General features: G+C 72.5%; 53 protein-coding genes (1 of these 53 cut by a window edge). 23 read left to right on the top strand and 30 right to left on the bottom strand.

Annotated features, from left to right (window positions below; genetic code table 11):
* The 5 genes from rfbD to IEY93_RS11210 all read left to right on the top strand — a co-directional run.
* Positions 1-746, top strand: the 3' portion of a protein-coding gene (rfbD, locus tag IEY93_RS11230; protein ID WP_229691042.1) for a dTDP-4-dehydrorhamnose reductase. 130 nt of this gene lie to the left of the window's left edge; 746 of the gene's 876 nt are visible here — the last part of the coding sequence; its start codon lies off the left edge, out of view; it ends in the stop codon at positions 744-746.
* Positions 746-2290, top strand: coding sequence for an MFS transporter (locus tag IEY93_RS11225; RefSeq protein ID WP_203968228.1), 1545 nt, complete (start codon positions 746-748; stop codon positions 2288-2290). Before rfbD ends, IEY93_RS11225 begins: the two co-directional genes overlap by 1 nt.
* Positions 2287-3231: a glycosyltransferase family 2 protein gene (locus IEY93_RS11220; protein WP_189162929.1), complete on the top strand. Its 945-nt coding sequence runs from the start codon at positions 2287-2289 to the stop codon at positions 3229-3231. Before IEY93_RS11225 ends, IEY93_RS11220 begins: the two co-directional genes overlap by 4 nt.
* Positions 3232-3379: 148 nt before the next feature.
* Positions 3380-4558, top strand: a complete 1179-nt coding sequence (locus IEY93_RS11215) for a hypothetical protein (protein WP_189162928.1) — start codon at positions 3380-3382, stop codon at positions 4556-4558.
* Positions 4555-5313, top strand: a complete 759-nt coding sequence (locus IEY93_RS11210; protein WP_203968230.1) for a WecB/TagA/CpsF family glycosyltransferase — start codon at positions 4555-4557, stop codon at positions 5311-5313. Before IEY93_RS11215 ends, IEY93_RS11210 begins: the two co-directional genes overlap by 4 nt.
* 22 nt (positions 5314-5335) lie before the next feature.
* On the opposite strand, the gene IEY93_RS38030 is transcribed toward IEY93_RS11210, so the two are convergent.
* The gene (locus tag IEY93_RS38030) at positions 5336-6343 is read right to left on the bottom strand and encodes a glycosyltransferase family 2 protein (protein WP_203968232.1); all 1008 of its coding nucleotides are present in this window, start codon (positions 6341-6343) and stop codon (positions 5336-5338) included.
* Positions 6344-6378: 35 nt separating this feature from the next.
* On the opposite strand from IEY93_RS38030, the gene IEY93_RS11200 reads away from it, so the two are divergent.
* Positions 6379-6981, top strand: coding sequence for an acyltransferase (locus tag IEY93_RS11200; protein ID WP_189162927.1), 603 nt, complete (start codon positions 6379-6381; stop codon positions 6979-6981).
* Positions 6978-8018, top strand: a complete 1041-nt coding sequence (locus tag IEY93_RS11195; protein WP_189162926.1) for a TolB-like translocation protein — start codon at positions 6978-6980, stop codon at positions 8016-8018. Before IEY93_RS11200 ends, IEY93_RS11195 begins: the two co-directional genes overlap by 4 nt.
* A gap of 221 nt (positions 8019-8239) precedes the next feature.
* Here the strand turns inward: IEY93_RS11195 and IEY93_RS11190 are convergent, their stop codons facing one another.
* Positions 8240-9190 (bottom strand): right-handed parallel beta-helix repeat-containing protein, encoded by a 951-nt coding sequence (locus IEY93_RS11190; RefSeq protein ID WP_189162925.1) that lies wholly within the window; start codon positions 9188-9190, stop codon positions 8240-8242.
* Between the two features lie 90 nt (positions 9191-9280).
* Entirely contained in the window at positions 9281-9967 is a 687-nt protein-coding gene (locus IEY93_RS11185) for a hypothetical protein (protein ID WP_189162924.1), read from the bottom strand.
* A 176-nt stretch (positions 9968-10143) separates the two neighbouring features.
* Between IEY93_RS11185 and IEY93_RS11180 the strand changes: the two genes are divergently transcribed.
* Both IEY93_RS11180 and IEY93_RS11175 read left to right on the top strand, forming a co-directional pair.
* Complete coding sequence (locus IEY93_RS11180) at positions 10144-11277, top strand: YveK family protein (RefSeq protein WP_189162923.1); 1134 nt, start codon at positions 10144-10146, stop codon at positions 11275-11277.
* Complete coding sequence (locus IEY93_RS11175; RefSeq protein WP_189162922.1) at positions 11274-12614, top strand: O-antigen ligase family protein; 1341 nt, start codon at positions 11274-11276, stop codon at positions 12612-12614. Before IEY93_RS11180 ends, IEY93_RS11175 begins: the two co-directional genes overlap by 4 nt.
* A gap of 16 nt (positions 12615-12630) precedes the next feature.
* On the opposite strand, the gene IEY93_RS11170 is transcribed toward IEY93_RS11175, so the two are convergent.
* From IEY93_RS11170 to IEY93_RS11150, 5 genes are all read right to left on the bottom strand, one after another.
* The gene (locus IEY93_RS11170) at positions 12631-13386 is read right to left on the bottom strand and encodes a ferritin-like domain-containing protein (RefSeq protein ID WP_189162921.1); all 756 of its coding nucleotides are present in this window, start codon (positions 13384-13386) and stop codon (positions 12631-12633) included.
* A 159-nt stretch (positions 13387-13545) separates the two neighbouring features.
* Positions 13546-14379 carry a phosphonate ABC transporter, permease protein PhnE gene (gene phnE / locus IEY93_RS11165; RefSeq protein ID WP_189162920.1) on the bottom strand — a complete coding sequence of 278 codons (834 nt, stop codon included), beginning with the start codon at positions 14377-14379 and terminating at the stop codon, positions 13546-13548.
* The gene (locus IEY93_RS11160) at positions 14376-14576 is read right to left on the bottom strand and encodes a P-loop NTPase family protein (protein ID WP_189162919.1); all 201 of its coding nucleotides are present in this window, start codon (positions 14574-14576) and stop codon (positions 14376-14378) included. Before IEY93_RS11160 ends, phnE begins: the two co-directional genes overlap by 4 nt.
* A gap of 307 nt (positions 14577-14883) precedes the next feature.
* A complete protein-coding gene (locus IEY93_RS11155) occupies positions 14884-16398 on the bottom strand; it encodes a M1 family metallopeptidase (protein WP_189162918.1) in 1515 nt (504 codons plus the stop codon).
* Between the two features lie 163 nt (positions 16399-16561).
* Positions 16562-17533: a helix-turn-helix transcriptional regulator gene (locus IEY93_RS11150; RefSeq protein ID WP_189162917.1), complete on the bottom strand. Its 972-nt coding sequence runs from the start codon at positions 17531-17533 to the stop codon at positions 16562-16564.
* Between the two features lie 45 nt (positions 17534-17578).
* Here IEY93_RS11150 and IEY93_RS11145 point away from each other — a divergent pair, with 45 nt between their 5' ends.
* Both IEY93_RS11145 and IEY93_RS11140 read left to right on the top strand, forming a co-directional pair.
* Positions 17579-18052 carry a hypothetical protein gene (locus tag IEY93_RS11145; RefSeq protein ID WP_189162916.1) on the top strand — a complete coding sequence of 158 codons (474 nt, stop codon included), beginning with the start codon at positions 17579-17581 and terminating at the stop codon, positions 18050-18052.
* Positions 18049-18510 (top strand): hypothetical protein, encoded by a 462-nt coding sequence (locus IEY93_RS11140; RefSeq protein ID WP_189162915.1) that lies wholly within the window; start codon positions 18049-18051, stop codon positions 18508-18510. The genes IEY93_RS11145 and IEY93_RS11140 overlap by 4 nt, the downstream gene beginning before the upstream one ends.
* A gap of 137 nt (positions 18511-18647) precedes the next feature.
* Here the strand turns inward: IEY93_RS11140 and IEY93_RS11135 are convergent, their stop codons facing one another.
* Positions 18648-19055 (bottom strand): DUF6223 family protein, encoded by a 408-nt coding sequence (locus IEY93_RS11135; protein ID WP_229691041.1) that lies wholly within the window; start codon positions 19053-19055, stop codon positions 18648-18650.
* 214 nt (positions 19056-19269) lie between these two features.
* Between IEY93_RS11135 and IEY93_RS11130 the strand changes: the two genes are divergently transcribed.
* Together IEY93_RS11130 and IEY93_RS11125 are read left to right on the top strand one after the other, a co-directional pair.
* Complete coding sequence (locus tag IEY93_RS11130; protein WP_189162914.1) at positions 19270-20388, top strand: sensor histidine kinase; 1119 nt, start codon at positions 19270-19272, stop codon at positions 20386-20388.
* Positions 20385-21047, top strand: a complete 663-nt coding sequence (locus IEY93_RS11125; protein WP_189162913.1) for a response regulator — start codon at positions 20385-20387, stop codon at positions 21045-21047. The genes IEY93_RS11130 and IEY93_RS11125 overlap by 4 nt, the downstream gene beginning before the upstream one ends.
* Positions 21048-21077: 30 nt before the next feature.
* On the opposite strand, the gene IEY93_RS11120 is transcribed toward IEY93_RS11125, so the two are convergent.
* Positions 21078-21641, bottom strand: a complete 564-nt coding sequence (locus IEY93_RS11120; RefSeq protein WP_189162912.1) for a hypothetical protein — start codon at positions 21639-21641, stop codon at positions 21078-21080.
* A 269-nt stretch (positions 21642-21910) separates the two neighbouring features.
* Here IEY93_RS11120 and IEY93_RS11115 point away from each other — a divergent pair, with 269 nt between their 5' ends.
* Together IEY93_RS11115 and IEY93_RS11110 are read left to right on the top strand one after the other, a co-directional pair.
* A complete protein-coding gene (locus IEY93_RS11115; RefSeq protein ID WP_189162911.1) occupies positions 21911-22654 on the top strand; it encodes a dienelactone hydrolase family protein in 744 nt (247 codons plus the stop codon).
* Between the two features lie 13 nt (positions 22655-22667).
* The gene (locus IEY93_RS11110; protein WP_189162910.1) at positions 22668-22940 is read left to right on the top strand and encodes a DUF6295 family protein; all 273 of its coding nucleotides are present in this window, start codon (positions 22668-22670) and stop codon (positions 22938-22940) included.
* On the opposite strand, the gene IEY93_RS11105 is transcribed toward IEY93_RS11110, so the two are convergent.
* From IEY93_RS11105 to IEY93_RS11095, 3 genes are all read right to left on the bottom strand, one after another.
* Positions 22930-23127 (bottom strand): hypothetical protein, encoded by a 198-nt coding sequence (locus IEY93_RS11105; RefSeq protein WP_189162909.1) that lies wholly within the window; start codon positions 23125-23127, stop codon positions 22930-22932. The genes IEY93_RS11110 and IEY93_RS11105 overlap by 11 nt on opposite strands.
* Before the next feature lie 96 nt (positions 23128-23223).
* Positions 23224-23766 (bottom strand): PIN domain-containing protein, encoded by a 543-nt coding sequence (locus tag IEY93_RS11100; RefSeq protein WP_504739355.1) that lies wholly within the window; start codon positions 23764-23766, stop codon positions 23224-23226.
* Between the two features lie 2 nt (positions 23767-23768).
* Positions 23769-24863, bottom strand: coding sequence for a helix-turn-helix domain-containing protein (locus IEY93_RS11095; protein WP_189162907.1), 1095 nt, complete (start codon positions 24861-24863; stop codon positions 23769-23771).
* Between the two features lie 194 nt (positions 24864-25057).
* Here IEY93_RS11095 and IEY93_RS11090 point away from each other — a divergent pair, with 194 nt between their 5' ends.
* A complete protein-coding gene (locus tag IEY93_RS11090) occupies positions 25058-26425 on the top strand; it encodes a dihydrolipoyl dehydrogenase family protein (protein ID WP_189162906.1) in 1368 nt (455 codons plus the stop codon).
* A 228-nt stretch (positions 26426-26653) separates the two neighbouring features.
* On the opposite strand, the gene IEY93_RS11085 is transcribed toward IEY93_RS11090, so the two are convergent.
* The 10 genes from IEY93_RS11085 to IEY93_RS11040 all read right to left on the bottom strand — a co-directional run bounded on the left by IEY93_RS11085 (position 26654) and on the right by IEY93_RS11040 (position 40552).
* The gene (locus IEY93_RS11085; RefSeq protein WP_189162905.1) at positions 26654-27751 is read right to left on the bottom strand and encodes a DegT/DnrJ/EryC1/StrS family aminotransferase; all 1098 of its coding nucleotides are present in this window, start codon (positions 27749-27751) and stop codon (positions 26654-26656) included.
* Positions 27748-28455, bottom strand: coding sequence for an acetyltransferase (locus tag IEY93_RS11080; protein ID WP_189162904.1), 708 nt, complete (start codon positions 28453-28455; stop codon positions 27748-27750). The genes IEY93_RS11085 and IEY93_RS11080 overlap by 4 nt, the downstream gene beginning before the upstream one ends.
* A complete protein-coding gene (locus IEY93_RS11075) occupies positions 28452-29897 on the bottom strand; it encodes a lipopolysaccharide biosynthesis protein (protein ID WP_189162903.1) in 1446 nt (481 codons plus the stop codon). Before IEY93_RS11075 ends, IEY93_RS11080 begins: the two co-directional genes overlap by 4 nt.
* Positions 29894-31105, bottom strand: a complete 1212-nt coding sequence (locus tag IEY93_RS11070) for a glycosyltransferase family 4 protein (RefSeq protein ID WP_189162902.1) — start codon at positions 31103-31105, stop codon at positions 29894-29896. Before IEY93_RS11070 ends, IEY93_RS11075 begins: the two co-directional genes overlap by 4 nt.
* Positions 31106-31205: 100 nt before the next feature.
* Positions 31206-32327, bottom strand: a complete 1122-nt coding sequence (locus tag IEY93_RS11065) for a DegT/DnrJ/EryC1/StrS family aminotransferase (protein ID WP_203968234.1) — start codon at positions 32325-32327, stop codon at positions 31206-31208.
* Positions 32324-33484: a glycosyltransferase gene (locus IEY93_RS11060; protein WP_189162901.1), complete on the bottom strand. Its 1161-nt coding sequence runs from the start codon at positions 33482-33484 to the stop codon at positions 32324-32326. Before IEY93_RS11060 ends, IEY93_RS11065 begins: the two co-directional genes overlap by 4 nt.
* A complete protein-coding gene (locus tag IEY93_RS11055) occupies positions 33481-34464 on the bottom strand; it encodes an NAD-dependent epimerase/dehydratase family protein (RefSeq protein WP_189162900.1) in 984 nt (327 codons plus the stop codon). The genes IEY93_RS11060 and IEY93_RS11055 overlap by 4 nt, the downstream gene beginning before the upstream one ends.
* Positions 34464-35498 carry a Gfo/Idh/MocA family protein gene (locus tag IEY93_RS11050; protein WP_189162899.1) on the bottom strand — a complete coding sequence of 345 codons (1035 nt, stop codon included), beginning with the start codon at positions 35496-35498 and terminating at the stop codon, positions 34464-34466. The genes IEY93_RS11055 and IEY93_RS11050 overlap by 1 nt, the downstream gene beginning before the upstream one ends.
* A gap of 134 nt (positions 35499-35632) precedes the next feature.
* Complete coding sequence (locus IEY93_RS39335; protein ID WP_189162898.1) at positions 35633-39577, bottom strand: DUF4082 domain-containing protein; 3945 nt, start codon at positions 39575-39577, stop codon at positions 35633-35635.
* 315 nt (positions 39578-39892) lie between these two features.
* Positions 39893-40552 (bottom strand): class I SAM-dependent methyltransferase, encoded by a 660-nt coding sequence (locus tag IEY93_RS11040; RefSeq protein ID WP_189162897.1) that lies wholly within the window; start codon positions 40550-40552, stop codon positions 39893-39895.
* A 172-nt stretch (positions 40553-40724) separates the two neighbouring features.
* Here IEY93_RS11040 and rfbC point away from each other — a divergent pair, with 172 nt between their 5' ends.
* Both rfbC and IEY93_RS11030 read left to right on the top strand, forming a co-directional pair.
* Positions 40725-41339, top strand: coding sequence for a dTDP-4-dehydrorhamnose 3,5-epimerase (rfbC, locus tag IEY93_RS11035; protein WP_203968236.1), 615 nt, complete (start codon positions 40725-40727; stop codon positions 41337-41339).
* Between the two features lie 194 nt (positions 41340-41533).
* Complete coding sequence (locus IEY93_RS11030) at positions 41534-43345, top strand: DUF4082 domain-containing protein (RefSeq protein WP_189162895.1); 1812 nt, start codon at positions 41534-41536, stop codon at positions 43343-43345.
* Positions 43346-43426: 81 nt separating this feature from the next.
* Here IEY93_RS11030 and IEY93_RS11025 read toward each other — a convergent pair whose 3' ends face one another.
* From IEY93_RS11025 to IEY93_RS11015, 4 genes are all read right to left on the bottom strand, one after another.
* Entirely contained in the window at positions 43427-44503 is a 1077-nt protein-coding gene (locus IEY93_RS11025; RefSeq protein WP_372444453.1) for a 2-oxoacid:ferredoxin oxidoreductase subunit beta, read from the bottom strand.
* Positions 44500-46350, bottom strand: coding sequence for a 2-oxoacid:acceptor oxidoreductase subunit alpha (locus tag IEY93_RS11020; protein ID WP_189162894.1), 1851 nt, complete (start codon positions 46348-46350; stop codon positions 44500-44502). The genes IEY93_RS11025 and IEY93_RS11020 overlap by 4 nt, the downstream gene beginning before the upstream one ends.
* Before the next feature lie 257 nt (positions 46351-46607).
* On the bottom strand, positions 46608-46685 hold the full coding sequence (locus IEY93_RS39735) for a putative leader peptide (RefSeq protein ID WP_373291473.1): 78 nt from the start codon (positions 46683-46685) through the stop codon (positions 46608-46610).
* Between the two features lie 21 nt (positions 46686-46706).
* Positions 46707-48323 (bottom strand): polysaccharide deacetylase family protein, encoded by a 1617-nt coding sequence (locus IEY93_RS11015; RefSeq protein ID WP_189162893.1) that lies wholly within the window; start codon positions 48321-48323, stop codon positions 46707-46709.
* 193 nt (positions 48324-48516) lie between these two features.
* On the opposite strand from IEY93_RS11015, the gene IEY93_RS11010 reads away from it, so the two are divergent.
* Genes IEY93_RS11010 through nuoH form a run of 4 tightly spaced genes read left to right on the top strand, consistent with a single transcriptional unit; the run spans position 48517 to position 51020 of the window.
* Positions 48517-48888, top strand: coding sequence for an NADH-quinone oxidoreductase subunit A (locus tag IEY93_RS11010; RefSeq protein WP_203968238.1), 372 nt, complete (start codon positions 48517-48519; stop codon positions 48886-48888).
* 59 nt (positions 48889-48947) lie between these two features.
* Positions 48948-49478, top strand: a complete 531-nt coding sequence (locus IEY93_RS11005) for an NADH-quinone oxidoreductase subunit B (RefSeq protein WP_189162891.1) — start codon at positions 48948-48950, stop codon at positions 49476-49478.
* Positions 49475-50071: an NADH-quinone oxidoreductase subunit C gene (locus IEY93_RS11000; protein WP_203968240.1), complete on the top strand. Its 597-nt coding sequence runs from the start codon at positions 49475-49477 to the stop codon at positions 50069-50071. The genes IEY93_RS11005 and IEY93_RS11000 overlap by 4 nt, the downstream gene beginning before the upstream one ends.
* The gene (nuoH, locus tag IEY93_RS10995; RefSeq protein ID WP_189162890.1) at positions 50064-51020 is read left to right on the top strand and encodes an NADH-quinone oxidoreductase subunit NuoH; all 957 of its coding nucleotides are present in this window, start codon (positions 50064-50066) and stop codon (positions 51018-51020) included. The genes IEY93_RS11000 and nuoH overlap by 8 nt, the downstream gene beginning before the upstream one ends.
* Before the next feature lie 58 nt (positions 51021-51078).
* Here nuoH and IEY93_RS10990 read toward each other — a convergent pair whose 3' ends face one another.
* The 3 genes from IEY93_RS10990 to IEY93_RS10980 all read right to left on the bottom strand — a co-directional run bounded on the left by IEY93_RS10990 (position 51079) and on the right by IEY93_RS10980 (position 55093).
* Positions 51079-52035 carry an MBL fold metallo-hydrolase gene (locus IEY93_RS10990; protein WP_229691040.1) on the bottom strand — a complete coding sequence of 319 codons (957 nt, stop codon included), beginning with the start codon at positions 52033-52035 and terminating at the stop codon, positions 51079-51081.
* 185 nt (positions 52036-52220) lie between these two features.
* A complete protein-coding gene (locus IEY93_RS10985; protein WP_189162889.1) occupies positions 52221-54035 on the bottom strand; it encodes a serine/threonine-protein kinase in 1815 nt (604 codons plus the stop codon).
* A 404-nt stretch (positions 54036-54439) separates the two neighbouring features.
* Positions 54440-55093 (bottom strand): ComEA family DNA-binding protein, encoded by a 654-nt coding sequence (locus tag IEY93_RS10980; RefSeq protein WP_189162888.1) that lies wholly within the window; start codon positions 55091-55093, stop codon positions 54440-54442.
* A 739-nt stretch (positions 55094-55832) separates the two neighbouring features.
* On the opposite strand from IEY93_RS10980, the gene IEY93_RS10975 reads away from it, so the two are divergent.
* The coding region (locus tag IEY93_RS10975) for a NuoI/complex I 23 kDa subunit family protein (RefSeq protein ID WP_229691039.1) at positions 55833-56265 on the top strand (433 nt) is incomplete at its 3' end.

Here is a 56265-nt window from a genome sequence, read left to right as displayed (position 1 = left end):
ACGGGGTGCTGCGGTTGCTGCGCGAGGAGCGGCCCGACGTCGTGGTCAACTGCGCCGGCTGGACGGCCGTCGACGACGCCGAGACCCACGAGGTCGAGGCGCTCGCCGTCAACGGCCACGGCGTGCGCGCCCTCGCGCTGGGCTGCGCCGAGATCGGCGCGCGGCTGGTCCACGTCTCCACCGACTACGTCTTCGACGGGACGGCCCGCGCGCCGTACGCCGAGGACGCGCCGACCCGGCCGCTCAACGCCTACGGGCGGAGCAAGGTGGCCGGCGAGCGCGCCGTCCTCGGCCTGCTGCCCGAGACGGGATACGTCGTGCGGACGGCCTGGCTGTACGGCGCGGGCGGGCGCAACTTCGTGCAGACCATGATCAACCTTGAGGGCACGCGGGACGTCCTCAACGTGGTCGACGACCAGTACGGGCCGCCCACCTGGACCGGCGACCTGGCCCCGGGGCTGCTGGAGCTGGCGCGTGCCTACCACGCCCCGCCCGGTGTCTACCACTGCACCGGCGGCGGGCGGACGACCTGGCACGGGCTGGCCCAGGAGGTCTTCACGCTGCTCGGCGCGGACCCCGGGCGGGTCCGGCCCATCCCGGCCACGGCCTACCCGCTGCCCGCGGCGCGCCCGGCCTACAGCGTCCTCGGGCACGCCCGCTGGGCCGCCGCCGGGCTGGCGCCGATGCGCCACTGGCGGGACGCGCTGCACGCCGCCTGGCCCTCACTGGCCGGAAGCCGGGTCTGATGTACCTCTCCGAGACCCGCCGGTCCGACGCCGCGCGTTCCCCGGCGAGCGTGCCTCCCGCGCGCGGCGCCGGCACCGCGCCTGACGCGACGAGCGGCGCGGACTCCGGCGTGACCGGCGCGGACGCGAATCCCGGGGTGCGCGGCGCGAACCATGGCGTGCAGGGCGCGGCGACCGGCGTGAGTTCCGGTACCAGCGGCGCGGGCGCGGAGCCGGGTGGCTCCGGTGCCGGGGGCGGCGGCGTTCCGGGCGCGGGCACCACCGGCAGTGGCGCCACCCGCAGGGCGCTGGCGGGCAATGTCGTCGCGCTCGGGCTGGTGAGCCTGTTCACCGACGTCTCCTCCGAGATGGTGACCGCCGTCCTGCCGCTCTACCTCGTCTACCAGCTCGCGCTCAGCCCTATGCAGTTCGGCCTGCTGGACGGGGTCTACACCGGGGCGACGGCCGTGCTGCGGCTCGCGGGCGGGCACGTCGCCGACCGCTTCCGCCGCCGCAAGCTGGTCGCGGGCGCCGGGTACGCCATCTCGGCGGTGTGCAAGATCGGTTACCTGCTCGCCGGGCGGTCGGTGCCGCTGATCGGCCTGCTCATCGGCCTCGACCGCGCGGGCAAGGGCCTGCGCACCGCGCCGCGCGACGCGATGATCTCGCTCAGCGCCCCGGCCGAGGCGCAGGGGCGCGCCTTCGGGCTGCACCGCGCGATGGACACCGCCGGCGCGCTCATGGGCCCGCTCGCGGCGTTCGGCGTGGTCGCCGCCGTCGGCGCGGCCTCGGGGTACGACGCGGTCTTCGTGGTCAGCGGCTGCGTCGCCGCGATCGGCGTGCTCATCCTCGCCCTGTTCGTCCGCGAACCCGGCACCGAGCGCGAGCCCCGCGCCGGAGCCGCGTCCGCCTCGGGTGCCGTCACCGCGCCGGCTCCCGGCGCCTCCGGTGATTCCGGCGCTGCGGGTGCCGGGCGGCGGGCCGTGCCGCTGCGCGGTGCGGTGGAGCTGCTGCGCCGGCGGCCGTTCCGGCGGGTGCTCGTCGCCGTGCTGCCCCTGTCGCTGACCACGATCAGTGACTCCTTCCTCTACCTCGTGCTCCAGCGCACGCTGGACATCGACGCCGGATGGCTGCCGCTGCTGCCGGTCGGGGTCGCCTGCACGTACCTGCTGGCCGCGGTGCCGTTCGGGCGGCTCGCCGACCGCGTCGGCCGGGCCGCCGTCGTGACGGGCGGTTACCTCGCCCTCCTCGCGTGCTACGCGCTGCTGCTGCTCCCGCCCGGGCCGGCGGTGCTGGTCGCCGTGCTCGCCCTGCGCGGGCTGTCGTACGCGGCCACCGACGGCGTGGTGAGCGCGCTGGCCGGGCCGCTGCTGCCGGAGGAGCGGCGGGCCACCGGGCTCGCCGTCGTGCAGACCGGCCAGGCGCTCGGCGCGATGGCCGCCTCGTGGGCCTTCGGCGTGCTGTGGGCCGCCCAGGGGCCGCGCACGGCGGTCGTGACGATGACGGCGGGCCTCGGCCTGGCCCTGGCCTTCGCCGTCCCGCAGCTCAGGAAGGCCCGCGGATGAACCTTTCAGTGATCATCGTGACCTACCGCAGCGCCGGGTACATCGGCCGCTGCCTCGCGGCCGTCGAGCGCGCGGTGAAGGCGCTGGACGCCGAGGTCATCGTCGTGGACAACAACTCGCCCGACGACACCGTCGAGGTGGTCAGGGCCGCCGCGCCGTGGGCCACCGTCGTGGCCAGGACGGTCAACGGCGGCTTCGCCGAGGGGTGCGTCGCCGGGGCCGAGGTCGCCCGCGGCGGCCACCTGGTGTTCGTCAACCCCGACGCCGAGGTCCAGCCGGACGCGTTCACCGCCCTGCTCGACTGCGCCGCCCGCAATCCGGGGGCCGGCATCGTCGGGGGCCGCTGCGTGACCGAGACCGGGGAGAACGACCCCCGCTCCTGGTGGGGCCGCCCGACGCCGTGGTCGGTGTTCTGCTTCGCGACCGGGCTGTCCACGGCGTTCCCCGGCCGCCCGCTGTTCGACCCCGAGTCCCCGTCGGTGTGGACCGGGGAGCGGCGGGTGCCGATCGTCACCGGAGCCATGATGCTGGTCGACCGGCGCGTCTGGGACGAGGTGGGCGGGTTCGACACGCGCATCTTCATGTACGGCGAGGACGCCGACCTGTGCCTGCGCGCCCGGGCCGCCGGCCACCGGCCGATGGTCACCGACCGCGCGGTGTTCGTCCACCCGGGCGGCAAGTCGTCCTCCAGCCTGAACAAGCTGGTGCTGCTGTTCACCGGCAAGGCCACCGTGGTCCGCCGCCACTTCCCGCGCGGGCTGCGTCCCGCGGGGGTCGCGATGCTGCTGTTCGGCGTCTGGCTGCGGGCGGCGCTCAGCCGCCGCGTGGCGCCCCCGGACGCCGCCCGGCAGGGCCGGCCGACGGCCGAGCGCGGCGACTGGGCCGAGCTGTGGGCGGTCCGGGACCGCTGGCGCGGCGGCTGGGACGCCGCCGGGTCCTGATCGGGCCGTCAGATGCCGAGAACACTGAGAAACGTTGAGAGATGCTGAAAAATCGCTGTCACTGGCGGACGGACCGGTCCGCTGGTCTCCTGGGGGGTCCCAAGGTGTTGTCCGGTACGAGTTCCGAATCCGAGATCAGGGGTGAGCGATGACCCGCCACGAGGGCCGCCTCGGCGCGCTCGCCGCGGTCGACGCGTCCGCGGCCGAGCTGGCCGACCGCATGGTGGACCTGTCGGTCCGCGGGCTTCCCCCCGGCTACGCCGGCGGCATGTTCGTCTTCACCAGGCGCGGCAGGCGCGGCGACGACGGGAGCTGGACGGCCGTGCCCGAGGGGCGCAGCGTCCGCTACAGCGCGATCGTGGCCCTGGGCGCGGCCGCCCTGCCCGCCGACGGCCAGCGGGCCGCGCTCGCCGGGGACACCGTGCACGACCTGGTCGGCAACCTGGTCAAGGAGCTGCCCGCCGTCACCAACCTCGGCGACGCCGCCCTCATCGCCTGGGCCGCCGCCGAGACCGGCCACTCCGGGCTGGAGGACGCGCTGCGCCGCCTCGCCGAGCTGGAGGGCGGGCTGAGCTCGGGTGACCCCGTCCACACGGTCGAGGCGGCCTGGGCGCTGGCCGCGCTGGTCGCGGCGCGCCGGGGGAGCGGTGACGCCGCGCTGGACGGGCCGCTCGCCACCGCCCGGGAGCGGCTGCTCACCGGGCTGCGGGGCGACCGGCTCTACCGGCACGTCATCGGCCCCGCCTCCTGGTACCGGGCGCACGTCGGCTGTTTCGCCGACCAGGTGTACCCCCTGCAGGCCCTGGCTCGCCTGCACGCCTACACCGGGGACGCCGAGGCCCTGGCCGCCGCCGAGCAGATCGCGGCCGGCATCTGCGAGGCGCAGGGGCCGCAGGGCCAGTGGTGGTGGCACTACGACGCCCGCACCGGCGGCGTCGTCGAGGGCTACCCGGTCTACAGCGTCCACCAGCTCTCCATGGCCCCGATGGCGCTGCTCGACCTCGCCGACGCCGGCGGCACCTCCTACCTCAAGGAGATCGCCCTCGGCCTGCACTGGATGACCTCCCGCCCGGAGGTGGACGACGAGCTGATCGTCGAGGAGCTCGACCTGACCTGGCGCAAGGCCGCGCGGGACGACCCCAAGAAGATCGTGCGCGGCGTGCGCGCGGTGGCCAGCGCCATCAACCAGGGGTCGCGCATCGGCGTGCTCGACCGCATCTACCCGCCGCTCGCCGTCGACCGCGAGTGCCGCCCGTACGAGCTGGGCTGGCTGCTCTACGCGTGGCTGTTCACCCTGCCCCGCGACACCTCAGGGACACGGGGGTGAGCACCACGGCGCCGCGCCGGGACATCCTCGGGGTGTCCCTGGACGCCTTCACCATGGAGCAGGCCGTCGCCCGGTGCGTGGCGGCCGTCGAGAACCGCGAGAACCTCACCATCGGCGTGGTGAACGCCGCCAAGGCCGTGCACATGCGCGAGGACGCCCTGCTGCGCGACTCGGTGACCTCCTGCGACCTGGTCCTCGCCGACGGGCAGGCCGTCGTGTGGGCCTCCCGGCTGCTCGGCCACCCGCTGCCCGAGCGGGTGGCCGGCATCGACCTGTTCACCGAGCTGATGGCCGAGGGCGCGCGCCGCTCCTACCGGGCGTACTTCCTCGGGGCCCGGCCGGAGGTGCTGGAACGCGTGGTCGCCGAGGTGCGCCACCGCTATCCGGGGCTGGAGGTGGCCGGGGCCCGCGACGGCTACTTCACCGACGAGCAGGCGGCCGAGGTCGCCGCGCGCATCGGCGAGGCCAAGCCCGACCTGCTGTTCCTCGGCATGACCTCCCCGAAGAAGGAGATCTTCCTCGCGCGGTTCGCCGAGGAGATCAACGCCGGGGTGATCCACGGCGTCGGCGGCTCGTTCGACGTGCTGGCGGGCAAGGTGCGCCGGGCCCCCACGCTGTGGCAGCGGCTCGGCGCCGAGTGGCTGTACCGCTTCCTGCAGGAGCCGCTGCGGCTCGGGCCGCGCTATCTGTCGACCAACACGCGGTTCGCCTGGATGGTGGTGAAAGAGTACGTCCAGGCCCGCACGAGGGCGTGAGACCCCCCGCTCGGCGTCCGCGTCAGTCGCGGCTGCTCTCGTCGCGCAGCCACGTCGTGTAGTCCCCGGCCCGTACGGCGCGGCGCGCGCGTGCCCGGGCCACCAGCGTGATGGTCAGGAACACCGCCAGGTGCGGCAGCAGCCACGGCGCGCGCCTGGCGATGGCCAGCAGGTCCCGCGGGCCCGTACGGGCCTCCTGGCCGCTCATCGGGCCCTGCTCGATCTCGGCCACCACGGTCACGGCGCGCACCCGGCGGCGCAGCAGGTCGCCGAGCGTGCGCGGCGGGTGGATCACCGCACGCGCCTCGCGCACCACGCGCCGCTCGCCCGGCGCGAACGCCAGCGAGGCCGCGAGGTCGTCGCCCATGACCGGGGGCAGGTCCATGAGGCGGCGGTTGCCCTGCTCGGACACCGCGATCACGCCCCGGCCGAACAGCCCCTCCCGGACGGCCGGCAGCCGGCTCCAGACGGCGTAGTAGGCGCGCACCGGCCAGGGACGGTCGCGCAGCACCAGCGCCCGCTCCGGGGCCGCCGCGAGCGGCGTGGCCACGCGGGCGGGAACGTTCCCGGAGGCGTCCTGCGCGGTCACCGAAGCCTCCGGGGCGGCCTCTGGGGCGTTCTGAGCGAGCCCTGGAGCGTTCGGGGCGACCGCCGGGGTGTTCGCCGGAGCGGCCGTTGGAGCGGTCGTTGGAGCGGTCCCATGCGCGGCCACGCCGTCGTCCGCCAGCGCGTCGCGCAGGGCCCGCAGATCGGCCGTGCCCAGCTCGACGTCGGCGTCCACGTACACCCGCGGGTGGCTGCTCGCCGCCTGGTCGCCGAGGCGCAGCGCCTCGCGCTTGGACGGCACCGGCGTCTCGACCACCCGCACGCCGAACCCGCGTGCCACGCCGGCGGTGTCGTCATCGCAACCGTTGGCCACCACCACCACGTCGAACTCGCCCGGGGCCGCCTCGGCCAGCAGGCGAGTGAGAAGCCGGCCGATGACCCGCGCCTCGTTGTGGGCCGGGATGATGACACTCGCGCTTGGCATAGTTCCGAAGTATCCACCCGCAATGGGAGTCTCCGATGACCGAACCGCGAATCGCGCCCACCGCCGACGTCGATCCGACCGCCAAGATCGGTGCGGGCACCGTGGTCTGGCACCTCGCCCAGGTACGCGAGGACGCCCTGCTGGGCGAGCAGTGCATCCTCGGGCGCGGCGCGTACGTCGGGCCGGGCGTGCGGATCGGCGACCGGGTGAAGCTGCAGAACTACGCGCTGGTGTACGAGCCGGCGGTGCTGGAGGACGGCGTCTTCATCGGCCCGGCCGCCGTGCTGACCAACGACGTCTACCCCCGCTCCACCGACGTCGGCGGCGCGCTCAAGCGCGACGGCGACTGGAGCGCCGAGGGCGTCGTCGTGCGGGAGAACGCGTCGGTCGGCGCCCGCGCGGTGATCCTCGCCGGGCGCACGATCGGCCGGTACGCGCTGGTCGCCGCCGGGGCCGTGGTGACCAGGGACGTGCCCGACTTCGCGCTCGTCGCCGGCAATCCGGCGCGGCGCGCCGGCTGGGTGGGCCGGGCGGGTGTCACCCTCCGCGAGGAGGCCCCCGGCCGATGGCGCTGCCCACGCACCGAGGAGCTCTACACCGAGCGGGACGGCCTGCTGGCTCCCGGTGAGCCGTCATGAGCCTGTCCACCCTGCCGGTGCGGGCCAGGGTCGCGATCCTCGCGGTCGCGGTCGTGCTGGCCGGCACGGTCGGCACCGTGTACGTGCTGCGCGCCCGGGCACAGGCGGCGCCGCCCGCCCCGCCGCAGGCCACGGGCGCGCCGCCCGCCGCCGGAGCGTCGCAGGCCGGCGCCCCGCCCCTGACGGCCCTGCCCACCGGCGAGCTGATGGTCGTACGGGCCGGGCCCGGCTCCGAAAGCGGCCAGGTGATCGTGGTCGAGCCGGGCGACGGCGGCGTGCCGCGGTCCACGGGCCTGCACTGCAAGCGGTTCGCCGCCGCGGCCGGCACCGGGCTGTGCCTGCGCGTCGACACCGGCCTCACCACCAGCTCCGAGGCCATCGTGCTCGACCGGCGCCTGCGCGAGGTGCGGAGGATCCCGCTGTCCGGCATCCCGAGCCGGGCGCGGGTCTCGGCGAGCGGGCGCATGGCCGCCTGGACGTTCTTCGTGGCCGGCGACTCCTACCTGAGCGTCGGCTTCTCCACCCGGGCCGGCATCCTGGACACCCGCACCGGCACGCTGGTCAAGAGCCTGGAGGAGTTCACCCTGGAGAAGGACGGGCGCCCCTACCGGGCGGTCGACCTGAACTACTGGGGTGTCACCTTCGCCGCCGACGACGACCGCTTCTACGCCACGGCCGCGAGCGCCGGCAAGACGTACCTGGTGCAGGGCGACTTCACCACGCGGCGGATGCGCGTGCTGCGGGAGAACGCCGAGTGCCCCTCGCTGTCCCCGGACGGCGCCCGCGTCGTCTACAAGAAGCGGATGGGCGACTCCTCCGACCCGTGGCGGCTGTACGTGCTCGACCTGCGCTCCGGGCGCGAGACCGCGCTGGCCGAGCCCGCGAACGTGGACGACCAGGCGGCCTGGCTCGACGACCGCACGGTCATGTACAGCAGGCTGCGTGACGACAGCTCGGACGTGTGGCAGGTGCCCGCCGACGGGTCGGGCGAGCCGCGCCTGCTGCTCAAGGACGCCTACTCCCCGATCGCGACATGACCGCCCGCCGCCCGTCCGCGTACTCCGGGGCGTCTTCTCCCGAGACCGGGAGCCTGGCGGGGCTCCTCACGCGCCGGGTGGGCGTGCCCATCGGGGAGCGGATGCCGGGACCACCGACCCCGGCCGGGCGGCTGGAGGTTCCGGAGCGGTCAGGGCGCCGGGGACGGTCATCGCGCGCCGTATCCGTCCCGGACACCACGACGGGCCGGCGGGAGCCGGGGTCAGGGCAGGACCGGCTTCTTGGAGTCCTCCCAGACGTTGTCCTCGAACCGGTTGCCCTTGCCCTTGTCGTCGAAGTACGTCAGTGGCCCCCAGAAGCCGCCCTTGGGGAACAGCCGGCGGGTGAAGACGTTGCGGACGATCCGGATGCCGGTCGCCGTGCCGAACTTCCCCGCCCCGCCGTAGATCGTGTAGCCGCCGCCGCCCAGCAGGTTGCCCTCGATGAGCACGTCGTGCGCGCGGCTGAAGTCCTGGTAGATCGAGATCGCCGACGTCTGCGAGATCTGGTTGAAGATCGTGTTGTGCCGGATGGTCAGCGACAGGCCCTTGCGCGGCGACCCGTTGACCTGCGGGCCGGTCACGTGGTCGCCGGGGTACTCCTTGAAGTCGTGCATGTAGGAGTCCTCGATGAGCCCGTGGTCGGTGCCCACGGAGTTGGACACCGTGTGGATGTTCGCCCGGCGCACCGTGATGTCCCCGCCCTGGTTCAGCACCCCCCACTGTGCCTTGACCACCCCGTTCCCGGAGATCTCGCAGTCCTCGATCACCGCGCCGGACGCGCCGTCGGCCTGGATGACCGACCAGTCGCCCTCGCCGATCACCCGGACGTTGCGCACGGTCACGTTGTTCGCCTTGATGTTGAGCTTGCCGTGGACCTCGAGGTTCTCCACCACCGCGCCCGGCTTGAGCACGGTCACCTCGCCCACCTTGCGCAACGGCGTGCCCGGCCGCACCCCCGTGGTGGCGGCCGAGGGGAAGCCGTCGCCGGGCTCCGGGGAGGGACGCGTCTCCGGCCCGGAGGAGGGCCGCGGGTCCGGCTGGCGGGTCTGGGCCGGCACCGGCTCGCGCCCGTCACCGCCCGAGCCGGTGCCGGAGCAGCCCGCGCCGGCCGCGCCGGCGAGCGCGAGGGACACGGCGAGCAGGACGTACCGGCGCGACGGCGTAGCGGACACGCAACACTCCAGGTCGTAGGTCTCGCGGAACGCTCCACAACGGGCTCGCCGGGAGCGTGGTGCTGTGCCGGATCTCGCCGGTGCGGAGGGTCAGATGGTGGTTCCCGCCCCGACCCGGGGCGGGCGCGACCGCCGGGGCGGCCCGGCCGTCGCCCTCGTGGGACGTCCCGGCTGCGGCCTGTGCTGGTCGGCGCCGCGGTCTCGTGTCGCGAAGGCGACGGCCACCGACGCCAGCAGCACCATGAGCGCGATGCCGGCCATCGACCGGCCCCGCTGGAGCGACTGCCGCACGGGCCCGATGACGTCGCCGAGCGGCTCCCACTTGATCATCACGCGGCCGTTCGCGCCCGCCGAGGTCTGGAGGTTCTCGAGCTTCTTGTCCAGCAGCTTGAGCGCGAGGTCCAGCGTGACCTTGGCCTCGTCGGGGTCGTCAGAAAGCGCCTGCAGGTTCGCGTACGGCTGGCCGTACACCGGCAGCTCCTCGTTGCCCCAGTGCGCCACCTGGAACTGGAACAGCGCCGTGCCCCCCATGGCGCGGAGCCGCTGCTTGGTGCCCGGATTGTCGAAATAGCGTGCCGTGGCCAGCGCCATGTAGATGTGGTTGTCGGTGAAGTGGTCGTACACCTCGCCCTGGAAGTGGTTGGTCTTGGTGACGAACGCCACCGTCACCGAACTCTGGTAAAGAGGTGACCTATATCGCACCCAGAACACCGCGCAGGCGGCGACCAGCAAGATCAGCGCCAGGCAGCAGTACCGCGCAACCACTCGCCTTCGCACCGACACATCGTGGCACAGGCGTACGGAGTTTTGGGGCGGGCCTGGTAAAGAAGGCACTCAGAGGAAACACTTGAGAGCGGATGACAACGTGCCGAGGTGCTCGCGCGTCCTATCTGGGCGACTCGGCGGGGTGGGAATGGTCGACATGGCCGGCCGGGCAGGGGTGAAGGGACACTATGGACCTGCTTGATTCGCTGCGCGCGCTGCTGCGGCGATGGCCAGTGACGGTCGCGTTGCTGGCGGTGACCATCATCGCGACCGTCGGGGCGTTCTTCGCCATCCCCTGGCAGTACGAGTCCAAGGCGACGGTGGTCTTCCTGTCGTCCAGGAAGGGCTCGCAGCCGGTCGGCGGCAATCCCTGGCTGGCCTTCGACGCCTCTCTGACGATCACCGCCGAGGTGATCTCGCGGGGCATGAGCGACGAGCGCACGCTGCAGATGCTCAAGGACAAGGGCAATACCGCGGAGTACACCGTCGGCCTCGCGCAGGACTCACGCGGCCCGCTGCTCGACATCACCGCCACCGGGCCCGATCCCAAGATCGCCCAGGCGACGATGGAGACGCTCGCCACCCTCAGCCAGCAGCGGCTGACCGAGATGCAGCGCAAGTCGTCGATCCTGCCGGACGCCACCATCCGGGCCGAGCTGGTGACCTCCACCGAGGAGGCCGAGCTCACCCCCGAGAAGAAGATCCGCATGCTGGTGATCATCTTCGCGGGCGGCATGCTGGTGACGCTGGGCGTCCCGCTGTTTCTGGAGTCGCTCGCGCAGAAGCGGCGGCGGCTCGCCCAGCCCGCCGACCACGGCGCACCCCGCCCTGGTGGGCAGGCGCCGGCTGCGCACCAGCAGCAGCGCCTCCCGCGCTCCGGCGGCGGCGCCACGGTGCGTCCCAGCGGTGGCCTGCCGCGCAGCCGCCCGCCCGCCCGATCCCCGCGGCCGTTCGACCCGCCCGAGTCCAAGGGGTACGACCGGCGGCCCGGCTCCGGGCCGTCCCCGGCCAAGAACCCGTCTCAGGGCGAGCCGCGCGACCCGTGGGCGGACAAGGGCGACGGCGACGGCGGGTACACCGCTCCCTTATCGGCGCCCCAGGAAGACCTGTACGTGTGGACCGACGAGAGCGATCGTCCGCGCGGCGCCTCCGCCGCACGCGGCACGGCCTCCGGCCCGCGATCCCGCGGTTCGTCCCGCCGCGCCGCCGACCCCTCGTCGGACGTGACCGCACCCCACCAGCGTCCGCGTCCCTCGTCCGCCCCCGGTGACGCCGACGACGAGCCGTACGTCGTGTTCGACCCGACCAGGCCGGGGCGGTGACGAGCACCTCGGAGGCCGCCGCACCCGCCCACCGTCCCGCGGGCCGGCCGGTACGCACCCCGAGGCTGCCGAAAGCCCGCGTCGACCCGGTAACGATCATCACGTTCTTCCTGATCGTCCTGTTCGTCATGCCGGCCAGGTACGTCGTCGGCCCCCTGGGCGGCGCCGGCTCGCCCTCGTCCATGGTCGCCGTGCTGCTACTGGTGTGGTACCTGCTGTCCACCCTGTCGCCGCGCTGGACGCCGATCAGAGGCAAGCAGCCGGTACGCCTCGTCATCGTCTTCCTCGGCCTGTCGGTGCTGGCGAGCTACATCGCGGCCACGACCCGGCCGCTGTCGGCCGACGAGGTGAACGCCGCCGACCTCGGCCTGGTGCTGGTCGCCGGCTGGGCGGGCATCGCCCTGGTCACCGCCGACGGCGTGAACACCATGGACCGCCTGGAGACCCTGCGCCACCGCATCGTGCTGGGCGCGTCCTTCCCGGCGTTCATCGCGATGGTCCAGTTCTTCACCGGCATCGAGGTCACCCAGTACATGGCGCTGCCCGGTCTGGTGGAGAAGGGCTCAGCGGTCCTGTTCGAGCGCGAGGGCTTCTTCCGGCCGTCCGGCACCGCCACCCACCCCATCGAGCTCGGCGTCGTGCTGGCCGCCGTCCTGCCGCTGGCCCTGCATGGAGCGATCTACTGCCGCATCCCCGAACAGCGGCGCAAGCGCTGGTGGATGGTGGCGCTCATCGCCGGCACGCTGCCCATGAGCGTCTCCCGCTCGGCCATCCTCGGCCTGTTCGTCGTCCTGGTCGTGCTGCTGCCCACCTGGCCCTCGGAGTGGCGGCTGCGCGCGCTGCTCATCGGCGGCGCCGCCTCCATCCTGATGCGGCTGATGATCCCCGGCCTCATCGGCACCGTGCTCAACCTGATCTCGGTCATCGGATCGGACGAGAACTCCACCACCCGCACCGGCGACTACGACGCCGTCGTCGCGGCGGTCTCCCAACGCCCGCTGTTCGGCCAGGGCTTCGCGACCTACCTGCCGCGCATGTACCGCGTCATCGACAACCAGTACCTGATGTCGGCGCTGGAGACCGGCCTGATCGGCGTGGGCGCGCTCCTTGTCTTCCTGGCCACCGGCTGGCTGCTGGCCCGGGGCGCCCGCCGCGCGGCCGCCGACGAGGAGACCCGCCACCTGGCGCAGTGCTTCGCGGCCTCGGTGGCCGTCGCCATCTTCGGCTTCGGCACCTTCGACGCCTTCAGCTTCCCGATGATCACCAACGTGATGTTCCTCATCCTCGGCTGCTGCGGCGCCCTCTGGCGGCTGCAGACCCAGCGCCCGTCCCTCTGACCTTCCGTCAGATCGATCACCGTCCGCTCCGGGCCTCCGACGCCGAGCCGGCCGGTTGCCCGGCCGACCACATCACATCGGCGACGACGGCGCGGAAGGTCACCTTGACCTCGCGGGCGAAGCCGGCCGGGGATACGCCGAGACCCCGCAGGGCCTGCCCATGGTCGAGCAGCACCACGGTCACCGCGCCGGTCAGCAGCACCCACCACAGAGCCGAGGCGACCGCCCGGAACGGCCGGGAGGCGCCGGCGAACGACCGCCGCAGCCGCGCGCAGTGGAAGGGCACGTGGCGCAGCTCGTCCGACAGGATCCGGCCCGCCACGTCGGCGGCGAGCGGATCGCGGACGCCGTCGCGTACCGCCCGGTAGTACGCGAGCGCGACCACCTCGGCGAGCATCAGGACCATCAGCTCGGTCCGCAGGCCGAGGAGCCGTCGCAGCCGGACGAACACCGCGTCGCTCCAGTGCCCGGTGATGGTCGGCGCCCCCGCGGCCTCCAGCAGGCGGGCCAGCAGACGGGCATGCCCGCGTTCCTCCGCGACGAACAGGCGGATCGCCTCCGCGTACACCGGGTCGCCCGCCGCGTCGGCCTTGGCGATCAGGCCGCGGCCGTCGCCGCTCTCCCCGACCTGGAACCGTTGCAGGCTCCGCACCAGGACGGGCGCCAGCCGTGCGTCCTGGCTCCAGTCCGGGTCGCCCCAGGTCCCCCGGAGCAGCGCGGCCCCTTCGAAGTCACGTAGAAAGTCGATGAAAGCACCGGTATCAACGGTCACGGCCCGGAATCTACAGACGCGCGGTTCGGATCCCGTCGACACGATGTGAAGGTTCTGCGTCGGCCCGCGGCCGTCGACCGGGCGACGTGGAGGAGACGCGCGTCATCGTGTCCGGGCCGGCCGGTTCCCGCGGGCCGCACCGCACCCGTGTGCTCTCCGTCAGCGGATCATGCGGCGGATCCGGGCCGACAGGAGGTCCACGGCGACGACGAGGACCAGGACGATCATGATGTGGGTGAGCATCTGGTCGAAGCGGAACAGCTTGATGGCCTGGTTGATCAGGAAGCCGATCCCCCCGGCGCCGACGAGGCCGAGCACCAGGGACGAGCGCACGTTGACGTCGAAGCGGTACAGCAGAAGGCCGACGAACTGCGGCACCACGGCGGGCAGGACCGCGTGCGCCACCACCTGGAGGCCGGTGGCGCCGTTGGTCCGCAGCGCGTCCCGAGGTCCGAGGTCGGTCTCCTCCATCGCCTCGGACCACAGCTTCCCCATGACACCGGTGTTGTGGAAGATCAGCGCGAGCACCCCCGCGAACGGGCCGAGCCCGACCGCCGTGATGAAGATCAGCGCGAAGACGACGTCCGGCACCGCCCGCAGGAACGACAGCAGCGACCGGGACGCCTGGTAGACCCACGGATTCGGGGTGGTCGTCCGGGCGCCCAGCACCGCCAGTACGAGCGCGAACGGCACCGAGAACGTCGTGCCGAGCAGGCCGATGTAGAGCGTGACGAGCGCCGCCTCGATCCCCGGGCGGAGCACGTCGTTCCACGACAGGTCGGGTGGGAGCGCTTCGCCCGCGAAGTCCGCCATTCCCTGCCAGCCCTGAACCAGCGCGATGGGGGAGAAGTCGGTGCCCCGCCAGGCGAGGGCGTGCAGCGCCGCGAGTGCGGTGATGACGGCGATAACGAACGCCGAAGGTGTCAGGCGCCGGGGTGGGATCGGCCGGGTGCCGGGCACGTCACCGGACGTCGGAGCGGGGCCGGTGGTCATCGGGTGGTCTCCCCTGAGGCGTACAGGCCGGCGAGATCGGCGTCGGACAGTCCGGCGGGCGGCGTGTCGAGAACGAGCCGCCCGTGCAGGATCCCGGCGACCCGGTCGGCGTACCGCCGGGCCAGGTCCGGTTGGTGGAGTACCGCGGCCACCGCCAGGCCCTGGTCGCGGGTGAGTTCGGCCAGCAGTTCCAGCACCTGGTCGGCGGCCGCGGGGTCGAGGGCGGCGACGGGTTCATCGGCGAGCAGGATGCCGGCCCGCTGGCTCGGTGGCCGTCGCCATCTTCGGCTTCGGCACCTTCGGCTTCCCGATTATCACGAACGTGATGTTCCTCATCCTCGGCTGCTGCGGCGCCCTATGGCGTCTCCAGACCCAGCCCTCCCGCTCTCACGACCCTGTCATCTGACCACGGCCGTCCATCCCGGCGACGGCCCGCGTCCCGTCCGGCCCCACCCTCGTATGAGCCGGTCCTCGTGCCGGTCGCCACCGGTCGTGCGACCGCTGTCATCCTCTCGGCCGCCAGTCCGGGTGGCCCGGCATCGGCGGGGTGGTCGCGTCGTAAATCCAGCCGTTGATGTAGCGGGTCAGGTCCTTGCCGCTCACCCGGTTGGCGACCTTGATGTAGTCCGGGGTGCTCGCCGAGCGTCCGCGGTACTCGGCGAAGAAGGTCTTCTCGATCCGGCGGAAGGTGTCGGGGCCGACCAGTTCCCGCAGGCCGAACAGCATCAGCAGGCCGGCGGTGTTAGTGCCGACGAGCACGTCCCGCGCATGCTTCATGTTCCCCGGCGGACCTGACTCGACGCGCTTGTCCCCGTCGAAGTCGTAGCGGGCGCGCAGCCCGCGCGCGGGGTCGTCCAGGTCGCGCCAGCCCTGCTCCACGGCGTACAGGACCTGGTAGAACTCGGCGTGCCCCTCGCTGATCCACATCTGGTTCCAGTCGCGGACCGCGACCGCGTCGCCGAAGTACTGGTGGGCCAGCTCGTGCATCATGGTGACCTTGTCGTTCTGGACCTCTTCCTGGGTCACGTGGCCCTGCTCGTCGGTCCCGGTCAGGCTTTCCGCGGCGTAGGTCGAGATGGTCGCGGCCTCCAGCGCGACGCCCTCGTAGCCGTCGGGCATGCCGAGCACGCCGTAGGTCTCGAAGGGGTACGGGCCGACCTGCTTCTCCATCCAGACGACCTGCTCGGCGATGCCCTCGACGAAGGGGCGCGCCTTGGCGGCCTGCGCGGTGGCCACGTAACTGCGCAGCGGCAGGCCACGGGGCCCCTTGGCCTGGAACGCGGTGAAGTGGCCGACGGCGGCCTGCACGACGTGGGTCGGGATGGGGTCGCGGGTGGCGAAGACGTAGGTGACGCGTCCCGCTTTCTCGTGGCGTGAGCGGAGCGTCCCGTTGGCGACCGCTCGCAGGCCCTTCGGGGTGGTGATGCGGAAGGTGACCTTCGCCTTGTCGCTGGGGTGATCGTTGCAGGGGAAGAACAGGTGAGTCCGGTCCGGCTGTCCCAAGAGCGCGAAGCCGTCCTTCTGGGCGACCCAGGCGGCGCGGTGCGGCTTCTCGTCCGAGGGGAAGGCGGGTGACTGGGGGTTGGCGGTACGGTCGACGCGGAACGAGACGGCCACGCGGAAGCGTCGCCCCCGCGGCAGTTCGCGTGCCGGCGTGATCAGCAGCTTCTGCCCCGAGACGCGGAAGCGGGCGGCGCGGCCGTCCACGGTGACCCGGTCGACTCTTTCCACCGCGGCGTCCAGGCTGAACTCGGACAGGGCCTGCGTCGTGGTCGCCGCGATCCGCACGGACGCGTCCATCTTGGTGGTGCCGCTCCGATAGTCGTAGCTCACGTCATAGGAGCCGACGTCGTAGCCGCCGTTGCCCAGGTACGCGAAAAGCGGGTCGCCCACACCACGCGCGCCAGGCGTGGCGGACACTGATGATCCGGCCGCAGGGGTCGTGCCACCGCAGGCGGCCAGCACCATCGCCGCGGTGACCAGCGCCGCAGGCCTCTTGCTGATTCGGAAGGAGAACATGACGGCCATCCTGCGCGGCCCGTGCGTCGACCCCGCCGCCGCCGCGTATCCGCGGGCGCTCGACCAGGTATCGGCCGCGTATCCGACGGACGTTCGTGCCAGGCGTTCAACGGGCGGTCCGCGCGGTGCGGACGGGGGCGATCGGTGGGATCTCGGGCGGGTCTCACGGGTAGAGCGCCGCGAGGGCGTGGGCGGTCCGGGTGAGGCGGTGGCGCAGTTCGGGGGGATCGAGGACGACGACCTCGGCGCCGAGTTTGAGGAACTCGCCGTGCGCGTGGGTCAGGGACTCGATGGGGACGGTCGCGGTGATCCAGCCCTGGTCGTCGGGCGGGCCCGCGGTCTCGGCCACGGCGTCGGCGACGGCCGAGCTCATCGTGTCGGTCAGCCGCTCCCGGCCCGCCGGGGAGAGACGGATGACGGCGTGGCCCTGGAAGAGCCGGGAACGGAAGTCCGCCAGGTGCTCCCGCCAGTGGCCGGCGAGGTCGAAGTCGTCCGGCCGGGTGAACGCCTCGCCCGTCACCTCCAGGTGGAGGATCTGGTTGACGCGGTAGGTCCGCAGCGTGCCGTCGCACCGGGCCACCAGGTACCACTTGCCGGCCTTCAGGACGAGCCCGTACGGCTGCAGCGTCCGCTCGACCTCGGACGGTTCGGCCCACCGGCGGTACAGGACGCGGATGACCCGCCGGTTCCACACGGCGCCCGCCACCTCCGGCAGGCGGGGCACCTGGTCCCCGTCGTGGTACCAGCCGGGCGCGTCGAGGTGGAAGTGCTCCCGGATGCGGCGGGCGCTCGCACGCAGTTCGGCGGGCAGCGCGGCCTCGATCTTGCGTTCGGCCGCGGCGGCGAGCGCGCCCAGGCCCAGCTCGGCGGCCGGTCCCGGCAGACCCGCCAGGAACAGTGCCTCGGCCTCCTGGCCGGTCAGTCCGGTGAGGCGGGTGCGGAACCCGTCCAGCAGCCGGTAGCCGCCCCGGTGCCCGGCGTCGCCGTACATCGGGATGCCGGCCGTGTGCAGCGACTCCACGTCCCGGTAGACGGTGCGGACGCTGACCTCCAGCTCGTCGGCGAGCTGGCGCGCGGTCATGCGGCCACGGGACTGGAGCAGCAGCAGGATGGCCAGAAGCCGGGAAGCTCGCACATCTGCTGACAATACGTGTCAGTGGACCGCCTCTACCGTCCCCTCATGGCGTTTCTGGAGAAGACAATGCGGCCGCTCGCGCCCTTGGTGGTGGGCGGCCGCCCGTACAAGCGGTACCACGTCGAGCGGCCCGAGCGGCCGATCGAACCCGAGGTCGAGAAGGCGGCCTACGACTACCTGCCGCACCTGGTGCCGGCACCCGCGGACGACGCACCGGCGGGCTGGATCGTCCTCCACAGGGGCGGGGACACCGGCGCCTACCTGCTGGCCTTCACCTGGGTGTGGGACAACGTGGTCGAGGTGCACGTCGCGGCGGCCGGGCAGCCCGCGGCCGGATGCCCCGACGAGGACCCGGCGAACTTCGTGACCGAGCCGCGGCGCTGGATGGGCTGCGTGTGGGAGCTGCCCTCCCTGGAGTACGAGCGGGCCGCCTGGGTGCGGCACATGTTCGTCAAGGACGTCCCCGACCTGGACGGCTACCTCGCCGACCAGCGTCCGGAAGGGCTGGTGGGACGGTGACCGGCGCCGGCGACTTCGGGTTCTACGTGGGCACCTGGGAGGTGGCCAACCGGCGGCTGGTGAAGCGCAACGCCGGATGCACCGAGTGGGAGGAGTTCCCCGGCCGCTCCGTCGCGCGGAGCTTCTGGGGTGGAGCGGGCAACTTCGATGAGATCACCTTTCCGGACCGGGATTTCGACGGGGCCACGGTCCGGGTCTACGACGCCGCCCGGGAGGAGTGGTCGCTGTACTGGCTGAACAGCACGCGCGGCCTTGACCCGGTGCCGGTGGTCGGCGGGTTCGAGGGCGGGGTGGGCACCTTCTACGCCGACGACGCCGACGACGGCGTGCCGATCCGGGTCCGGTTCGTCTGGTCGGAGATCACCGAGACGTCGGCCCGCTGGGAGCAGGCGTTCTCCTACGACGGCGGGCGGACCTGGGAGACCAACTGGATCATGGAGTCCTCCAGGATCTCCTGAGCCACCGGCCGAGGGGGCGGGAATCTCCACCGGTGACCTGCGGGCGGCCATCGCGTGCTCCTTCCCGGGTCCGCCGGGAACGGCGAGACCGGGCGCGATGGCCGCCCCTGGCGTGCGGGGGTGGCGCCGGACGGCGGTCAGACGGAGGTACGGCGGGAGCGGGTCAGGGCCAGCGCGCCGAGGAGCAGGGCGACCAGCCCGACCACCACGGCCAGGTAGCCGCCGACGATTCCGTAGCCGGTGCCCGGCCCACCCTTGGCGGCGGCCACGACCAGCCCGCCGATGACCGCGCCGGCCAGTCCCGTACCCAGGGCCACGAAGGCCCCCCTTCTGCCGGTGCCGGCGCCGATGCGACCGGAGGCGCGGGCGAGGGCCAGCCCGCCGATGACCACGCCGGCCAGTCCGAGCAGCGCGGCCACCAGGGACCACAGACGCCCGGTGGTCAAGGTGGAGGCGCTGACCGGGGCCGGCTGAGCCAGGATGTGCGCGAACCCTCCGGGCAGGGCGGAGGAGGCGGCGCTGAGCAGGTGACGACGGAGGGGCATGAGGCGCTCCATTTCCTACGGTCGGATCCGCCCGATCATCTCCGCCGGCCCCACCTGGAGTCGTCGTGCCGGCGCGGGCGATTCGCGCTGCCGCCCCAGCCGTAGCCGGCTACCGCGCATGGCGCAGAAACCGGGAAAGTACCGCGTGTGCGGTAGGCGGTCCCTCGTCGGTACGCAGGAGTCGCCCGCGCGGGTCTCCGGCTAGGGTGCACCCATGGGCAGCGGGCGGATCGGCCTGACAGACGGTGCGGTCGCCGCGGGCGTGGCGGCGATCCTGCTGGTCACCTGGCTGTCCAGGCACCAGGCCCCCACGGCTTTCGGCCCGCTGGGCTACGCGTTGCTGGTGACCGGCGGTCTGTCGCTGGCGGCGCACCGCAGGGCCCCGGTCACCGTGCTGGCCGTGACCGGCGGGTGCGTCCTGGGGTACCAGACCCTCGGTTTCGACGTGCCCGCCGTCGCCTATCTGTTCGCGGTGTACGCGGTGGTACGGGCGGGACGGCGCGTCGTCGCGATCGCGGGTTCGGTGATCATGCTGGTGGCTGTTCCGCTCGCGCTCATGGCCGCGTCCCAGAACCGGTCCGTGGGTGAGGCGCTCATGCTCGGCCGGGACGTCCTCCCGCTGGCCTGGCTGGTCGCCGCCGGCGCGGCCGGTGAAGCGCTGCGGCAGGCCGAGCGCCGGGCGGACGAGGCCGAACGCACCCGGGAGGAGACCGCGCGGCGCCGTGCCGACGAGGAGCGGTTGCACATCGCGCGGGAGCTGCACGATTCGCTCACCCACCAGATTTCCGTCATCAAGGTGCAGGCCGAGGTCGCCGTCCACCTGGCCCGCAAGCGGGGGGAGCAGGTGCCGGACGCCCTGCTGGTGATCCGGGAGGCCGGGCGGGAGGCGGCACGGGAACTCCGGGCGACCCTGGAAGCGCTGCGCGACGACGGAGCGAGCCCGCCACGAGGGCTCGACCACGTCCCGGACCTGGTGGGACGAGCTCGGACGACCGGCCTGGACGCGCAACTGACGATCGAGGGACACCGGGACGACGTGCCGGTCGCGGTGGACCGGACGGCGTACCGCATCGTGCAGGAGTCGCTGACCAACGTCGCCCGGCACGCCGCCGCCACCACCGCGTCGGTCCACATCGCCTATCGCCCGGACTGTCTGGTCATCCGGGTCGATGACGACGGCAGGGCCACGCCGGACGCCGCGCCGGCGCCCGGCGTCGGGCTGCTCGGGATGCGTGAACGGGTCACCGCCCTCGGAGGTCACCTGCGGGCGGCACCGCGCGACGAGGGCGGCTTCACCGTCCACGCCGAGCTCCCCGTGGCGCCGCGGTCGTGATCCGCGTCCTGCTGGCCGACGACCAGCCGCTCATCCGCAGCGGGTTCCGCGCGCTGCTCGACATCGAGGACGACATCGAGGTGGTGGCCGAGGCCGCCCACGGCGGCGAGGCCCTGGCGCTGGCCAGGCGGCACCTGCCCGACATCGCGCTCGTCGACGTCCAGATGCCGGTCATGGACGGCATCGAGGCGACCCGGCGGATCGCCGCGGACCCGGCCCTGGCCGGGGTGCACGTCGTCATCCTGACCAACTACGGCCTGGACGAGTACGTCTTCGAGGCGCTGCGCGCCGGCGCGGCGGGATTCCTCGTCAAGGACATCCTCCCGGAGGACTTCCTGCACGCCGTACGCGTCGCCGCGCGCGGCGACGCCCTGCTCGCGCCGTCGATCACCCGCAAGCTGATCGACCGGTACATCACTCAGCCGCTCGTCGCCGGCACCGGCACCGGGTTGCGGGAACTGACCGGCCGGGAACGCGAGGCCGTCGCCCTGGTCGCGCGGGGCCTGTCCAACGACCAGATCGCCGCCCGCATGGTGATCAGCCCGTTGACCGCGAAGACCCACGTCAACCGGGCGATGACCAAGCTGCACGCCCGGGACCGTGCTCAGCTCGTCATCCTCGCCTACGAGTCCGGCCTGGTCGTCCCCGGCGATTCCTGACCCGCGGCGGACGGCTCCCCGGACACCCGCTCAGCCCGCCGCACTCGACGCCCGCCGCCGGCCGGTGGACGGGGTTGCGGGGTACGGGGTGCCGTCCGGGTGGAACCCGTGCTTGGCGAGGAGCCGCCGCCGGGTGCGCGAAGCGGTGAGCCGGCAGGTGAGGTAGGTGAGGGACCAGACGATGGCGCGGCCCGCCTGGGTACGGAGGTCCTGGTCGTCGTCCCGCAGGGCGAGCGGCAGGCCGACGAGCAGGATCATGCCCAGGAGACGGCGCTCGGGGAGGAAGGCGCCGAGCAGGTCGTCGCGCGCCCACCAGCGGTACTTGTCGGGCAGCCGCCATCCGAGGAACCAGTACGGCAGCCAGTGCCTGAGCGGTGGGCGTTCCCGCAGGCGCAGGGCGAGGCCGCCGCGCAGGACGTCCAGCACGGTGCGCGCGCTCGGGCGGCTCCGGCCGGGTTCGGCGAGGTCCAGCAGGGTGCCGAGCATCTCGGCGCCCCGGGTCTTCATGAAGCGCGGCGGGTAGGCCACGCGCAGCACCTGCAGGCACCGCCGCTCGTACGCGTCCGTCGCGGCCCGCTGTCCAGGTCGTAACATCAGGTCCCCCATCCTGGCTGAAGGTTCAGGCGGCGCTGTGCGGTCGCGGCCAGCAAGGGGTACCGCGGTGACGTAGGGACTCGGCGTAGGGGCGAGGATGGATTCGCCGGAATACCGGTAGCGCTCCGCCGGGATATGGTTAGCTTCGCTAATAGTCGATTTGAGGATAATCAGAGTCTTGTGTGATTTCGCGGTCGGACGATCGCGTCCGGTGCGCACCGGCCCAGGGGTGCCGGCAGTCCGCGAGCCGCACGGCGAGGAGGCAGGGCATGAGCGACGCGATGTGGGCGGGTACGGTGGCGTTCCCCGGATACGAGGACGCCGAGCTGGAGGCGTATCTGGCCAGGCCGCTGGGTGACCGGCCGCGGGGCGGCGTCGTGGTGATCCACCACCTGCCGGGTTACGACACGGCCACCAAGGAGATCGTGCGCAAGTTCGCGGCGCACGGGTACGCCGCGGTCTGCCCGAACCTGTACTCGCGGGAGGGCGCGGGAGTGAGCCCGGACGACCAGGCCGCCGCCGCGCGGGCCAAGGGGGGTGTGCCGGACGAGCAGCTCGTGGGCGACGTGGCCGCGGCCTCCGCGTACCTGAACGCGCTCGACCACGCCAACGGCAAGATCGGCGTCATCGGCTACTGCTCGGGCGGCCGGCAGGCCTTCCTGGCCGCCTGCTCACTGCCGATCGACGCCGCGGTGGACTGTTACGGCGCGTTCGTCGTCTCCAACCCGCCAGAGGGCTTCCCGCTCAAGGCCACCCCGCTGCTGTCCAAGGCGCCCGACCTGTCGTGCCCGCTGCTCGGCCTGTTCGGCCAGGACGACGCCAACCCGACGCCGGAGGAGGTCGCCGTGCTGGCCGCCGAGCTGGACAAGCTCGGCAAGGAGCACGACTTCCACATCTTCGAGGGCGCGGGCCACGCGTTCTTCTCCACCGACCGGGCCGCCTACCGTCCCGCGGCGGCGATGGAGGGCTGGAAGAAGATCTTCGATTTCTACGGCCGGCACCTCGCCGCCTGACGGGAGACCCACGATGTGCACCTATCTCACCGAGAAGATCGAGCTGGACGGCGCCGGCAAGGGGGCGAACGGCTGGTTCACCCTCAGCCAGGGCGCCGTCTACGTCGACCACCCCTACCACTCCACCCACGAGCACACGGTGAACATCGACTTCACCAATCCGGGCGAGGGGCCGTCCGCGCGGGTGGCGGTGGAGCTGACCGAGGAGTCGGCGCTGGCCCTGGTCGAGGCCATCCACAAGGCCCTGGCCGCCGCCCCACCCGGCCTCGCCTCCGTCAAGCGCTGATGATCTCGATGTTGCCCACATTCGCGGGATCGACGTCGAAGCGCAGGACGAGGAGATCTCGCACCGTCGGCTCGGCCTTGTCCAGGCAGCGGGCCTGCGTGTACGCGGGCCGCCGCAGCCCCGGCCCCTCAATGGCGAGCGCCCACCAGTCGCCGGACCGCTGAGCCGTTACCCGGAAGGCCCTCACCTGCCCCCTTCTCCTTTTCTCAAGCCCGCGCCCGACCATCTCGCCCCCGCTCCCCAAATGCCCTTGGCGTCAGTCAGTTGATCGCGCGATTGCGAGTTAGAGAAGACCGTGGTGCTGTGCCCATCTGGGTAGTTCGGTGCCCGTGCAGGGGAGCCGCATGCCCGTGGACCTCAGCGCGTCGACATGGCCGCAGATTTCCACCAATGTCATCTTTTGGAGTGCGTACAACCGGGTCAACAGCCAGACGGTGCCGTGGATCTCCAGCCCGCGGCGTCGCCCTACCCTGGTCGCATCGCGATCATCGGTCAGAGCGATCATGGAGTGGGTCTCCGCCGCCGCGAACACACTGGCCTCTCCGAGATCGTACGCACCGGCTCCGAGTAGAGCAGCCCAGCGGTGCAGGGCGATCAGCTCCTCGTCGGTGTCCTGCGGGAGGATCTGGAGCCACTCCAGCTTGGCGAGCGACACCAGCGAGGGATAGTGGTGAACGTATCTCTCGATCTCGTCCGCCACGATGTTCGTCGTGGTCATCTGGACGACACACGCGCCCAGGACATCGAGACGGTCGGCTTTCGCGAAGTGGTGGATGACCATGGCGTCGGCCACAAGTGAGGGCAAGGGATCGCTGAGCTTCACCATTGTCACGGGGCGTCGTCCTCGTCGGTCCTTGGCGGAAGCTCCGACTCGCTTGTCAGTTCACCGTGCATGAGCTCCATGGCCCGGCGACTCGTGATGTCGCCATTGCGGTAGGCCGTCATCACGGCGTGAGCGAAGCCCGGGGACACGCGTATAGAGTCCAGGTCCGGCTGAGGTGTCCATCCCAGTGAGTCCCTGAACTCGGCGAATGTGGGAGGGCAGGCGCGCAGCGTTGCCTCATCCGCTTTGCCGATCACCTCTGCGGCTCGCGCCTGGCGAAGGGCGAGACTCCATGACGTTCGGTATTCGGCTGCCAGGTGAACGAGCGCCGATCGGGTCGAGCCGTGCTTGCCGTGTGCATCGGCGACGACCTTCACCGGCAGGAGAAGCTCCGCGGCGAAGGTGTCGACCACGGCCTCGCGCTCGTCGCGAGAGGCGTGCACTCCCAGATCCGATGAGTATTCGTCGCCGAGTACGAGATGTCCGAGCTCGTGAGCGGCGGTCGTGCGTCGTCGGCCGGGCTCGCCGGTCATACTGATCACAGCCGCCGCCACATCGCCGTCCACAGCCGAGGCACCGTCGCCCGGAAGGTCGGTCAGCATGAGGTACTGGCCGCACCGTTCGCAGAGATCGGCCAGCGATCGGACGGGCTGGATCCCTATGCTCAGTTCGTTTCTCAGCCATCCGGCGGCGGCGGACGCGGCGGCGCGTCCATCCACTTTCCCCGGGTAGCGCTTGATGGGCCGTAGTTCGAGCGCGTCAAGGGAAACGAGCAGCTGAATCTCGCGGATCCACGACGCCAGAGCCGTGTCCATGCGATACGAGATCTGGGCGGCGTCAGTGGTGGTGTCCTCGGCCAAGGGTGTGCGGCGGGACATGACCGCCGGAGCCGGGGTCAGGAAGTGCGCGACTGGGTGATCGAGAGCTCGTGCCAGCCGAGCCAGTTCCAGTGCGTCAAGCCGTCTGACGCCCGCCTCGATTTTACTGATCATGGTCCGGTCGAGGCCGATCGCCTCCGCCAGTTGCTCCTGCGAAAGCCGCATGGCCAGGCGTGATTCACGGACACGTTCCCCGATCTCGGTCCAGTCGAGCGCACTCATGTTGCGATAATCGCACGCTCGGCGCGTGCTAGGCCAACCAGACGCGCACTCCTCTCAGTCAGAGGCCGGTCGATCCGGCTCAGGTAGGGCTGAGGGGCGGTGAGAGAGGGAGGGGGTGAGGGGCGTCATATGCTGACGAAGTTGGGCGGCCGCGGGGAGCGGCGGTGATGGGGGACGACGGCCAGGGGGCTGGGATGGAAGACGTTGATCTGCTCGTCGTGGGCGGCGGCAAGGGTGGCAAGACCCTCGCGATGGACGCCGCGCGCAGCGGCAGGCGGGTCGCGATGGTGGAGCGGGGGATGATCGGCGGCACCTGCATCAACGTCGCCTGCATTCCGACCAAGTCCCTGGTCACCAGCGCCCGGCTGCTCCAGCGGATCCGCCGCGCCGGCGAGGTCGGCGTACGCGTCGAGAAGGCCGAGGCCGACCTGCCCCTGCTGCGCGCCCACAAGGAGGGCGTCGTGGGCGGCATGGTGGACATCAACCACCGCCAGTTCATCGACAGCGGCATGGACTTCATCCTCGGCACGGCGCGGTTCGTCGCCGAACGCACCGTCGAGGTCGACCTGGTGGACGGCGGCCGGCGCGTGCTGCGCGGCGCCGACGTGGTGGTCAACACCGGCACCGTCCCGCACGTCCCCGCCATCCCGGGGCTCGCCGAGGTGTCCCCGCTGACCAGCGAGAGCATCCTGCGGCTGGAGCGCATCCCCGACCACCTGGTGGTGATCGGCGGTGGGTACGTCGGGCTGGAGTTCGCCCAGATGTTCGCGAGCTTCGGCAGCGGCGTCACCGTGCTGGACCGCAACCCCCGGCTGCTGCCCGGCGAGGACCCGGACGTCGCCGAGGCGCTGACCGGGTTCCTCCGCGAGGACGGCGTCGTGATCCACACAGGTGTCCAGGTGGAGCGGGTCTCGGGCGAGACCGGCGCGGTGACCGTGCGGCTGACCGACGGCCGGGAGGTCGCCGGCTCGGACGTGCTGGTGGCCACCGGCCGCGCCCCCGTCACCCGCGATCTCGATCTGGCGGCGGCCGGGGTGGAGGTGGACGACCGCGGGTTCGTCAAGGTGGACGACCGGCTCGCCACCAGCGCCCCGCACACCTGGGCGGTCGGCGACGTCGCGGGGAGCCCGCAGTTCACCCACGTCTCCCTGGACGACTACCGCATCCTGAAGGCCAACCTCGCGGGCGGGGACCGCCGTACGACGGGCCGGCTGGTCCCGTGGAACCTGTTCACCGACCCCGAGCTGGCCAGGGTGGGCCTCACCGAGACCGAGGCCCGGGCGGCCGGGATGGACGTCCGGGTGGCGAAGCTGCCGGTCGCCGCGATCCCGCGGGCGCGCACGACGCGCGAGATGCGCGGGCTGTGGAAGGCGATCGTCGACCGGGAGAGCGAGCGCGTCCTCGGCGTGGCCCTGCTCGGGCCGGAGTCCTCCGAAGTGCTCACGGTCGTGCAGACCGCCATGCTGGCCGGGCTCCCGTACCCCGCGCTCCGCGACGCGATCATCGCCCACCCCACCATGGCGGAAGGTCTGAACCTCCTGTTCGCCTCCTTCGCGGACTGACGGTCCCGCCTGCCGGGTCCGGAACCAGGCCGCATGAGGGGCTTGGAGGTTCCCTGGACGTCTCGGGCGCCGGAGCCGCGAACGGTCCCGGGTAGCGCCGAGCGGAGCCCAGGTGACCCGCCACGATGGTGAGCGCCTCCCGGTGCGGGCCGGTAGATCGGTTCGAGGACCCGAGGTCGGTCAGGGGCCGGGCGACCCGCCGGGCGACGCTCGTCCACATCATCGCCGTCAGAGCTGGCGCAGGACCTTGTCCAGGGCTTCGGCGACCCGCTCCTGCTGGCCGGGGGTGAGGTGCGGGTGCATGGGCAGGGAGAGGATCTCGCCCCCGGCCCGCTCGGCGACCGGGAAGTCCCCCGGGCCGTGGCCCAGGTGGCGGAACGCCGGCTGCAGGTGCACCGGCACCGGGTAGTGGATCTGCGCCTGCACCCCGGCCTCCTGCAGCCCGGCCAGCACCCGGTCGCGTTCGGGCACCCGGATCACGTACAGGTGCCACACGTGCACGTTGCCCGGCGCGGTACGCGGCACCCGGACGCCCTCGACATCGGACAGCAGGGCCGCGTAGCGGTCGGCCGCCGCGCGGCGCAGCTCGTTCCACCCGGCCAGCCGCTTCAGCTTGGCCCGCAGCACGACGGCCTGCAGGGTGTCCAGCCGGGAGTTGAAGCCGAGCGTCTCGTGCCGGTACTTCACCTCGCTGCCGTGGCTGGTGAGCAGCCGCACCGCGCGGGCGTCCTCGGGTGAGGAGGCGAGCACCGCGCCCGCCTCGCCGTACGCGCCGAGGTTCTTGCCCGGGTAGAAGCTGGTCGCGGCCAGGCCCACCGGCGGCCGGCCGGCCTGCTCGGCGCCCTGTGACTGCGCGGCGTCCTCCACCACGGCCAGTCCGCGCGCGGCGGCCAGGTCGTGGACGGCGGCCATCGGCGCGAGCTGGCCGTACAGGTGGACCGGGATGATCGCCGAGGTGTCCTCGCCGGTGACGGCGGCCGCGGCGGCCGGGTCGAGCAGCAGGTGGTCGTCGTCGCAGTCGGCGAGCACCGGCCGCAGCCCGGCCCGGACGACGGCCTCGGCGGTGGCCACGAAGGTGTTGGCGGGCAGCACGACGCCGCTGCCGGCGGGCAGGTCGCGGGCGCGCAGCGCCAGCTCGATGGCGTCGGTGCCGTTGCCCACGCCCACGCAGTGCGGCACGCCGGTGAACGCGGCGTACTCCTGCTCGAACGCCGCGACGTCCGGGCCCTGCACGAACGCGGTGTTCGCGAGCACCCGGTCGAAGCCCTCGGCCACCTCCTCGGCCACCTCGGCGTGCGCGGCGCGCAGATCGACGAACGGGATCATGAGTGCTGCTCCTGGGAAGAGGGGATGTTTTCCGGGGAATCGGGGGGAAGGGTGACCTCGGCGGGGCGCAGGAACCGGGCGGGGACGCCGGCCCACACCTCGCGGGCGGGGACGTCACGGGTGACGACCGACCCCATGCCGACCAGGGCGTAGGCGCCGATCACGCGCGTCTCGCGGACCAGGGCGCCGGAGCCGAGGTAGGCGCCGGTCTCGACGTGGACGCCGCCGGCCAGCCGCACCCCGGCGGCCAGCGTGGCGAAGTCGCCGATCACGTCGTCGTGGGTGAGGGTCACGTGCGGCATGACGCTGACGTGCGCGCCGACCGTGACGGCGGCGGTGAGCACGGTCTGGGCGAGCACGATCGTCCCCGGCCCGAGGGTGGAGGTCCGGGACACGCTCGCGCCGGGATGGACGAGCGTGGCGTACCGTTCGGGCGGCAGGCCGAGGCGGCTGACCAGGCGGGCCCGGCTCGCGTGGTCGCGCGGGCTGCCGACGCAGACCACGACCCGCGCGTCCTGCCGTTCCAGCGCCTCGGCGGAGCCGCCGAGCACCGGGACGCCGTCCACGACCGTGCCGTGCTTGGCCGGGTCGTCGTCCAGGTGGCCGAGCAGCTCCCAGGTGGGGGAGACGTCGTTGATGGCGTGGACGAGCTGTGCGGTCTCCCGGGCGAACCCGCCCGCGCCGACGATCAGCAGCGGGGTCACGTGGCCTCCTTGATGTCGCGTAGCACGGCGCGCCTGCGGTAGCCGTACGCCGCCACGACCAGCACGCCGAATGCGCCCGAGACGGCCAGGACGGCGAGGTCGGCCAGGCCCGGGCCGGCGAACCGCCCGGCGAGCACGGCGACCGCACCGACGGCGAGCGCGGCGAGCACGGCGGGCCACAGGCCGCGCGCGAACGCGCCGAGCCGGACACCGGCCCGGGCCAGCATCCACAGGTAGGCGGGCAGCACGACCAGGCCGGCCACGGCGACGAGCGCGATCGCCGCGCCGCGCAGCCCGCCGGCGCCGACGCCGATCCACATCGCGGGCACCAGCACGACCAGCCACAGTGCCTGGACGGCGAGGACGGCCCGTGAGCGTTCCAGGACGACCAGGTAGTCGTAGACCAGCTCGAACAGGATGCGCAGCCCGGCCAGCACGCCGAGCCCGGCGAGCGCGACCGCGGCCGGCTCCCACTCGGCGCCGTACACGAACCGGATGATCGGCGGCGCGGCGCCGGCGAGCAGCAGGCACATCGGCAGGGTCAGCCCGGCCAGCAGCGAGGCGACCGCGACGAACGAGCGGTTCAGGGTGGGCCGGTCGTGCTGGAGCCGGGCGAACGCGGCCGGCGCGACGGCGCGCACCGGCTGGGAGAACACCGCGACCGGCCACCCGGACAGGTTCACGGCCAGGACGTAGAAGCCGAGCGCGGTCGAGCCGAGCACGTGCCCGATGACGAGCTGGTCGGCGTACCCGACGCCGAAGACCAGCAGGGACGCGCCCGCGAGCGGCACTCCGAACCGGACCAGCCTGCGCGCGACCATCGGGTCGTACCCGAACCGCGGCGGGTGCGGCGCGAAGCGGACCAGCAGCGCGCCCCCGGCGAGCGAGCCGCAGACCCGGCCGATCGCGAGGCTCATCGCGCCCCAGCCGAGCAGGGCGAGGGTCAGGGAGATCAGCGCGCCGAGCCAGTTGTCCACCTGGTCGGCGATCATCTTGCGTCCCTGCATGAACTCGCGCTGCATCAGCGCCGCCGAGGGGGCGACCAGGCCGTTGGTGACCACGCTGATGGCGAGCACGCGCACCGGGCCGGTGGCGGCGGGGTTGCCCATCACCTCGGCGAACGCGGGCGCGGCCAGCACGAAGGCGCCGCAGACCAGGACGCTGAACCCGGCCGACATCGTGGCCACGGTGGGCACGATGGTGCGCGGGTCGTCCGGCCAGCGCACGATGGCGAGGCTCACGCCCAGCTCGTTGATGCTCAGCATGGCGAGCAGCGCGACGAGCGCCACCGCGAACGTGCCGAACTCGGCCGGCCCCAGCACGCGGGCCAGGGTGATCCCGATGGCCAGCGTGCCGAGCCGTGCCGCGATCGTGCTGAGGAAGCTCCACCCCAGCGCCCGGCCCGCCCGGCCGCGCAGGGACGTCGCGTCGACGCCGGTCATGTGCGGCTTCGCGCGACGGCGTTGAAGTCGTCCAGGGCCTGGGTGCCGCGCAGCCGCGCGTACTTGCGGCGGAGCTTGTAGCCCAGCACGCCCGCGGCGGCGCCGAACGCGTGCAGGGCGGCGGGGCGGTCGGCGATCGCCTGCTCGTAGATCTCCAGCTGGACGCGGGCGGCGCGCTCCAGGCTGAAGCGTTCCACGACCAGGCGCCGCCCGTACGCGCCGAGCTCGCGGCGCAGCTCCGGATCGCCGTGCAGACGGCGCAGCGCGGCTTCCAACCGCGGGGCGCCCTCGTGGGCGCCGGCGCCGAGGCCGTACCAGCCCTGGTTGAGGAAGGTCTTCTCGCTCTCGGGGGTGAGCAGCTCGAAGAAGCCCAGCTCGCCCTGCACGATGAGCGGCTTGGCGAAGGCCAGCGAGCGCAGCGCCGAGCCGCCCATGGCCAGGCAAACGTCGGCCGCCTCGTAGGCGGGCCGCGGGTCGATGAGCTGGCCGGTGACCACGACGGCGCGGCGGCCCGCGGCGGCGTTGGCGGCGGCGGCGCGCGCCTCCACCTCCTCACGGGCCTGCCCGTCGCCGACGATGATGAGCCGAAGGTCCAGCTCACCGGCCAGCCGCCCGACGACGTCGATCGCGGTGAGCACCCCTTCGAGTTTCAGCTCGGCGGCCAGCCGCCCCACGACCACGATGTCCAGCGGGCCCGGCGCCAGGTCGAACGCGCGCCGGAACTCCTCGACCGGGCGGCCGGGCGCGTTGGCCTCGACGTCGACCGGCGGCTCGATGAGGTGGACGTGCCGGCGCCCGGGGGCCGCCTGCTCCTGGATCTCCCGGGTGCCGACGACCAGCGGCAGCGAGGGCGGCAGGAAGGGGGCCACCTGCATGGACATGATGGTGCAGACCGCCGTGGCCCGTCCTCGCAGGCTCGCGTAGAACGCCTCGATGCCCGGCGGCCACTCGTACCCGTGGATCACGTCCAGGCCGCGCCGGGCGGCCAGGTCGCGCAGCGTCCGCACGGTGGCGGGGGAGGGCCGGCGGCGGCCCGGGTCGAGCGGCAGGTGTTCCAGCCCGGCGTCGACGAGGTGCGCGACCATCGGGCCGGGCTCACCGATCACGCTGACCTCGTGCCCGAGCCGCTGGATGGCGGCGCCGAGCTCGATGGCGTTGAGCTGGCTGCCGCCGACCTCCATGGCGTGCGGGTAGACCAAGATTCGCACGGTCGGTTCTCCAGGGAAGGGGGGTGCCACCGGCTCGGCGGGCCGCCTGGTGCCGCTGCCTGCACGCCGCGCCGGTGAACACGATGGGACGGGGGACCTGTCAGGCACGCGCGGCGGCGTGCAGAGCCTCGGCGACCTGGTCCTGCTCGGCCTCGGTCATCTGGTGGAACAGCGGCAGGATCAGCGAGTTGCGGGTGAGCCACTCGGTGTGCGGCAGCTCGCCCGCGGGCACGCCGGCGTAGGCGGGCTCCAGGTGGGCCGCCATGATGCCGCGCCGGGCCGAGACGCCCCGGCCGGCGAGGTGCACCAGCAGCTCGTTGCGGCTCATCGGGAAGTCGCCGGGCAGCGCGATCCAGAACGACTGGTAGTTCGTCGTGCCGTGCTCGGGGTCGCCCACCATGGCGAGGCCCGGGATGCCGGCCAGCAGCTCGTGGTAGCGCGCGGCCAGCGCCCGGCGCCGGGCCACCATGCCGGGCAGCCGGCCGAGCTGCACCAGCCCGACCGCGGCCTGCAGGTCGGTCATCCGGTAGTTGAACCCGACCTCGGTGTACTCCTCGGGGGCGCTGGAGCCGCTGGCGTGCCGGTCGGCGGCGCTGACGCTCATGCCGTGCTCGCGCAGCCGGCGGGCGCGGGCCGCCTGCTCGGGGTCGTCGGTGGTGAGCATGCCGCCCTCGCCGGTGGTGAGCAGCTTGCGCGGGTGGAACGACCAGGCGGCCAGGCCGGCACCGGCGCCCACCGGCCGGTCGCGGTAGGTCGAGCCGGCGGCGCACGCGGCGTCCTCGACCAGGGCGAGCCCGCCGTGCGCGGCGCGGATGTCCTCGACGTCGGCCGGCACGCCCGCCTGGTGGACGACGATCACCGCGCGGGTGCGCGGCGTGCGGACCGCGTCGATGGTCTTGGCGGTCAGGTTGCCGGTCGCCGGGTCGATGTCGGCGAACACCGGGGTGGCCCCGGCGTAGCGCACGACGTTGGCCGTGGCGATGAACGACAGCGACGGGACGATCACCTCGTCGCCGGGGCCGACGCCCGCGAGCACCAGCGCCAGGTGCAGCGCGGTGGTGCAGGAGGAGGCGGCGACCCCGTGGCCGGCCTGGACGCTCGCGGCGAAGGCGCGCTCGAACTCGGCCACCTTCGGGCCCTGCGCGACCCAGCCGGAGGCGATGACCTCGCCGACGGCGGTCTGCTCCTCGGGGCCGAACCACGGCCGCATCACCGGGATCATCGCCCGGCCACCTCCTTGACGTCGAGTTCGAGCAGGTCGGCCAGCAGGCGGACCCGGTGGTGCCAGTCGTGCCGCGCCGCGAAGGCCCGCCGCCGTCCGGCGAGGTCCTCGGTGCGCGGGGTGCCGAGCCCGGCGGTGACGGCGGCGGCGAACGCGCCGGGGGTCCGCGCGACCGCGATCAGCGGCCCGGCGTCCAGCCAGGCCGTGGCGGGCAGGTCGGTGGAGACCGCGGCCCGGCCCGCGGCGAGGTACTCCAGGGTCTTGAGCGGGAAGCTCGCCCGGTTGAAGGCGCTGTCGGCGTACGGCGTGAGCCCGACGTCCATGATCCGCAGATAGGACGGCAGCTCCTCGTACGGCTTGCGGCCCACCCAGTGCACGTTGGGCAGCACGACCAGGCGCGGCCACCGCTCAGGCTCGTAGTCGCCGACGCGCGGGCCGACGAGCACCAGAGGCGCCCCGGTGGCGGCGACGGCCTCCAGCAGGGCGATGTCGATGCGCGCATTGATGTGGCCGACGAACCCGGCGACCGGCGTGGCGGCCAACTCGGCCGGCAGGTCGGCGGGCGGCGGCGCGTCGTCGACGCCGGAGTACGCCGCCACGTCGCAGCCGTTGGCGACCAGCGCCGCGGGCCGGCCGTCCCTGGTGAAGCGCTCGGTCAGGTGCGGCGAGCAGGCGGCGATCACATCGGCCCGCTCGGTCATCCGCCGCTCGGCGCGGGCCAGCCTGGCGGTGGACATGCGGATCAGCGCGGCCCCGGCCACCAGATCATCGGTGACGTACCGCACCGTGCGGGCGCCGGGCGCGACGTCCATCAGGTCGGTGGTCCCGGCGACGACCACTCCGGTCACCCTGGCCCCGATGCGCCGGGCGGCGCCGCGCACCGCCCGCCGGGCCAGCGCGGCGGTGACCCGCTCGACGCCGGCGCGGTAGGCGGCGGGCGGCGCCACCGGGCTGAGCCGCCACAGGCCGGGACGCACCTGCCGCAGGACGTGCCCCGCCTGCCCGGTCTCCGGGTCGCGCAGCCCCGAGCGGACCGGGCGCGGCGGGTCGACGTACAGCACGGTGGTGTAGGCGCTCAGCCGGTCGGCCACGTGCCGGTCGGTGCCGCTGACCCCGTCGTACCGCGTGCCCGCGCCGTAGACGAGAAGGTCGTTCACGCGGTCTTCTCGGCGCGCCACCAGGCGACCAGGCGGCGCAGCCCCTCTTCGAGGTCCACCTCCGCCTTCCAGCCGAGCAGCTCGGCCGCCTTGCCCACGTCGGCCAGCCGCCGGGTCACGCCGTTCACCGCGCGGGCGGGCCCGAACTCAAGGCCCAGGTCGCTGGCGTCCATGACCGACATCAGCGCCTCGGCCAGCCCGCGCAGGCTGGTCTCGGTGGAGCTGGCGATGTTGACCACCTCGTCGGTGACCTCGCTCGCCGCGGCCAGCAGGTTCGCGCGGGCGATGTCCTCGGTGTAGACGAAGTCCATGGTGGCCAGGCCGTCGCCCAGGATCAGCGGCGGGGTGCCGGCCTCGATGCGCTCCATCCACCGGATCAGCACCTCGGTGTACAGGCCGTGGATGTCCATGCGCGGCCCGTAGACGTTGAAGTAGCGCAGCGCCACGTAGTCCAGGCCGCGCATGGCGTGGAAGCTGCGCAGCAGCCCCTCGTTGAACGTCTTGGCCGCCCCGTACAGGGTGTCGTTGGCGTACGGGTGGTGGTCCTCGCGGGTGGGGAACTCGGTGGCCAGGCCGTACACCGAGGCCGAGGAGGAGGCGACGACCTTGCGCACCCCCGCGTCGGCGGCGGCCTCGACCACCTCGTAGGTGCCGTCCACCAGGACCTCCAGGGCCAGGCGCGGCTCCTCGGCGCACTGGGTGATCCTGATCGCGGCCAGGTGGAACACCAGGTCCATGCCCTGGGTCAGGGAACGCACCAGCGCGGTGTCGCGGATGTCGCCCTCGACCACGCGCAGCCGTCCGGTGTCCCCGGCGGCGGCCTCGGCGGCGGCCAGGTTGGCGCGGCGCCCGCGGACGAAGTTGTCGAGCACGACCACCTCGCCGGCGCCGGCGGCCAGGAGCTGGTCCACCACCGTCGAGCCGATCGTGCCCGCGCCTCCGGTCACCAGGCAGCGGCTGTTCTCCAGAGCCGAGATCATCAGGCGGTTCCCCCCAGGTCGATTCGCTTGCCGTCATTCTGGATGCTTCGTCCCGCGGCTTCCAGGAGAGCCAGGACGCGCAGCCCGGACCGGCCGTCGGTCAGCGGGCTGCGTCCTTCGGCGATGGCCGCCGCGAACTCGCTCATCACGCCGCGCAGCGCCTCGCGCTCGGGCAGGGCGGGTACGACGACGTCACCGGTGCGATAGGAGATGAGGGCGGCCCGCCGCTCGTCCTCGCCCGCGGAGGTGAGGTCCACCCCGCGGTCGTACACCGACAGGCGCTGGGCCGGGTTGACGTCGTCCCAGACGATGGTGCGCCGCGAGCCGCCGATCACGGTGGTGCGGATCTTCGTCGGGCTCAGCCAGTTGACGTGGACGTGCGCGATCGCCCCCGACGACAGCCACAGGGTGAGGTAGGCCAGGCAGGGCCGGCCGGCGCCGATCGGGTCGGAGCTGTGCGCGGCCACCGCGATCGGCGTCACGCCCTGCGGGAGCACGAAGTCCAGGATGGACAGGTCGTGCGGCGCGAGGTCCCACAGCACGTCCACGTCCGGCTGCACCAGGCCCAGGTTGATGCGCACCGAGTCGACGAACTGCACCTCGCCCAGCTCGCCGGAGGCGATCAGCTCGCGGATGCGGCGGACCACCGGCGTGTAGCAGAAGGTGTGGTCGAGCATGAGCACCCGCCCGCGCTCCTCGGCGAGGGCCACCAGCTTGGCCCCCTCCTCGTAGGTCGGGGTGAGCGGCTTCTCCACCAGGACGTGCTTGCCGGCGTCCAGCGCGGCGCGCACCAGGTCGAAGTGGGTGCGGGCCGGGGTGGCGATGGCGACGGCCTGGACGGCGGGATCGTTCAGCACCTCCTCCACCGAGGAGGTCGGCCGCACGGTGGTGTAGCGGCCGAGCACCGCCCTGGCACGTTCCTCGTCCAGGTCGCACAGCCACTCCAGGCGAAGCTCCGGGGTGGCCATCGCGTTCCGCACCAGGTTCGGGCCCCAGTAGCCCGCACCGATCACGGCAAGGCCGATCGACGTCAACGCGGCTCTCCTCTCCTGCTCGTCGGGTCGGACGTTCGGTGGTGCGTGCCGGCCGGTCAGCCGACCGGCCGGCTCCGGTGCGGTCCGGGCCGGCGCGGGTCTCGCGCCGATCGAACCGCACCGGGATGACGGGACTAGCTCGACGGGGTGAACAGCACGTCCACCCAGTAGTTGGCGCCGTTGTAGCTGGCGGTCGGGAAGCCGGGGTCGGACCCGTACCGGTAGACGCCGTTGGCGCCGGCCGGACCGCCGTTGACCAGGGCGGTCAGCGGCGAGTTGACCTGCGGCCCGTTGGTGAAGTAGCCGCCGTCACCCGCGTAGTGGCCGTTCGGCGCGTGGTAGGAGGCGACGTACACCTGCCCGGCCACCACGTCCACCGGGGTGGTGAACTGCACCGTCTGCCAGCCCGAGGCGCTCTCGTTGTCGAAGGTGGCCTGGGCCAGCGGGGTGCCGGTGGCGCTCCACAGGTGGCCGGTGTGGACGCCGGTGTTGCCCGCGCCCTTGTAGAACCGGACGCCGGTGATCTGGCCGTCCATCTCGGCGGTGAACTTCACCCCCACCTCCACGGCGTCCGAGTCGTTGACCGAAGGGTTGGCCGGGACGGCGTTGCTGGCCCAGATGGAGCACGGGCAGCTCGCCGGGCCGCCGGTCGTGAACGACCACGATGTCATGATCATTGTGTTGTCGTTGTCGTCCTTCGCGCCGCTCACCGTGACGGTGTACGTCGTGCTCTGCGCCAGCGGGGCGTCCGGCGTGAAGGTGAGCAGCGTGCCGGCCTCGTTGAGCGCCGCCGACCCGGCCACCGCCTGGTTGGCGGCGTTCTTCACCGTGATGGCCGCGGTGCCGGGGACGATCGGCTCGCTGAACGTGGCGGTCACCGCCGTGCCGGTGGCCACTCCCGTGCCGCCGTGGTCGGGCGACCTGAGGGTGATGTACGGCGCGGTGGTGTCGGCGAGCTTGGTGTAGATGACGTCCACCCAGTAGTTGGTGGCCCCCCACGACTGGTCGGGGAAGGCCCGGGTGGCGCCGTACTTGTAGACGCCGTTGCCGCCGCTGGTGCCGCTGGCGAGCGCGCGCAGCGGGCCCGCGGTCACCGCGGACGCCAGGCCCGCCGAAGTGCCCGCGTACCGGCCGTTCGGCGCGTGGTAGGAGGCGACGTAGGTGGTGTCCCTGGTCACCGGCCACGGCGTGCTGAAGTAGACCTCCTGCCAGCCCTGGGTGGACTCGTCGCTGAACGTCGCCGTGGTCAGCTCGGCGCCGGTGCCCGACCACAGCGTGCCGGTGTGGGTGCCGGTGTTGCCGGGGCCCTTGTAGAACCGGATGCCCTCGATGAAGCCGTCGGCCGCGGCCTGGAACTTCACGCCGACCTCCACCGAGCCGCCGTCGTTGATGCTCGGCGTGTCGGGCACGGTGACGTCCGGCCAGATCGTGCACGGGCACACGCCCGCCGCCCACGGCTTGGCCGTGGTGAAGGAGAACGTGTACGGCTGGGTCATCGTGTTGTTCGCGTCGTCCTTGGCGCCGGACACCGCCACCGTGAACCGCTCGCCGGCGGCCAGCGGCGCGGCGGGCGCGAAGGTGAGCGTCTTGCGCGCGGCGTCCAGCGACACCGTGCCCGCGACGTTCGCCTGCGTGGTGTCCTTGACGGTGAACGTCGCGGTGCCGGCCTGGATCGGCTCGCCGAAGGTCACCTTGGGCTGCGCCGTCGTCGGCAGGCTGGAGGAGCCGGGCACCGGCGCCGCCGAGGTCGCGGCCGGCGGGTAGATGTCGTTGACCGTGAACACGACGTCGACGTAGTAGTTGCCGCCGTTGAAGGTCTGGGTGGGGAAGCCCGCCCCGGCCCGGTAGACGCCGTTGCCCGCGTTCACGGTGGCGGCCGGGGCGGTCAGCGGCGGGTTGACCAGCGGCTGGTAGCGGTAGAAGTTCGCGTCGGCGGCGTAGTGTCCGTTCGGCGCGTAGTACGAGGCGACGTACTCGGTCCCGGCGCTGACCGGGACCGGCGAGGCGAAGTTCAGCTTCTGCCAGCCGGTCGAGGTCTCGCCGCCGAACGTGCCGGTGGCGAGCGGGTCGCCGGTGGCCGACCACAGCGTGCCGGTGTGGGTGCCGGTGTTGCCGGTGCCCTTGTAGAACTTGATACCGGTCAGGTAGCCGTTCACCGACGGGACGAACCGCACGCCGAGCTCCAGCGCGCTGCCGTCGTTCTCCGCCGGGTTGGCCGGGACGGCGGTGGAGGGGAACAGGCTGCACGGGCACTCGACGGTGACGTTGCGCGTGGCCTCGGCGCCGACGTTGCCGCTGTCGTCGGCGGCGCGCGCCTTGACGGTGGTGGCGCCGACTCCGCTGACCTTCCAGGAGTAGGTCCAGCTCGTGCGCCCGGTGGCCGGGTGCCAGGTGGCGCCGCCGTCGGTGGAGACCTCGACCGCGCCGACCTGCCCGCCGCCGCCGTCGGTGGCGGCGCCGCTGATGGTGGCCGTGGCGCCGTTGGTCACGGTCGTCCCGGCCGCCGGGGCGGTGATGGTCACCGAGGGAGCGGTGGTGTCGGTGGACTTGGTGGCGGCGCTCAGCGGGGACATCAGCGACTTGGGCTGCACTCCCATGTCGGCGAACAGGTTGACCGTCGCCTGCTTGATGGTGAGGTTGCTGTAGTCGGTGTCGTTGTAGCTGTCGTGCTCCGCGTCCAGGCCCCACGTCCACTGCACGGTGCCCGCGCCGAACACCAGCGCGCCGCTGGGGGCGCGGTAGAGCGTGATGCGGTGGGTCGCGCTCTTGACCGCGACGTTGGTGCCGTAGTCGATGAGCACCTGCTCGGCCGTCGCGGTCGAGCTGGACATCGGCACCAGGCCCTTGGGACGTGACCCGTTGTCGACGTCCTCGTCCCACTCGTAGCCCACGACGCCGGGGATGCTGATCGACCCGGAGTTCTGGCCGGCGACCGAGGTGCCGCGCCAGAACCGCATCTTGCCGTCGGCGGCCGGGACGGTCAGCGGGATCGCCTCGCAGCCGTTGGACTCGTAGGTGCAGTTGACGGTGAACAGCGTGCCGGTGAGCGCGTTCTCCGGCCGGCCGCCGTCGGCCGGCGGGCTGAGGCGCGGATCGCGCCAGGTGCCGGTCCAGACGTTCGGCGCCGGGTCGATCTTGGCGCCGGCGTGGGTCTCCTTGTAGGAGACCAGCGTGCGGTAGGAGTTCTCCCAGCGGGTCTTCCAGTAGACCTCGTTGCCGCTGAAGAACGCGAGGTTCACGCCGTTGTCGCGGGCGGCCTCGAACGCCGAGCGCTCCTCGCCCGACCAGTACTCGTCGTGGCCGACCGACAGCACGGTCTTGTGCTGGCGCAGCGTGGCCGGTGCGCGGGCGGCGTCCACCGAGGCCATGTAGGAGACGTTGTAGCCGTTGGCCTCCAGCCAGCGCACCATGGGGTACTCGTTGGCGAAGACGAAGTCGCGGCCCCACGGGGTGGACTCGCGGGTGTTGAACGGCCGGTTGTAGCTCACCTTGACCGCGCGGCCCGGCGCGGCGGTGCTGTCGCCGCGGTACAGGCTGTTGAGCACCTTGTTCGGGTTGTCCTCGGTGGCGGGGATGTCGCCCCAGGAGTTGTAGGCCTGCCAGGTGCTGTCGGAGGTGCGGAACAGCAGGTCGGCGGTGCTCGCGTCGTCTCGGACCACGAAGACGATGTGGGTGTCGTCCCCGGTGTCGGTACGGATCACGTGGGCGAAGTAGATGCCCGAGACGGCGGTGGTGGGAACGGTCCAGCTCGCGACCGTGCCCCAGGTGCAGGCCACCTCGCCGGTGGTGGTGTTCACCGGGCAGGTCGGCTGGTTGCGCGAGACGGATGTGGTGGCGGGCACGGTGAGCACCTTGCGCGCGCCGTTGCCCTGGTAGTACCCCATCCGGTAGATGTCCACCTGCAGGTTGAGCGCGGCGGACCTGATCTTGAAGTTGATCGTCTGGCCGAGGTTGACGCTCATCTGGTCGCCGTAGCCCTCGACCGTGCCCCGCGGATCGGTGTCCCATTCCGAGGGGTCGGCACCCGTGATGGTGTTCTCACAGGTGATCTTGTTGCCACCCGCGTCGCATGGCCCCATCGCCCGCGCCGGAGCGGCGGGGGCCCAGAGGAGTGCGGCGAGAGTCAACGCCGCTGCTGCGAACGCCGACCTGTGTCGGCGGCGCGCGGCACTGCGCGGTATCAATGAAAGCTCCCACGTGATCTGCGAGAAGGGTGAAATTCCCCGGTGGTGCTCACGCTGTGGAGCGTGGTCCCGGCGAGGAGGACGCCCGGACCTGTGGACCGGTTTACGGCCCCTCCCGAACTGCCGTCACTTGTGTCACACATGTCACATGACCGGTTTCGCGCAATGCCTGTCACGTGGGCGGACACGGCCGGAGACCCCGTGGCGCGCCTAGCCCTGCCTGATCGCGATGACCGACTTCACCAGGCCGGCCAGCCGCTCGAAGCGGATCTGCGAGGAAGGGAAATAGTGCCGCATCTCGGTGATGCTCAGCAGTTCGACCTCCATCACGATGTTGCGCGCGGCGTCGCGGTCGGAGGTGGGGGTGTGCACGAGCGGCCAGCGGCGCAGCAGCGAGGTGCGGGCGGCGATCGGCAGGTACTGGAAGCCGGGGAACAGGAAGTGCGGCTCCACGGGGAAGTACCGGTAGGGGGTCTGCACCCAGTGGCGGTCGGCGAGGTGGTGCACCGCGTCGGCGAACAACTGCCGGCGCAGGTGCCCGCCGACGTGCTCGATGACCGCGTTGGAGAACACCAGGTCGTACTTGGTGCCCAGGATGGCGGCGGGCAGGTCGCAGGCGTCGGCCACGTCGGCCTTCAGCCACGGGGGCAGGTTGGCCGGCGGCTTCTCCAGGTTGACGATCTGCACGTGCGCGGGCCGCACCGGCGCCCGAAGCCAGGCGCCGGCCGTGCCGCCGAGGTCGATCACCGACATCTCCGACAGGTCGGGGAAGCGCTGCGCGAACCACTGCCAGCGGCGGGCCCGGGCCTTGGCGCCGAGCGAGTCGGGGGCGTCGACGAAACGGCTCCGGAGGGCGTTCAGACGGCTCATGGTCTCTCCTTGGCGGGGAGTGCGGGGGGCACGGAGCGGGTCTGCCGTTGGCGCGGCCGGCGTGGGCACGTTCCAACGCCGGAAGCCCAACTATCGCAGACGCCGTGCGGCGACGCGCGCGCCGCCGCCCTTTGATAGCGCACCGAGATCGAGGGATGTCATTCTGTGTGACGTGGAACGTTTGAGCATCGCCGACGCGTACGTGTTCACCCCTGCCGTCCACGAGGACGACCGGGGTGCCTTCCTGGAGTGGTACCGCGCGGACCGGATGTCCGAGGTCATGGGGCACGACCTGCGGCTGGCGCAGGCGAACTACTCCGTCTCGCGCCGCGGGGTGGTGCGGGGCGTCCACTTCGCCGACGTGCCGCCCGGTCAGGCCAAGTACGTCACCTGCGTCAGCGGCGCCGTGCTGGACGTGATCGTGGACATCCGGCAGGGCTCGCCGACGTTCGGGCGCGTGGAGACCGTCGAGCTGGACGACCGCACCAGGCGCGGGGTCTACCTGGCCGAAGGGCTGGGGCACGCGTTCATGGTGCTGAGCGAGCAGGCCACCGTGGTCTACATGTGCTCCGAGCCGTACGCTCCGGGGCACGAGCACGGGGTGGACCCGATGGACCCCGAGATCGGCATTCCCTGGCCGCGGGACATCGAGCCGCTGCTGTCGCCGAAGGACGCCGCGGCGCCGACGCTCTCGCAGGCCCTGGAGAAGGGGCTGCTGCCGCGGTACGACGACTGCCAGGCGTACTACGCCGCGTTGCGTGCGGGCGGGGCCGCGCACGCGGGGTGATCATGAGGTGACGGGCGGTTTTGGGTGGTATGAATCGCGGGATTCTGTCACCACAATCCGGCTTCCCATACTGATTTAGTGCTTTTGCTGGGATAAAAGAGGTGATGCGGTTGTCTCATGCTTTCCCAACCGCAACAATGGCCTCGCACTGAAACATGATCGAGCCCGGCGCCCGCCGCCGGAGGTGGAGGCTCGTGCCAGTGAGCGATTCCCGGCACGCGGACAGGCGGCGCGCCCGGCGGCGCCCGCCGTCCAACGAAGCGAGATCGTCCGGCGCACGCCGGTTCCCCGTAACAGGATGGATCACCCTGCTGGCCGGCGCCGCCGTACTCGGCGCCACCGTCACCGTGGTGATCAACGGCAGGCAGCAGCCCGTCGCCAAGACCGCTCCGGTCGCGGCGGAGGTGACGCTGGAGACCACCCTGTGGAAGTCCGGCAAGGTGACCAAGGCCACGAGCCAGGTCGAGAACACCCCGCTGGAGCTCGGCACCCGCTTCAAGGCCGCCCGTGACGGCGTGGTGGCCGGCATGCGGTTCTACAAGCCCGCCGCGGAGCGCGGCACCCACCGCGGCACCCTCTGGGACTCCAAGGGCAAGCCGCTGGCCAAGGTGACCTTCACCGGTGAGTCCAAGAGCGGCTGGCAGCAGGCGATGTTCGACGCGCCGGTGCCGATCGTCGCGGGCCGGGTCTACACCGTCTCCTACCACACCAGCAACGGCGGGTACGTCGCCTCGCCCGGCGTGTTCGACGAGCCGGTCACCGTCGGCCCGCTGACCGCGCAGGCCGGCGTGTTCGGCACCACGGCCCGCTCGGCCTTCCCCTCGAACGTGCACAAGAGGCGGGTGAGCTACTGGGTCGACGTCATCTTCCGGCACCGGGAACGCCGCCACTTCCCGCGCCCCGGCGACCGGCCGACCGACGACCCGACGATCGTGCCGACGACCAGCACCGGTCCGAGCGCCACCCCGTCCACCGAGGTCTCGGCCACCCCGTCGTCCGACGTCACCACCGGGCCGACCGCGAGCGGCTCGCCGAGCCCGTCCTCGCCGGCCACCGCCGAGCCGACCCCGACGCGCACCCGGACCGCCGGGCCTTCGGCCACCCCGAAGCCGTCCGGCAGCGCCTCGGCCTCGCCCAAGCCGGCGACGCCCAGGCCGTCGCTCAGCCCGAACCCGACCAACCAGCCGACCAAGGAGCCGAGCGCGACGCCGAAGCCGAGCACCACCCCGCCGCCCACCGGGGGCTTCCCCGGGGCCGGGGACACCGGTGTGCCGAACGGCGTGACGCTCAAGGAGAGCGGCTCGGTCACCGTGACCAAGGACGGCACGGTCATCGACGGCCTTCTGGTCAACGGTGAGATCAACGTGCAGGCCGACAACGTGACGATCCGCAACACCCGCGTGGCGGCGGCGCCCGGCGAGTGGGGCGTCATCCAGCGCAACGGCCACGGCGGGCTCACCGTCGAGGACACCGAGATCTTCGGCAACGGCAAGCAGCGCACGCAGTTCGGCATCATCAACCAGGGCGGCGACCTGACCGTGCGCCGGGTGGACATCCACACGATCAGCAACGGCATCCTCACCGAGCAGGGCCTGATCGAGGACTCCTACCTCCACGATCCGAAGTACTACTCAGGTGACCACACCGACATGATCATGTGTACCAGCGGGCCGCCGTCCGGGGCCAAGCTGGTCATCCGCGGCAACACGGTGATCAACACCCTGGAGCAGACCGGCGCCATCGCCCTCTTCCAGGACTTCGGCGTGGTCCGCAACGTGACCGTCGAGGGCAACTTCCTGGCCGGCGGCGGCTACAGCCTGTACGGCGGGGCCGGCTCCAAGGGCACCTCGTCCAACATCAAGGTCGTCGGCAACGTCTTCAGCAAGGACGTCTGGGCCAAGGGCGGCTACAACGGCCCGGTGGCCTACTGGGACAAGAACGGCTCCGGCAACGAGTGGCGGGACAACGTCTGGGAGGACGGCAAGCCCGTCCCCGCGGGCGGCTGACCCCCTGCGACATGAGGAAGGCCCTCCACGCGCATCGCGTGGAGGGCCTTCCTTCGTACCGGTGGCCGGCGGCTCAGAGCGTCAGCCGACGCGCCAGGTGTCGCCGCCGCGCAGCAGCTGGTCGAGGTCGCCCGCGCCCTGGTCGGACACCGCCTCGTGCACCTGCTTGCTCATCAGCGTGTCGTAGGCCGGGCGGTCGACCGAGCGGAAGATGCCGATCGGCACGTGCTCGAACGCCGGCTCGTCCAGCCGGGACAGGGCGAAGGCGGCCGAGGGGTCGGGGTCGTGCGCGTCGTGGACGAGGATCTCGCCCTCGGGCACGCTCGCCCGGTCGACCACCTCGATGCGGCCGCCGGCGCCACGGCGCACGGCCTTGGACGCCGAGGCGATCGGCTGCCCGTGCTCCAGGCGCAGCGTGATGTCGTCGCGCAGCCCCGGGTCCTTCAGGGCGTCGAACGCGCCGTCGTTGAAGATGTTGCAGTTCTGGTAGATCTCGACCAGGCTCGTGCCGCGGTGCGCCGCCGCCTCGCGCAGCACCGACTGCAGGTGCTTGCGGTCGGAGTCGAGCGTACGGGCCACGAACCCGGCCTCGGCGCCGAGCGCCAGCGAGATCGGGTTGAACGGCTTGTCCAGCGAGCCCATCGGCGTCGACTTGGTGATCTTGCCGACCTCGGAGGTCGGGGAGTACTGCCCCTTGGTCAGGCCGTAGATGCGGTTGTTGAACAGCAGGATGTTCAGGTTGACGTTGCGGCGCAGCGCGTGGATCAGGTGGTTGCCGCCGATCGACAGCGCGTCGCCGTCCCCGGTGATCACCCACACCGACAGGTCGGGCCGCGAGGCGGCCAGACCGGTCGCGATGGCCGGCGCCCGCCCGTGGATCGAGTGGAAGCCGTAGGTGTTCAGGTAGTACGGGAAGCGGGACGAGCAGCCGATGCCCGAGACGAACACGATGTTCTCGCGCTTGAGCCCGAGCTCCGGCAGGAAGCTCTGCACCGCGGCGAGGATGGCGTAGTCACCGCAGCCGGGGCACCAGCGGACCTCCTGGTCGCTCTTGAAGTCCTTGAGCGACTGCTTCTCGGTGGCGCGGGGGATCAGGGCGAGCCCGGTGCCGACGCCGACCGGGTGGGCGATGTGCCCGTTGGTCGTGATATCACTCACTGTTCGATCACGTCCTGAATCACTCCGGCGAGCTCCTCCGCCTTGAAGGGAAGACCGCGCACGCGGTTGTAGCTGATGACGTCGACCAGGAAGCGCGCCCGCAGCAGCAGCGCGAGCTGGCCCAGGTTGATCTCCGGCAGGAGCACCTTGTCGTAGGCGCGCAGCACCTCGCCGGTGTTGGCGGGCAGTGGGTTCAGGTGGCGGAAGTGCGCGTGGGCGACCTTCACACCCGACCTTCTGACCCGCCGCACGGCCGCCGCGATCGGCCCGTACGTCGAACCCCAGCCGAGGACCAGCAGCCGTGCGTCACCGTCGGGGTCGTCGACCTCCAGCGGCGGGATGTCCTGGGCGATGCCGTCGATCTTGGCCTGGCGCAGCCGGACCATCATGTCGTGGTTGTTCGGGTCGTAGGAGATGTTGCCCGTGCCGTCGGCCTTCTCGATGCCGCCGATGCGGTGCTCCAGGCCCGGCGTGCCCGGCACGGCCCACGGGCGGGCCAGCGTCTGCGGGTCGCGCTTGAACGGCAGGTAGGTCTCGCCGTCCTCGCCGTTCGGCTCGACGGCGAACTCGACCGACAGGTCGGGCAGGTCGTCGGCGTCGGGCAGCCGCCACGGCTCGGAGCCGTTGGCGAGGTAGCCGTCGGACAGCAGCATGACCGGCGTGCGGTACTTGACGGCCAGGCGCGCGGCCTCGATCGCCGCGTGGAAGCAGTCGGACGGGGTCGCGGGGGCCACGATCGGCACCGGCGACTCGCCGTTGCGGCCGTACATCGCCATGAGCAGGTCGGTCTGCTCGGTCTTGGTCGGCATGCCCGTCGAGGGGCCGGCCCGCTGCACGTCCACCACGAGCAGCGGCAGCTCGGTGGCGACGGCCAGGCCCACGGTCTCGGCCTTCAGCGCGACACCGGGCCCGGAGGTCGTGGTCACGCCGAGCGCGCCGCCGAACGCCGCGCCGAGGGCCGCGCCCACGCCCGCGATCTCGTCCTCCGCCTGGAAGGTGCGGATGCCGAACCGCTTGTGCTTGGACAGCTCGTGCAGGATGTCGGAGGCCGGGGTGATCGGGTAGGAGCCGAGGAACAGCGGCAGCCGCGACCGCACCGAGGCCGCGATCAGCCCGTAGGCGAGGGCCTGGTTGCCGGAGATGTTGCGGTAGAGGCCCGGGGCGAGCGTGGCCGGCTTGATCTCGTAGGACACCGAGAACGACTCGGTGGTCTCGCCGTAGTTCCAGCCCGCCTGGAAGGCCGCGATGTTGGCCTTGGCGATGTCGGGCTTCTTGGCGAACTTCCGCTCCAGGAACTTGATCGTCCCCTCGGTGGGCCGGTGGTACAGCCAGGACAGCAACCCGAGGGCGAACATGTTCTTGGACCGCTCGGCGTCCTTCTTGGAGACCTCGAAGCCCTCCAGCGCCTTGACGGTCAGCGAGGTCAGCGGGACGGCGTGCACCCGCCACTCGCCGAGCGACCCGTCGTCCACCGGGCTCGCCGCGTAACCGACCTTCTGCAGGTTGCGCTTGGTGAACTCGTCGGTGTTCACGATGACGTCGGCGCCGCGGGGCAGGTCACCGATGTTGGCCTTCAGCGCGGCGGGGTTCATCGCGACCAGCACGTTCGGCGCGTCGCCTGGCGTGAGGATGTCGTGGTCGGCGAAGTGCAGCTGGAAGCTCGACACGCCGGGGAGCGTTCCCGCGGGGGCGCGGATCTCGGCGGGGAAGTTGGGCAGGGTGGAAAGGTCGTTCCCGAACTGCGCGGTCTCCGCCGTGAAGCGATCACCGGTCAGCTGCATGCCGTCGCCGGAGTCGCCCGCGAAGCGAATGATCACGCGGTCGAGTTGCTGAACCTGCTTGGTCACAGCTTGGTCCTCCTCGACGCGCCTGGGCGCCGTCGCTCGTGGCACGTTTTCGTTTCCATGCTAGATCCCTTGGGGCTGCGAGGGCTTCTTTACGCATGCGCGTCGAGCGGGGTGTGACGTACGTCCCTGCCGAGCGCAATGATCTTTCCGACGTTCCGGAGCAGGCATGACATCGGGCACGATGTCCCTGCATCCGGCGATCGCGGACGGATGGCTTCAGATCGACGCGGGGTGGTGACCGATGCGGAGGCGCGCGGTCACGACCGGAGACGGCTCCGGAGACACAGCCCCGCGGCAAGCCGGCATAGATCAACGTGCAAGCGGGAGTAGAGCACGTTTCTCGTCACGGTCAACCACTATATGTCCCTCCCGGGATGGCTCCCAGCGGCGTCCCGCAGTGCGGACGCCGCGGATCCCGGGGCCGTCGCGACCTGCGAAGGGTCCGGTTCGGTCCCGGCCGCCCGGTGTCTGGCCCGCCGGAGAGGCGGCTCGGCCCCGCCGTACACCCGTCCCGGATCCATGCCGCGTGACCCGTACAGCTCCGGAACGGTCACGAAGGCGTACCCCTTCGCCGTGAGCCGCGCGAGGATCTCCCGCAGCGCGGGCACCGTCGCCGGACCCTGCTCGTGCAGCAGGACGATCGAGCCGGGCCGCACCCGGGCGACGGTCCGCCGGGCCACGGCCGCGGGGCCGGCGTCCCGGGCGTCCCCGGCGTCCACGTCCCAGCCGACGATCGCGAGGTTCAGCGCGCGGGCCGCGGCGACCGTGCCGCCGCCGGTCGAGCCGTACGGCGCGCGCATCAGCCGGGGCACGCGCCCGGTGGCGACGCCGATCGCGATCTGCGTGCGGTTCAGCTCGTCGGAGATCCGGTTGACGTCCATGGGGGCGAGGTCGCGGTGCGTCCAGGTGTGATTCGCGATCAGGTGCCCGGCGGCGGCGATGGCGCGCAGCAGGTCGGGACGGGCCTCGCCGCCCGCGCCCAGCGTAAAGAAGGTGGCGAGCGCGTGGTGTTCGGCGAGGGCGGCCAGCAGGGCGCGGGTCCGCGGCCCGGGCCCGTCGTCGAAGGTCAGCGCCACGCACTTGGTGACCGAGCAGTCGGCCCGGCCACCGGCCCGTCCGGCGCCGCCGCTGAGGCCGCCGCCCCCGTACCCGGCCCTGTCCGGTCCCGTCACCTCCGGGGAGGGGGTGAACTCCGGCGGCGGCGAGGCCGGCAGGGTCGGCGGGGTGGCCGAGTCCACCACCGTCATGACGCGAAGCCCGAACTCCGACAGCAGCGGCGTCGCGTCCTGCCGGGGGACGGCGACCGCGATGCGGCCCATCCGCGCGGGGGCCACCCGCCCGTCGTCGAACTCGGCGACCAGGTCGCCGCGCGGGTTGAAGTTGAGCGAGTCGAACAGGTCGCGGTCGGCGCGGACCGCGGCCGGGCGCACCGGCGGGCCGAGTGTGCCGAGGCGGGCACGGGTGAGCGCGGCGAGCCTCGCCAGCGCCGCGCCGTCCTTGAGCAGGCCGGCGGAGTCGTGGACGCGCCCGCTCCGCGCGTCGTACCAGTAGGTGGCCAGCGAGTTGCGCCAGGCGGAACCGGTCAGCGTCCCGGTCCGCAGCCGGACGCCGTACACCCCGCCCGAGGCCGCGGTGATCTGCCAGCCGACGTTGAGCTCGGTGGCCGCGCCGCCGCCCTTGCCCCCCGGCCGGCCGAGCCCGCGGACCGCCGCCTCGGTCGCCCGCCGCAGCCGCTCGCCGAGCGGGGCGGCCGCGGGCGGCACGGGATAGGCGGTGAAGACGTGCCGGGGCGCGGAGTCGTCGGAGGAGACCCGCACCGCGAGGCCGGGCACCGAGGCGGGATCGACGAAGTTGATGGTGGTGGGCTGGGCGGGCAGGGTGGTGGGCGGAGCATGTGAGGGGAGGGAGATCCCGCACCCGGTGGTCACCGCGATGATGACCGCGACACCTCCGGACGAAAGCCAACGGGACATGACTTCCACACTAGGCACCTTTAAATACCCATTTACTGAAGCTTTGTGTGATGAGAGGCTGCCTTTTGACCGCGATGGGTGATGATGGGGTAACGGAAAGCGATTTCCTGCGGGCCTCGCGCGGCACGGCGCCGGGATACCGGGGATCATGGGAGGCCACGGGTCCCGCGAGCCAGAGACCGGGTGGAGCACAGTGAACGAGTACTTCGCTTCGTACGCCGTCGTGGCCGCGCTGCTGGCGGCCGGGGTCGCCGTCTTCGCCGGGGCGCTGCTCGCAAGCCGGCTGCTGCGGCCCGACCGCCCGACGCCCGAGAAGCTGACGACCTACGAGTGCGGCGTGGACCCGGTCGGCGAAGGCTGGGCGCAGTCGCAGATCCGGTACTACGTCTACACCTATCTGTACGTCGTGTTCGCCGTGGACGCCGTGTTCCTGTTCCCCTGGGCCACGGTCTTCGCCGCGCCCGGCTTCGGGATGACCACGCTGGTGGAGATGTTCGTCTTCCTCGCCTTCATCGGCCTCGGCATCCTCTACGCCTGGCGCAAACGGGTCCTCACCTGGACCTGACCGCGCGCAGCGGGGGAGGGGCGCTCGCCCGGGTACCACGGAAAGGAGACAATGCCCCTATGGCCGTCAGCGATCTCCCCATGCCGAGTGTCGGGCCGGTGTCCCGGCTCGCCCCGAAGCCCATGCGCTTCGTCCTCAACTGGGGCCGGCGCTATTCGCTGTGGGTGTTCAACTTCGGGCTGGCGTGCTGCGCGATCGAGTTCATCGCCACCTCGATGAGCAGGCATGACTTCATCCGGTTCGGGGTGATCCCGTTCGCCAACGGGCCGCGGCAGGCCGACCTCATGATCGTCTCCGGCACGGTGACCGACAAGATGGCCCCGGCGGTCCGGCGGCTCTACGAGCAGATGCCCGACCCCAAGTACGTCATCTCGTTCGGCGCCTGCTCCAACTCCGGCGGCCCCTACTGGGACTCCTACTGCGTGACCAAGGGCGTGGACCAGATCATCCCGGTCGACGTCTACGTCCCGGGCTGCCCGCCCCGCCCCGAGGCCCTGCTGCACGGCATCATGAAGCTCCAGGAGAAGATCGCCGGCGAGTCCCTCGCCGACCGCTACGCCGCCCCCGCGATCGAGGGCGAGGAGTCGTGAGGGCCGCGATCGAGGAGCGCTACGGCGCGCGCGCCGAGGTCTCCGACTCCTTCGGGCAGCTCACCGTGGACGTCGCCCCCGGTGACTGGACCGACCTGCTGACCTTCGCCCGCGACGGGCTCGGCTGCGTCTTCTTCGACTGGCTCACCGGCGTCGACGAGCCGCCGGACGGCATCACCGTGGTCGCCCACCTCTTCGACCCGGCCCGGCACGCCCACCTGCTGGCCCGCACCCGCGTGCCGCGCGACGAGCCCCGCCTGCCCACCGCCACCGGCGTCTTCCGCGGCGCCGACTGGCACGAGCGCGAGACGTTCGAGATGTTCGGGGTGATCTTCGAAGGGCATCCGCACCTGGTCCCGCTGCTGCTGCCGGACGGCTTCGAGGGGCACCCCCTCCGCAAGGACTTCGTGCTGGCCGCCCGGGTCGCCAAGCCGTGGCCGGGCGCCAAGGAGCCCGGCGAGTCCGGCGCCGGCTCGCCCAGCCGGCGCAAGACGCTGCCGCCGGGCGTCCCGGCCGGCTGGGGCACCTCCGCCGCCACGCCCCCGCCGGTACGCGGGCCCCGAGCCCCGAGACAGGCGGACCCCGATGGCTGAGGTGCTCGACGTCGCGCTCCGCCTCGCGGTGATCGTCATCGCGTTCCTGACGCTTCCGCTGATCGTGGGGCAGACCGAGCACAAGGCCATGGCCCACATGCAGTCGCGCCTCGGCCCCATGTACGCCGGCGGCTTCCACGGCTGGGCCCAGCTCATCGCCGACGGCGTCAAGTTCGTCCAGAAGGAGGACATCATCCCGGCGGCCGCCGACCGCCGGGTGTTCGCGCTCGCCCCGGCGGTCGCGCTGGTGCCCTACCTGGTGGTCATGGCGGTCATCCCGGTCGGCCCCGGCCTGGTCGGCGCCGACCTCGACGCCGGGCTGTTCTTCGCGCTCGCCGTGCTGGGCGTCGGCGTGCTCGGCTCGATCATGGCGGGCTGGTCGTCCGCCAACAAGTACTCGGTGCTCGGCGGCATGCGCTCGGCGGCCCAGCTCATGGCGTACGAGCTGCCGCTGGTGCTCGCCGCCTCCTCGGTGGCCATGGCCGCGGGCACGCTCTCACTGCCCGGCATCGCGTCGGCATGGCAGTGGTGGTGGCTGCCGTGGCAGGCGATCGGCGCGGTGGTGTTCTTCGTCGCGGGCCTCGCCGAGCTGCGCCGCCCGCCGTTCGACATGCCGATCGCCGACTCCGAGATCATCATGGGCCCGATGACCGAGTACACCGGCATCCGGTTCGCCCTGTTCCTGCTGTCGGAGTACGTCGGCATCGTGGTGCTCTCCGCGCTCACCACCGTGCTCTTCCTCGGCGGCTGGCAGGGCCCGCTGCTGCCCGGCCCGGTCTGGACCCTGCTCAAGGTCTTCGCCCTGGCGTTCGTGGTCATCTGGGTGCGGGTCAGCTTCCCGAGGCTCCGGGCCGACCAGCTCCAGAAACTCGCCTGGGTGGGCCTGGTCCCGCTGGCCCTCCTCCAGCTCGCCCTCACCGGCGTCGTCAAGGTCCTCCTCGCCGCCTGAGGGAGCCGGCGAGCCGTCACCCGCGCTGCGGAGCGTAGGTGACGGGTGCCCGGGGCGTTCAGACGGAGGTCGGCAGCGGGCCGCCGTGGAAGGCGATGGCGTCGCCGAACGCCTGCAACAGGTCCACCTCGCCCTCGCCCGCCGCGTCCCGATAGGCCCGGTGCAGGTTCAGCACCAGGCGCTCGGCGTCCGCCCAGCCGGCGAACTCGCCGAGGTCGCACGCCTGCGCGGCCTGCAGCGGGGTCAGCCCTGCCGCGCGGCCGTGCTCGGCGGTGGCCAGGACCAGCCGGTAGTACCGCTCGTGGGCCGCGAGGACGTCCGGCAGCGCCGCCGCGCCGAACACCGGGCCGTGGCCGGGGACGATGTGCTCCGGCTCCAGGGCGGCCATCCAGTCCAGCGAGCGCAGCGCCCCCTCGACCGAGCCCATGAACACCAGCGGCGTGAGGCCGTGGAAGATCAGATCGCCGGTGAACAGGACCCGCTCCTCCGGCAGCCAGGCGATCACGTCGCCGGTGGTGTGCGCGGGGTGCCCGGGGTGGCGCAGTTCGACCCGCCGGCTCCCGGTGAACACCGTCAGCTCCGACCGCAGCGTGATGTCCGGCACCCGCCGGGTCACCGCGCCCCAGTCGGGCACCGGCGACCAGACCGGCGGGCAGCCGTCGATGATCGGATCGACCAGCAGCCCTTCCCGCATGGCCTCGTGCCCGACGATGACGGCCGACGCGGGCAGCAGGCTGTTGCCGTAGGAGTGGTCGCCGTGCTGGTGGGTGTTGACCGCGACGCGGACCGGCGCGCCCCCGGTGGCCACGGAGACGGCGTCCAGGAAGCGGCGGGTGCGCTGCTCGGTGGCACAGGTGTCGATCAGGATGACGCCGTCGTCGCCGGTCACCGCCCCGGCGTTGTTCACCCACCACGTTCCGTCCGGCTGGACCCAGGCGAGCACGCCGGGGACGATCTCGTGGAGCGCGGCGGCGCCGGGCGTCGCGTCGACAGGCTGCTGAGAGATGACCCTCACACCTCTTTCGTCGGTACCTCTGGGAAGACCCCGGCCGTGGACGGGGGTGGAAGTCGTCGCCGCGCTCACGGCACCGCCGGACCGGACACGGCGGACGACGCTGCCGGAACACGGCGAACAACGCGGAGGCGAATCTACCGTCCCCACCTCGGCCGCTTCCCGGCGGTCCCCACCCGCCGGGTGGCTCAGTTGACGATCGCGAGCATCACGTCCGAGGCCGTGGGACGGTTCTCCGGGCGCTTCTCCAGGCACCGGTCCACCACCCGGGCCAGGGAGGCGGGCAGCGCCGACAGGTCGGGCTGCTTGGTGAAGATGCGGTGGAACACCGCGGCGATGTTGTCCTCGCCGAAGGCCGGGCGTCCGGTCGCCGCGTACACCATCGTCCCCGCCCAGCTGAAGACGTCGGACTCCGGCCCGACCTTCTCGCCGGAAACCTGCTCGGGGGACATGTACGCCGGGGTGCCGAGCACTCCGCTGCCGGTGGCGGTGGCGTTGTCCAGCACGCGGGCGATGCCGAAGTCGACCACGCGCGGGCCGTCCGCGCCGATCAGCACGTTGCTCGGCTTGAAGTCCCGGTGCACGATGCCCGCCCGGTGGATGGCCGCCAGCGCCCCCGCGGTGCTGAGCGCGAGGCGCACCAGGGCGTCGTGCCCGCGCGGGCCGCGGTCGCGCACCAACTGCTCCAGCGAGGCGCCCTCGACGTACTCGCTGACGATGAACAGGCGCTCGTCGGCGACGTCCGCGTCGATCACCCGGGCGGTGGAGAACGGCGCCACGCGGCGGGCCGCCTCCACCTCGCGCAGGAAGCGCTGCTGGGCGCCGGTCTCCGTGGCCAGCCGGGCGTGCAGCACCTTGATCGCCACCGGGGTGCCGTTCGGAGTCTCCGCGAGGTACACCGCGCCCTGGCCGCCCTGCCCGAGGCTGCCGATCAGCCGGTAGGGGCCGATGCGGTCCGGCTCTCCGGGGGGCAGCGGCCCGGGTTGCTGGGTGGGCAGCGTCGAGACCTCCCGCCGGCCGGACGCACCCGAACGGCCCCCCGGCGTCGACGTACTGACCGGGGTGCCCGTGCCGTCGTAGGTGGCACCGGCCGGTGCGGGCGGGTTCGTGGACGTGGCGGGCGGGTCCGTGCGGCGCGGGACCCGGCCGTCGTGATCGCCGGATGCGTGGTCGCCGGCGTCGCGCGGGCCGGGCGTCCGACCGTCGGGGGCGCGGTGGCGTGGCTGCGTGTGCGACCGTCCCTGCGGCGGCTGTGGCTGTGCGTACGACTGCGGGTGGGACACCGCCTGGGCCTCCGGCCGGGCGGGTGCGGCCTGGCCGGGCCACTGCTGGGCCTGCGCGGCCGGCTCCGGCCGTTGCCGCCCGAGCCCCTGGGGCGCTCCGTGGGCGGGAGGGTAGGGAGCCTCGGCGCCGCGCGGGGTGTACGGGCCCTCCGTGCCGCGCTGGTGATGGTGCCCGGGTTCGGCGCGGTGCGCGGCATGCGGCTGCGGCTGGTGCGGCGACCAGCCGGGCCGGGGCTGCGCCGGATAGCGGGCGGAGGCGTCGGACGGCGGGACCGGGGCGGCGTGCGGCGGATACGGGCCCGCGGGGTACGGCGCCCGTTGGTTGTGCGGGGACGGGTGGGTGCCCTGTGGCGCCGGGTGGTGCCGCTGCGGACCGGGCACGAAGGGCGCGGGACCGGGCACGCGCGGGGCGAACACCGCGGACCGGATGGCCAGGGAGTGGATCAGTCCGCCGATCCAGTTCGAGAACAGGCCGACGACGACCAGCAGGCCCGCCCAGTCCGGGTAGGTGTCCGAGCTGTCGTAGGCGACGATGATCGCGAACATCACGACCAGCGCGACCAGGTACATCGCCGCCGCGAGCGCGAGCGCCGGGGAACGCCTGCGGTGGGCCGCGTACCCGATGGTGAACGGCGTCGCGAAGCCACAGGAGAACAGGGGAGCCAGGGCCCACACGACGCTGACCGCGGTGGTGGACGACGAGGGCCTGGCTGGATGCATATCGCGAAGATTACGGGGATGGGCCGGGCTTACGCAGGTTTTTCCGCTTGCCCTCCGCACACAGCAGGCCGTCCATCCGTAGGGCTCGCCGTCCCTTCGCGCGTGACAGGACCGTTCGTTCTGGACGTGGGGGTGCCTGCCGCCGTCCGGCACAGCCCGCCCGGCAGCCCGGCACACCGCGACGCGGCGCCGTACGGTGCCGGCCTCGCGTGCCGACGGCAGCGGCTGCTTCAGAGGGGGATCGCGAAGGCGCCGAATCGCTGATCACGACCGCGACCAGGAACGAGGCCGAGCCCGCAGGTCGTTCTGCGTGGGCCTGGCTCACTGTCCGCCGCCCGATTCCCTTCGGGAACGGACGCCGGCAGGCCGTTTCCTCGCCGGGCCTGCCGTCACGTTCGTGCAGGTCAGGGCAGGTAGATCGTCATCTCGACGAGTTCGGCGGTGAGGCGCGGCGGCAGGTCCACGGCGATGGACATGTCCTCGGCCGAGACGAAGCCGCCGACGTTCCGCCGCACTTCCACCACCCGCTCGGCCAGCTCGTACGTCATCCCCGGCAGGGTGGCGATCGCCTCCACCGGCGCGTGGTTGACGTCGACCAGCCCGCCGTCGTCGTACTGCCGCGGCAGGTCGGGGCGTCCGATGCGCAGCTCCCGCGCCAGGGCCGGGTCGCGTTCCGCCAGCTCGCGGGCCTGCTGACGCAGGTCCCTGCGGTGCTGGGCCATGGCCACCGCGTGGTCGTTGGGGTTGTTCTTGCTCGGGAACACCGACTCCCTGATCACCAGGGAGTGGATGGTGCCGCCGAGCCAGCTCCCGCCCGTGCCGAGGAAGGTGAGCAGCATGAGGACGTCGGAGTCACCGCCGCCCACGCCGACGTTCAGGATGAACGCCACCAGGCCGATGGCGTAGATCGCCGCGGACAGCGCGAGCCACCCGCTCCGCAGCTTGGCCGCGGCGTACCCCATGGTGAACGGAGTCGCCCACCCGCAGGACAGCAGCGGCGCGAGCGCCCAGACGATGCCCGCCGCGTTGCTCGACTTCGGCGGCGGGGGCGGGGGCATGCGCGGAGGGAAGGGCGGCTGGGGGAGGTGCCCGTGCGGGCCCACGTCCTGCGGACGGGCGGGGCCGGGCATGCCGTACGGGCCGGGTGGCGCCGGGCGGGTGAACGGCGCGAGACCGTGCTGGTCGGGGTGCGGCGGGAGGGGCGCGCCCCCGGGCCGGGGCCGCGGCCCGGCGTACGGCGGGGCCGGCCGTGAGCCCGGACGTCCCTGGCCCTGGCGCGGGCCCGGGCGGCCCTGGGGTGGACCGTCGTGGTCCTGCTGTGCTCGGGGAGCCGCCTGCCGCGGCTCGGGACGAGGGTCTTCCGGCCGCACCGGCCCCCGCGCACTCCCTTGCGCCGTATCGCCCTGCGCGTCGGCCTGCCCCTGCCGCGCCGGCCGGTCCTGTTGACCTGCGCGTCCCGGCTGGTCCGGCCGGCCGGACCAGGGCCTGCCCGGCTGCCGGGGCCGGGGGGCCGTCGGGCCGTTCGGATCGAGCCGGTGGGGCCGCTCGGCCGCCGGTCCGTCCGGGGCGGCCGGGTGAGGGAGCGGGCCGGTGTGCGGCTCTGATCCCGGGCCCCCGTGGCCGTTCGTCGGGTGCATAACGGGGAGACTACGACCTTCGTCCGGCTGCTGCATCGGCCACAAGGACCATCCGTCCGACCGGATTAGTCCCCTGATTTCGTGATGTTTGTGGAAAACCGGAGGTTGCCGGGGGCCTGCGGATGCACGGCGGAGCACATGTACGCCATGATGTTGAGCCGTGGCTCGTATACCAGGAGAAGGGCTGGCGAAGGGTCTGGCCGTCACCTTGCGCCACATGGTGAACAAGGCGGACACCCGTCAGTACCCCGAGGTGCGTCCCGATCTGCCGGCCCGCAGCCGCGGGGTCATCGCCCTGGTCGAGGAGAACTGCACCGTCTGCATGCTGTGCGCCCGGGAATGTCCCGACTGGTGCATCTACATCGACTCGCACAAGGAGACGACTCCGGCCCCCGAGGGCGGCCGCCCGCGCGCCCACAACGTCCTCGACCGGTTCGCCATCGACTTCTCCCTGTGCATGTACTGCGGCATCTGCATCGAGGTCTGCCCGTTCGACGCCCTGTTCTGGTCCCCGGAGTTCGAGTACGCGGAGTACGACATCCGCGACCTGCTGCACGAGAAGGACCGGCTCGGCGAATGGGCACAGACGGTGC

This window comes from Sphaerisporangium melleum (assembly GCF_014646695.1).
GTDB classification, from domain to species: domain Bacteria; phylum Actinomycetota; class Actinomycetes; order Streptosporangiales; family Streptosporangiaceae; genus Sphaerisporangium; species Sphaerisporangium melleum.
Note: the sequence above shows the minus strand (reverse complement) of the source record. Positions and strands in the feature narration are given on the sequence as shown.

Coding starts and splice junctions, on each gene's coding strand:
- IEY93_RS11225 (WP_203968228.1), top strand. CDS start 746: ATGTACCTCTCCGAGACCCGCCGGTCCGACGCCGCGCGTTCCCCGGCG.
- IEY93_RS11220 (WP_189162929.1), top strand. CDS start 2,287: ATGAACCTTTCAGTGATCATCGTGACCTACCGCAGCGCCGGGTACATC.
- IEY93_RS11215 (WP_189162928.1), top strand. CDS start 3,380: ATGACCCGCCACGAGGGCCGCCTCGGCGCGCTCGCCGCGGTCGACGCG.
- IEY93_RS38030 (WP_203968232.1), bottom strand. CDS start 6,343: ATGCCAAGCGCGAGTGTCATCATCCCGGCCCACAACGAGGCGCGGGTC.
- IEY93_RS11200 (WP_189162927.1), top strand. CDS start 6,379: ATGACCGAACCGCGAATCGCGCCCACCGCCGACGTCGATCCGACCGCC.
- IEY93_RS11195 (WP_189162926.1), top strand. CDS start 6,978: ATGAGCCTGTCCACCCTGCCGGTGCGGGCCAGGGTCGCGATCCTCGCG.
- IEY93_RS11180 (WP_189162923.1), top strand. CDS start 10,144: ATGGACCTGCTTGATTCGCTGCGCGCGCTGCTGCGGCGATGGCCAGTG.
- phnE (WP_189162920.1), bottom strand. CDS start 14,379: ATGACCACCGGCCCCGCTCCGACGTCCGGTGACGTGCCCGGCACCCGG.
- IEY93_RS11155 (WP_189162918.1), bottom strand. CDS start 16,398: ATGTTCTCCTTCCGAATCAGCAAGAGGCCTGCGGCGCTGGTCACCGCG.
- IEY93_RS11145 (WP_189162916.1), top strand. CDS start 17,579: ATGGCGTTTCTGGAGAAGACAATGCGGCCGCTCGCGCCCTTGGTGGTG.
- IEY93_RS11135 (WP_229691041.1), bottom strand. CDS start 19,055: ATGCCCCTCCGTCGTCACCTGCTCAGCGCCGCCTCCTCCGCCCTGCCC.
- IEY93_RS11130 (WP_189162914.1), top strand. CDS start 19,270: ATGGGCAGCGGGCGGATCGGCCTGACAGACGGTGCGGTCGCCGCGGGC.
- IEY93_RS11120 (WP_189162912.1), bottom strand. CDS start 21,641: ATGTTACGACCTGGACAGCGGGCCGCGACGGACGCGTACGAGCGGCGG.
- IEY93_RS11115 (WP_189162911.1), top strand. CDS start 21,911: ATGAGCGACGCGATGTGGGCGGGTACGGTGGCGTTCCCCGGATACGAG.
- IEY93_RS11110 (WP_189162910.1), top strand. CDS start 22,668: ATGTGCACCTATCTCACCGAGAAGATCGAGCTGGACGGCGCCGGCAAG.
- IEY93_RS11100 (WP_504739355.1), bottom strand. CDS start 23,766: ATGGTGAAGCTCAGCGATCCCTTGCCCTCACTTGTGGCCGACGCCATG.
- IEY93_RS11095 (WP_189162907.1), bottom strand. CDS start 24,863: ATGAGTGCGCTCGACTGGACCGAGATCGGGGAACGTGTCCGTGAATCA.
- IEY93_RS11090 (WP_189162906.1), top strand. CDS start 25,058: ATGGAAGACGTTGATCTGCTCGTCGTGGGCGGCGGCAAGGGTGGCAAG.
- IEY93_RS11085 (WP_189162905.1), bottom strand. CDS start 27,751: ATGATCCCGTTCGTCGATCTGCGCGCCGCGCACGCCGAGGTGGCCGAG.
- IEY93_RS11075 (WP_189162903.1), bottom strand. CDS start 29,897: ATGACCGGCGTCGACGCGACGTCCCTGCGCGGCCGGGCGGGCCGGGCG.
- IEY93_RS11065 (WP_203968234.1), bottom strand. CDS start 32,327: ATGATCCCGGTGATGCGGCCGTGGTTCGGCCCCGAGGAGCAGACCGCC.
- IEY93_RS11055 (WP_189162900.1), bottom strand. CDS start 34,464: ATGATCTCGGCTCTGGAGAACAGCCGCTGCCTGGTGACCGGAGGCGCG.
- IEY93_RS39335 (WP_189162898.1), bottom strand. CDS start 39,577: ATGGGGCCATGCGACGCGGGTGGCAACAAGATCACCTGTGAGAACACC.
- IEY93_RS11040 (WP_189162897.1), bottom strand. CDS start 40,552: ATGAGCCGTCTGAACGCCCTCCGGAGCCGTTTCGTCGACGCCCCCGAC.
- IEY93_RS11015 (WP_189162893.1), bottom strand. CDS start 48,323: ATGTCCCGTTGGCTTTCGTCCGGAGGTGTCGCGGTCATCATCGCGGTG.
- IEY93_RS11005 (WP_189162891.1), top strand. CDS start 48,948: ATGGCCGTCAGCGATCTCCCCATGCCGAGTGTCGGGCCGGTGTCCCGG.
- nuoH (WP_189162890.1), top strand. CDS start 50,064: ATGGCTGAGGTGCTCGACGTCGCGCTCCGCCTCGCGGTGATCGTCATC.
- IEY93_RS10985 (WP_189162889.1), bottom strand. CDS start 54,035: ATGCATCCAGCCAGGCCCTCGTCGTCCACCACCGCGGTCAGCGTCGTG.
- IEY93_RS10980 (WP_189162888.1), bottom strand. CDS start 55,093: ATGCCCCCGCCCCCGCCGCCGAAGTCGAGCAACGCGGCGGGCATCGTC.